This is a genomic window from Rhizobium sp. K102 (genome assembly GCF_022385315.1).
In the GTDB taxonomy this organism is placed as follows: Bacteria; Pseudomonadota; Alphaproteobacteria; order Rhizobiales; family Rhizobiaceae; genus Rhizobium; species Rhizobium croatiense.
Genome location: NZ_CP092436.1, coordinates 3,660,344 through 3,718,014, shown reverse-complemented (window position 1 = coordinate 3,718,014; position 57,671 = coordinate 3,660,344). Strand labels below are relative to the sequence as shown.

The window sequence follows — 57,671 nt, the reverse complement described above, 5'->3', positions numbered from 1 at the left end:
ACATTATCTCGATCTCTCCCGCGCCGTCACCGGCGAGGTACTCGAGGAAACCTTTGCCGAATGGCGGCGCAAGGGCTCCGGCTGCAGCGGCGCGCTCGTCTGGACGCTGCAGGACCTGTTGCCCGGCCCCGGCTGGGGGGTGATCGATTCAACCGGCGAGCCCAAGCCGGTCTGGTATGCGATGCGCCGCGCATTCCGGCCGGTTCAGACTGTCTTTACCGATGAGGGAACCAACGGCCTCGATGTGCATGTCGTCAACGAGACGGACGCCGCACTCGACGTGGAGCTCGAAGTCTTCTGCCTGCGCGACGGCAAGCAGCAGGTCGTCAGCGGCAATACCGGCTTCACGCTGGCGGCAAGGAGCGTGGAACGTTTTGCGGCCACCGCGCTGTTCGGCGCCTTCTTCGATACGACCTATGCCTTCCGCTTCGGCCCGCCGGCGCATGATGTGGGCGTGGCGCGACTGCGCTCGCTCGCCGACGGCGCCGTTCTTGCTGAAAGCTTCCACTTCCCCGTAGGACGCGGCAAAGCGCTTCACGATGCGGGCATTGAGGCATCGCTCGGCAAGGTCGGCGACGATTGGTTCGTCGATCTCAGGACAGACCGGCTGGCGCAATCGGTGCATATCGACGTCGAAGGCTATCGGGCCGACGACGATTGGTTCCATCTGGCCCCCGGCGCGATGCGGCGCGTGAAGCTCCACGCGCTCTCCGGCACGGAAAGCGATCTTCCACCTGCGGGCGAGATCAGAAGTCTGGGCAGTTCACATCGCGTCATGCTCCAGGGCTGATGCTTCCGCCAAAATAATGCCGACGCATTGAGAAAGACCCGTGATTTGAGAACGATATACCGCTTTCTGCGCGCCCATGTCCTGCAGCGGCTGATTCCGCGGTCGCGTCTGGCCTTCAATCCGCGCAGGCCGGTGGAAATCGTCGGCTATCTCTCGATGGCCGTCGGCGTCGGCGAATCGGCAAGGCTCTGCGCCGGGGCTCTGTCGGAGGCCGGGCGGGCGATTTCACTCTCCGACGTCAGCACCCATCCCGACGAGCATTCCTTCGCCGGCTGGACGCCGTTGCCTCTCTCCACCGAATCGCCGGGAAGCCGTATCTGGCATCTCAATCCGCCGATGCTGCCGCGCGCTATCCTGAAGAAGGGCGTCGCGAATTTCACCCGCGCCTTCAACATCGGCTATTTCGCCTGGGAGCTCGAAGTCGTGCCGGCGGAATGGCGCAATGCAATGCATTATATGAACGCCGTCTTCGTGCCGTCGGAATTCACCCGGCGGGCGATCGCGCCGCTGACCAAGGCGCCCGTCATCGTCGTTCCACATCCGGTTACCGACGCGCCGGCGACCGAAGGCATGCGGCAGAAGTTCGGTATCGAGAAGGACGCCTTTCTCGTCAGCTTCATCTTCAGCGCCGGCTCCTCGATCAACCGGAAGAATCCGCAGGCCGTGATCAAGGCTTTCAGGATATTTGCCGCCGAAGCCCCAAGTGCCGTCCTGCTGATGAAGGCCAGCGGCGATGTGAACAAGGACGAAGGCCTGCGCGAGCTGGTTGCCTCGGTTGCGGGCGACAGCCGGATCAGGATCGTCACCGACAGGCTGTCGAACGCCGATATCAATGGCCTCATCAGCTCTTCCGACGCCTATCTTTCGCTGCATCGTTCCGAGGGTTTCGGGCTGACGGTTGCCGAGGCGATCATGCAGCGTACGCCCGTTATCTCAACCGCATGGTCGGGCACGGCGGATTTCTGCGATCCGGACAATACATGGCTGGTCGACTCTCCCCTCATTCCGGTGGTCGATACTCATCCGGAATTTGTCGGGCTCGCGGGCGCGGTCTGGGCGGATCCCTCTCCTGATGCGGCGGCCGCGCACCTGCAAGACATCTTCCGCGCACCCGAGCGTGCACGAGAGAAGGCTGAGAAGGCGCGGGAGCTCCTGCTGCGATACCTCGCGGAAAACAGCTATGAGAAGGCGCTTCAGACGCTGGCGGCGATGCAGGCGAGCTAAGGTGCCACTCTGCTTTATTTTAACATTTTCGCATTAGAGATGGCGGGTATCAGGCCTTAGGCCGAGCCTGGCGGATGGACGGATGTCGAAGGGTATTATCGCAAATTCGGTGATGAATGCGGCGGCAGGCATGCTGCTGTTGCTGACGGGCTTCGTCTCCTCGATCATCACGGCGCGGCTGCTTGGGCCGGAGGCCAATGGCATCGTCGCCTTCTCGCTGTGGCTGGTGATGACAGGCGCCTCGATCGCGGAGCTCGGCTCCAGCATCACGCTCCTGAAGACCATGCCGCAGCTTTCGGCGGAAGGTTATGACGAGCGCCGCCGGCGAGGATTTGCCGCCATCCTCGTCAGCTTCATGATGTTTTCGACCATCGCGCTGCTGGCGCTTTACGCCCTGTTCTTCCTGACCTCCGAGGAGATGCACTGGGCAGAGACCGCGCCGTCCGTCGCTCTGGTCACGGGCGCGCTGTTTTTCGTCCAGGCGATCGGATCCTTCGTCAAATTCTACCTGATCGGGGAAAAGAAGCTTGGCGCCTTTTTTAAGCTGACGGTCGGCGTCTCGATCGTGCAGCTTGCCGGCGTTGCAGCCTGCGCCGTTTTCTATGGCGTCGAGGGGGTTCTCGTCGGTTATGCGCTCGGCCAGCTCGTGCTGTTTTTCGCCACACTGCCGATCCTGCTGGCGCGGCGCGACTGGTGCGGGGTCTCGCTGAAGTACCTCGCCTCGTCCTCCGTCATCCTGTCGATTCAGTTCATTATCGATTCCATCTTCCTCAACCGGCTCGAGCTGCTCTTCCTGCAGCAGTTCTGGTCGGTGGAGATGGTCGGTTACTACGCCGTCGGCCTGTCGATCGCCAATATCGCGCTGCAACTGCCGATTCAGATGACCGGCAGCCTGCTACCCTATTATTCCGAGCGGCGACATAACAGCGACGATTCGACCCTGCCGGTCGAGGTATTCGCCGCCGTCACGCGCAGCATGGCCTACATCGTATTGCCGATGAGCCTCGGACTTGCGGCGATCTCCAGCGAACTGGTGCTCGTGGTGTTCGGCGAAGCGTTCCGCCGCAGCGGCACGGTGGTGGCGCTGCTGGCGCTGGTGGCGCCCGCCTATACTTTCATGCAGATCCTCAGCCTCTACCTCCTATCGATGGACAGGGCCCGCTCCCGCCTGAATATCAGTGTGATAGGTGGCCTCGTGATGGTAGCGGGTTGTTTACTGATCATACCTAGGCTTGCAGCCGAGGGCGCCGCGCTGGTGCGCATCCTCGTCTTCGTTGCAATGTCGGTGATGATGATCAGACAGACAGGATTCGGATCTCAGCTATCGGGCCTCTACACGAGCCTGACGAAGGTGGCGCTCGCTGCCGTGCTTTGTGCCTGCGGGGCGATTTCGGCGCTGGAATTCATCCAGGGTCCGGCCGGCCTCGTTGCTGCAATCCTTGCCGGCACATTCTGCTATTTCGCCGCACTCCGCGTGCTGCGCGCCGTGCCGGCCGAAGATGTCGACGTCATGCGCGCCATTCTGGATAAGATGCCGTCATTGATCAAGCGGCCTGTGGGACACGCGATCAATTTCATCGCGCCGCGGCTTCCCGGCGACCCCGACCGCGCCAAGGTCGCGCCCGGCGAATTCTCGCTCGAACCGGCCGAGGGTGCGGGACGCAGCGCTGCCCTGCCTGTCGTCTTCGACGGTACGATCGGGCTGTTCATGCCTGAGAACCCTCTGGCGAAGAAACGTTCGGCCGCCGTCCTGTTCGTCAGCCCCTGGGGTTTCGAGGAGATGTGCAGCCGCAAGTTCTTCCGCGTTGCGGCCGAGCATTTCTCCGATATCGGCGTGCCGAGCCTGCGCTTCGACTATCGCGGCACCGGCGATGCGCTCGATTTCGACGCGCTGCCGGCGAGACTGGAAACCTGGGAAAATTCGATCCGCGCGGCGGCCGCCAAGCTTAAGTCGCTCACCGGCTGCGACCGTATCATCCTCATCGGTCAGGGCCTCGGCGCAACGCTTGCCCAACGCATCGGCTCTTCGATCGACGGCGTCGACAGCCTCGTCATGCTGGCGCCGGTGCTGAGCGGCCGGGCCTATCTGCGCGAACTCACCATGTGGTCGAAGATCATCGATGCCGATCTCGGCCTCGGCAAGGAACATGTCCAGACCGCCAAGGTGCAGATCGCCGGGCTCGTCATGCCCGAGGAGATCGCCGGCGAGCTCGCCAAGCTCAACATCGCCTCGCCGCAGGGATTGGCGGCGTCGCGCTATCTGATCCTCGAACGTCCCGCCAGGGCCGACGATACCGGCTTTGCCGACACACTGAAGGCGCTTGGCGCCGATGTCGAGCAGACAGTTTTCGAAGGCTATGACGAACTCGTCACCAATCCGCTCTTCGCCAAGACGCCGATGGCTGTCGTCGATCTGCTGACGACCTGGCTGGAGGGCGCCACGGTGGAAACATCCGCCGCCCCTTCGCCGGCAGAAATCGAGAATCCGCCGCTGGCCTTCGATGGGTTTGTCGAAATGCCGGTCCGCTTCGGAAGCCATGATCACCTGGTCGGCGTCGTCAGCCGACCGCCCGGCGAGATCAAGGGCAGTGCCGTGCTCTTCCTGTCGACGGCCTATGACCGGCACGCCGGCTGGGGGCGGACGACGGTCGATATGGCGCGCGAGCTTGCACGCCAGGGCGTGGTTTCGCTGCGCTTCGATTCCGCCAATGTCGGCGACAGTCCGCCGCGGCCTGATGCACCGGAGCAGGTGCTCTATTCCGATACGCAGACCGCCGATGCGGTCGCCGCGCTCGATCTGCTCGAAGGCGTCGCCGCCGGGCCGGTGATGGTGGCCGGCCGATGCAGTGGCGGCTATGTCGCCTTCCGCGCCGGCGTCGCCGACGAGCGGCTGAAGGCCGTCGTGTCGATCAATCCCTTCGTTTATTACTGGGATCCTGAGATACCGGTGCGTAAGGAACATGTTGTCTCCGTTCCCCGCAGCCTCGATGATTACGGCCAGCGCCTGGCGCGGCTCGATACGCTAAAGCGGCTGCTGCGCGGCCAGGTGGACGTCGTCGCTGCGCTGCAGAACATGGTCATCGCTGCCGGTCGTCGTCTGTCCCCATGGATCGCGCCGCTGCTCGAGCTGCTCCCCGACCGGCGCCACATCGCCCGCGAAGTCCGGCATTCCTTCGCTGAGTTCGGCAAGCGTAAGGTGCCGTTGACGCTGATCTACAGCGAAGGCGATGTCGGCCTCGACCACGTCTATTTCCACTTTGGACCACGCGGTGCCAAGCTCTCGCGTTATCCGAACGTGCGGCTGCTGATGCTGCCGGACGCCGATCACAATCTGACGCCGCCGCAATCACGCAGGTTCGTGCTCGATGAGATTATCCGTCTCGCCAAAGCGTGACGGGGATTTCAGGCTGGCAGGATCAGATCCGGTCGGCAGCGGCGATGTTCAGCGATCGATAAAGATCGACATAACGTCCGGCGACAATATCCCAGGAATAGCTGCGCACGGCGTTGACCAGCTCGGCGCGAACGACATCCGGTTGGCGCGCGAGTGTTTCATAGGCCGCTTCGATCACTGTCGCGGCGGTCTCCGGAAGCGTGAAATCGGCTAGCCTGATGACGGGATGCCGGCCGGCAAGCGTTGTAAAGGCGTCATTGGCATTCAGCACTGGCAGCAGGCCGGCGCTCATCGCCTCCAACGCCACCAGCCCGAAGCCTTCATACTCCGAGGCTGAGGCAAACAGCGAGGCCTCGGCGATGATGCGCCGGATAGCGCTGTTGTCGGGCGAGACGTGCAGGGTGACGCGACCGGCAAGGTTGCGGCCTTCGATGGCGGCTTCGACACCGGCCCGGTTCAGGTCGGATTCGGCTCCGACGATGTCGAGATGCCAATCCGTATCGCGGCTCTTCAGTACGGTCATCGCGTCGAGCAGATGCTCCAGCCGCTTGTTCACCGAGAAGCGGCCGATGGTGACGATGCGGCGCCTCGGCCGCTGCGACGCGCTGCCGGCGAACTTGCCGATATCGGCGCCGTTTTCGATCAGCAGGCTGTCGGGTGCGATCGCGGAAAACTGCTTGAGATCGGAGGCGCTGCAGCAGACGACGCGCCGGTAAGCCAGTGCGGAAGCGCGGGTCAGCGTACGGAACCAAATCTTCTTGATGGCGGCGTATTTCCGGGTGTGGAAGAATCCGCCATGGGTGGTGACGATCATCGGCTTGCGATGCAGCAGCCGGCCCCAGGCGAGCGCGTCGAAGAAGAAGTCGATGGCATGGACATGCACGAGATCGGCATCGGTGAGATGGCGGAAAACCTTGGGCGCCAGCGGATATCGACTGCTGCCAGACCAGGGAATGCGCACCACCTCGATGCCGTCGATGTCTTCGCGCGCCGGCAGTTTATCCTTCGGTGCTGTGAACAGCGAATCGAGCGTGACGACGCGAACGCGATAACCGCGCCGGACGGTCTGCCGGGCGAGATTGGCAACCACATCTTCCAGACCGCCGCGATTGGGCAAAAACTGGCGAACGACATGGACGATCAGCGGCGCCGTTTCCGGCTGCGGCCTCTCGTGCACCCTGCCTGCCTCGACGATCGCCATTTTCCACCTATCGCTGCGCACGCCGCCTCCTGTCGAGGCGGCCTTCTTATAGCAACGATGAGATATCTCAGGCGTTAAGCCGCAGTTTCAGCGACGTTGGGAAAGGCGATTCTTCGCGAAAAGGGTTAACCGCGTCTGACGGAGCTTAGAGCATTTCCGTTTTTCTTCGAATCACGGAAATGCTCTGTCTTTTGTTTTTACGCAATTCCGGACGCAAAACCGCGGCACACTTTTGCTGAAATTGCTTTAGAAGGCCTTGAAGGTCAACGTCGTCAGCGAGCGGACGATGCCGGGAATATTGGCGAGGTTGTCGTTGATGAACTTGCCGATGTCCTGGCCTTCCTCGATGTAGACCTTCAGCAGCAGATCGTAGTCGCCGCTGGTGGAATAGAGCTCCGAAACCAGTTCGGTCTGGTAGATGGCGTCGGCGACGTCATAGGTTTTGCCGGGGGCGCATTGGAGCTGGACGAAGATCGGCTTCATGGGATTTCCTGCAGAGATTGTTTGGCTGATATAATGGTCGAAAGCGCCATGCCGATGCAAGCCGTTCCTCACGCAGCCGGATTGGCGGCGGCTTCCGCGACGATCCAGTCGCGAAAGGCGGCAAGCGGCGCATAGTCGGCGCGTTCGCGCGGAAAGGCGAGATAATAGCGCTCGGGGCTTTCCATCTCCCGGTCGACGGCGGCGACAAGATCGCAGCGCTTGAGTTCCTCCTGCATCAGGAATGTCGGCAGCAAAGCGACGCCGAGACCGGCGATCGCCGCCTGTGCGGCGGTGGCGAACTGATCGAAGAGCATGCCATGCACGCTTTCGAAGGGCACGCCGTTGCCGGCGAACCACTGCTCCCAGGCATCCGGGCGCGTCGTCAGATGCAAAAGCGGAACGGCGAGCAGATCCTGCGGTTCCGAAATCCGGTGCTGCTTCAGAAAGTCTGGGCTGCAGGCCGGCACCGTGCGCTCCGACATCAAAAAAGCGAGCTCTGCGCCCGGCCAGTGCGGATGGCCGAAATGGATCGCGGCATCGATCGAATCGAGGCGGAAATCGAAGGGCGAAAGCCGGGTCGCCAGATTGATTGTCACACCGGGATTGGCGGTGAGGAAGCGCCCGAGGCGCGGCGCCAGCCAGCGCGTGCCGAAGGTCGGCAGGATGGCGAGATTGAGCGTGCCGCCATGCGGATTGGCGCGCAGGTTCAAGGAGGCGCTGGAGATGCGCCGCAGCGCCTCGCGGATTTCGCGGGCATAACTGTCGCCGGCAAGCGTCAGCCGCATGGTCTGGCGTTCGCGCAGGAAGAGCTCGACGCCAAGCTGCTCCTCCAGCGCGCTCACCTGGCGGCTGACGGCGCTCTGGGTCAGATCGAGCTCGCGCGCGGCCGCCGTGACGCTGCCGGTGCGGGCGACCGCCTCGAAGGCGGCGAGATGTGAAATCGACGGCAGAAAGCGTCTCGAAGCGATCATGATCATTCCGTTTCAGAATAAGCTATTTCCGAATTAGCGATATTTCCGGCTTCGCAGCGGTTGTAAAGAGTTTCATCCTGCAAAAACGGAATGAGCCGGAGTTTTCAAGATGCCGCAAACCTTCGTTTCCACTGACCGCATCCGTTCGCTTTTCACCGAGGCGATGTCGCAGATGTACCGGACGGAGGTGCCGCAATACGGCACGCTGATCGAACTGGTCGCCGATGTGAATGCCGGCTGCCTCGAACGCGATCCGGCTCTGCGCGAGCGCCTGGCTCGCGCCGGCGAGCTCGAACGCATTGATGTCGAGCGTCACGGCGCCATCCGCCTCGGCACGGCGGATGAACTTTTCACCATCCGCCGGCTGTTCGCCGTCATGGGCATGCAGGCGGTCGGCTATTACGATCTTTCGGTTGCCGGCGTTCCGGTCCATTCCACCTGCTTCCGGCCGATCGACGAGGCCGCACTCAACATCAATCCGTTCCGCGTCTTCACCTCGCTGCTGCGCCTGGAATTGATCGAGGACGAAGGACTGCGCAGCGAAGCCGAGGCCATTTTGGCACAGCGGCGCATCTATTCGCCGCGCGCCGTCGCACTGATCGAGCGTCACGAGCAGAATGGCGGCCTCACCGAAGCGGAAGCCGCGGAATTCGTCGCCGAGGCGCTTGAAACCTTCCGTTGGCACGGCGAGGCGACGGTCAGTGCCGAAACCTACAAGCGCCTGCACGACGCACATCGGCTGATCGCCGACGTCGTCAGCTTCAAAGGCCCGCATATCAACCATCTGACGCCGCGCACGCTCGATATCGACGCGGTCCAGGCCCGTATGCCGGAACGCGGCATCACGCCGAAGGCCGTCATCGAAGGGCCGCCGCGCCGTCATTGCGATATCCTGCTGCGGCAGACGAGCTTCAAGGCGCTGGAGGAGGCGATCGTCTTTGCCGGTGACGCGGAAGCCGTTCAAGGGACGCATACCGCGCGTTTCGGCGAGATCGAACAGCGCGGCGTGGCGCTAACGCCCAAGGGCCGGGCGCTTTACGACCGGCTGCTCGCCTCGGTTCGCGGCGAGGTGCAGGTCGGCGCCGGCGGCGCCAAGGCCGGCGCTTACGATCAGGAACTCGCCGAGCGTTTCAAGGCGCTGCCGGACAGCTGGGACGAGCTGCGCAGGCAAGACCTGGCCTTCTTCCGCTATTCCGCCACATCAGAAGGCATTGCCGCCGCGGTCAACGGCACGCTGCCCGGCGATCCGGAAGCGCTGATCGCCAAGGGTCACCTTGTCTTCTCGCCGATCGTCTACGAAGACTTCCTGCCCGTCAGCGCGGCCGGCATCTTCCAGTCGAATCTCGGCACCGATCAGCAGCAGAATTATGCGACGCGCTCGAACCGCGACGCCTTCGAGGCCGCACTCGGCGCCACCGTTCAGGACGAGCTGGCGCTTTATGCTGAGCGCCAGGCCGCCTCGCTGGATGCAGCGATGGAGGCGCTCGGCCTTGCCGGCCTGCAGCTGAAGACCGTTGCGTGAAATGCGCGCTTCAACGCTTCATCATATGGGTTAAACTACCGCGATTTCGTTCCGATCGGACTGAACCATGCTGAATGATCCGCGCTCCCACGGCCTCTGGGAAAAGACCGCAGCCGAACCGCCGGCAACCCGGCCTCTCGCAGGCGCGGTATCGGCCGACGTCGTCATCGTCGGTGGCGGCTACACCGGCCTCTCCTCCGCCCTACATCTTGCCGAAGCCGGCTCGAAGGTGGTGCTGCTGGAGGCGAAGGAGATCGGTTTCGGCGGCGCCGGGCGCAATGTCGGCCTGATCAATGCCGGCATGTGGGTGATGCCCGACGATCTGCCCGGCGTACTCGGTCCCCTGCATGGCGAACGCCTGCTCGAACTGCTCGGCAATGCGCCGAAGCTCGTCATGGAACTGATCGACAGGCACGGGATTGCCTGCGAACTCGAACGCAGCGGCACGCTGCACTGTGCGGTCGGCGCGCAGGGGCTGAAGGAGATCGAGGAACGCGCGGCGCAATGGTCGGCGCGCGGCGCACCCGTGACGCTGCTCGACGCGGCGGAGACGGCCAGACGCATCGGCAGCGACGCTTATACCGGTTCGCTGCTCGACATGCGCGCCGGAACGCTGCAGCCGCTGGCCTATGCGCGCGGCCTTGCCCATGCCGCCGTCAAGGCGGGTGTCGCCATCCATACGTCGAGCCCCGTCATCGCAACCGAGCGCAACGGCAGCCGCTGGACCGTGAAGACGGAAAACGGCGAGGTCAGCGCGGGCTGGATCATCGTCGCGACCGATGCCTACAGCACCGGCCCCTTCGAGCAGGTGCGCAACGAACAGGTCTATCTGCCCTATTTCAACTTCGCCACCGTGCCGCTCGGCCACAATCTGCGCCAATCGATCCTGCCGGGACGGGAAGGCGCATGGGACACCAAGGACATTCTGTCCTCCTTCCGCATGGACCAGGCCGGGCGTCTCGTCTTCGGCAGTGTCGGGGCGCTGCGCAATACCGGGCTTGCCGTTCACAAAGGCTGGGCCAAGCGCGCCTTGAAGCGGCTCTTCCCCATGATCGGCGATGTCGAATTCGAATGCGAATGGTACGGCCAGATCGGCATGACCGACGATGCGCTGCCGCGCTTTCATAAATTCGCGCCCGGCGTGATCGGCTTTTCGGGTTATAATGGCCGCGGCATTGCCCCCGGCACGGTCTTCGGCCGGATCTTGGCCGAACATATTCTCGGCCGGCTTTCGGAAGCCGATCTGCCGCTGCCACTGACCTCGCCCACCGAACCGAGCTTCCGGGCACTCAAGGAACTATGGTACGAAGCCGGCGCTCAGGTCGCCCATTTCGCCGATGCCCGCTTCTAAGAAGCGATAAGCGCTCTGAAGCGAAACTCGCTTCTGAGAATAACAAGATTGGAACCACGACAATGAATATCGCCGTCCTCGATCTCGCCACCGAAACCGCCAAGCTGCTCGCCGAACTCGGCGTCGACGCCAGCCGCTATCATGGCGGCACGCTTTCCGTCACCTCGCCAGTGACGGGCAAGGAAATCGGCAAACTCAGAGAGCACACCGTTTCCGAGACGAAGGCGGCGATCGAAGAGGCGCACAAGGCTTTCCTCGAATGGCGTTCCGTTCCGGCGCCGAAGCGCGGCGAGCTGGTCCGTCTGCTCGGAGAGGAGCTGCGCGCCGCCAAGACCGCGCTCGGCCGTCTCGTCTCAATCGAGGTCGGCAAGATCACCTCCGAAGGTCTGGGCGAAGTGCAGGAGATGATCGATATCTGCGATTTCGCCGTCGGCCTGTCCCGTCAGCTCTACGGCCTGACGATCGCCACCGAGCGCTCCGAGCACCGGATGATGGAAAGCTGGCATCCGCTTGGCGTGGTCGGCATCATCTCCGCCTTCAACTTCCCCATCGCCGTCTGGTCGTGGAATGCGGCACTTGCGATGGTCTGCGGCAATTCCACCGTCTGGAAGCCTTCGGAAAAGACGCCGTTGACCGCGCTTGCCGTGCAGGCGCTGTTCGAGAAAGCGCTGAAACGCTTCGTCGCCGAGGGCGGCACGGCGCCGGCCAATCTTTCGACGCTGATCATCGGCGGCCGCGAGGTCGGCGAAGTGCTGGTCGACCACCCGAAGATCCCGCTCGTATCCGCCACCGGCTCGACCGCGATGGGCCGCGCCGTCGGCCCGCGCCTATCGCAGCGTTTTGCCCGCGCGATCCTCGAACTCGGCGGCAACAATGCGGCGATCGTCTGCCCGAGCGCCGATCTCGACCTGACGCTGCGCGGCGTCGCCTTCTCCGCCATGGGCACGGCCGGTCAGCGCTGCACGACGCTGCGCCGCCTCTTCGTCCATGAAAGCGTCTACGACCAGCTGGTGCCGCGCCTGCAGAAGGCCTACGGCTCCGTCACCATCGGCAATCCGCTCGAAACCGGCACGCTGGTCGGACCGCTGATCGACGGCCAGGCCTTTGAAAAGATGCAGGCAGCACTCGGCGAAGCGGCTTCGGCCGGCGGCAAAGTGACCGGCGGCCAACGCGTCGACAATGGATCGGCCGATGCCTTCTATGTTCGCCCCGCGCTCGTCGAAATGCCCGATCAGACCGGACCGGTCGAACACGAGACCTTCGCGCCCATTCTTTACGTGATGAAATACAGCGATTTCGACGCGGTGCTGGCGCTGCATAACGCCGTGCCGCAGGGGCTGTCCTCGTCGATCTTCACCAACGACATGCGCGAGGCGGAAACCTTCGTCTCGGCCCGCGGCTCGGATTGCGGCATCGCCAACGTCAATCTCGGCCCTTCGGGCGCCGAGATCGGCGGCGCCTTCGGTGGCGAGAAGGAAACCGGCGGCGGACGCGAATCCGGCTCCGATGCCTGGAAGGCCTATATGCGCCGCGCCACCAACACGATCAATTACGGCAGCACGCTGCCGCTCGCGCAAGGCGTCAAGTTCGACGTCGAATAAGTGCAATAGCGAAGAGAGGCGGCGCTCGCACAGTGTCGCCTTTCTTGACTGAATTGGGATTTCATTCCCGCGTAATATGAAATATATGGTCGAGATATTGTGATGTTTTTTCCTGACGACCAAACTTGAAATTGCTAGTCAAGAAAAATATACGCCTCTTACCCCTCGGGGTGACATTGGCATGGAGGCCATCATGACTACTGCTCTTAATCGTTTTTCCCAGGTGCTGGCGTTTGCCGCTTCGCTTCTCTCCGCCACGGCGCTTGCTGGCATCGCCAATGCGCAGGATGAGGGCCTCGTCGTCTACAATGCCCAGCACGAAAGCCTGGGCCGCGAATGGATCGATGCCTTCACCAAGGAGACCGGCATCAAGGTCACTATGCGCCAGGGCAGCGACATGCAGTTCGCCAACCAGATCATCCAGGAAGGCGACGCCTCGCCGGCCGATATCTTCCTGACCGAGAATTCGCCGGCGATGACGCTGGTCGACGGCGCAGGCCTCTTCGCGCCGGTCGAAAAGGACACGCTGGATCAGGTTCCCGATCAGTACCGCCCGGCCGACGGCATGTGGACCGGCATTGCCGCCCGCACCACCGTCTTTGCCTATGACAAGACGAAGCTCACCGAGGACAAGCTGCCGAAGTCGATGCTCGACCTCGCCGATCCCGCCTGGAAGGGCCGTTGGGGTGCGGCGCCCGCCGGCGCCGACTTCCAGGCGATTGTCGCGGCGCTGCTGCAGCTCAAGGGCGAAGACGCCACCAAGGCATGGCTGAAGGGCCTCAAGGACAATGCCACCCCTTACAAGGGCAACAGCGTCGCCATGAAGGCGGTCAACGCAGGCGAAGTCGAAGGCGCGGTCATCTACCATTACTACTGGTTCGGCGATCAGGCCAAAACCGGCGAAAACAGCAAGAATGTCGGTATGCATTACTTCAAGAACCAGGATCCGGGCGCTTTCGTCAGCGTTTCGGGCGGCGGTATCCTGAAATCCACCCAGCACATGAAGGAAGCTCAGGCCTTCCTGAAGTTCATCACCGGCAAGGCCGGCCAGGCCGTTCTGAAGGACGGCACGTCCTATGAATATGCCATCGGCAAGGATGCAGCCTCCAACGGCAAGCTGACGCCGCTCGCCGATCTCAACGCGCCGAAAGTCGAGGCTTCGACGCTGGACAGCAAGAAGGTCGTGGAGCTGATGACCGCCGCCGGCCTGATCTGACACTTCTGCCGCAGGCTTGCAGCGGCCAAAACTATTGCTTTTGGCTCAAGAAAACCTTCAGGGCATGACGAAATCCGGCAACCGTCCTTCAAAGGCGGTTGCCTTCCTTTTTCAGCGTGTAAAGGCATCGGCCTTGCTGCAGGACAACAGATTGCTCGCATCCGGTACCGAGGCGCCGACCGCGCCGGGGACGGTGCGAATGGTTTTGCCGCGCGGGCGCATACCGCACGCATCCGTCATGCTCCTCGCCACCGCGGTCGCGCTGTTCAGTCTCGTGCCGCTCGGCTTCATCGGCTGGATCACCTATGATGTCGGCTGGGAAACTGTGAAGGCGCTCGTCTTCCGGTCGCGCGTCGGCGAACTCCTCATCAATACGGTTCTCCTGGAATCGATCACCATTCCGCTGTCGATCGCGCTGGCCGTCACGCTTGCCTGGCTGACCGAGCGGACGGATGTTCCTTTCGCCAGGCTGTGGGCCTGGCTCGCGATCGCGCCGCTCGCCGTGCCGGCCTTCGTGCACAGCTATGCCTGGATCAGCCTCATTCCCGGCATGCGCGGCCTGCAGAGCGGCGTCTTCGTTTCGGTGATCGCCTATTACCCCTTCCTCTATCTGCCGGTCGCCGCAGCCTTGCGCCGCCTCGATCCCGCCATCGAGGATGCCGCGGCCTCGCTCGGCCTCAATCCCTGGCGTGTCTTTTTCCGCGCCGTGCTGCCGCAGCTGAGATTCGCCATCTGCGGCGGCTCGCTGCTGATCGCGCTGCACCTGCTTTCGGAATACGGCCTATTTGTCATGATCCGGTTCGACACTTTCGCGACGGCGATCGTCGACCAATTCCAGTCTTCCTACAACAGCCCGGCCTCCAACATGCTCGGCGGCGTGCTCGTCGCCTGCTGTCTTTTCCTGCTTGGCCTCGAAGTGCTGCTGCGCGGCAACGAACGTTATGCCCGCGTCGGCGCCGGCTCGCCGCGTCCGGCCGATCGCCGGCGTCTCGGCTGGTTCGTGGTGCCGGCCATCTCGCTGCCCGTCGTCCTGGCGGTGCTGACGCTCGGCGTGCCGCTGGTGACGCTTGGCCGCTGGCTCTATCTCGGCGGCAGCGAGATCTGGCGTATCGAGGTCGCCAGCGCCTTCGTGCAGACGATCGTTCTCGCCCTTGCCGGCGGCGTGCTGGCGACGATTGCCGCAGCCCCGATGGCGTGGCTGTCGGTGCGTGCACCCGGCCGCTTGCAGCGCCTGCTCGAAGCCTGCCACTATTATGTCGGCTCGCTGCCGGGGGTCGTCGTGGCGCTGGCGCTGGTGACGATCACCGTGCGCCTGATGCTGCCGCTCTATCAAACCTTCGCAACCCTGCTCGTCGCCTATGTGATGCTTTTTCTGCCGCGCGCCATGGTCGGGCTGCGCACCAGCATCGCCCAGGCGCCGGTGGAGCTGGAGCGCGCCGCGATGGGTCTCGGCCGCACCCCCGGCCAGGCGGTGCGGCAGATCACCATGCGGCTTGCGGCGCCCGGAGCCGCCGCCAGCGTGGCACTCGCCGCACTCGGCATCACCAATGAACTCACGGCGACGCTGATGCTTTCGCCCAATGGCGTCGATACGCTGGCGACGAAATTCTGGTCGCTGACCAGCGAAATCGATTATGTCTCTGCCGCCCCCTACGCCTTCATGATGATCGTGCTGTCGCTGCCGCTCACCCTGACGCTCTATACGCAATCGAAACGGTCCGCCGGCCAATGACGCTGCTTACGATCGAGAACATAAGCAAGCGTTACGGGCCGGTCCAGGCGCTGAAGGATATTTCGCTCGAAGTGCAGGCGGGCAGCCGTACTGCGGTCGTCGGGCCGTCCGGTTCGGGCAAAACGACGCTGCTGCGCATTATTGCCGGCTTCGAGCAAGCCGACGCCGGCAGGGTGACCCTGGATGGCGACGTGCTGGCGGACGGTCCGGCCGCGGTGCCGGCCCATAAGCGCGGCATCGGCATCGTGTCGCAGGACGGAGCGCTGTTTCCGCATCTGAGCGTTGGCGAGAATATCGGTTTCGGTTTCGAGAAGGGGGCTGTGGATCGCGAGAAGCGCATCATCGATCTGCTCGACATGGTCGAGCTCGATCGCGGCATGCTGGCGCGGCGCCCACACCAGCTTTCCGGCGGCCAGCAGCAGCGCGTCGCACTTGCCCGCGCGCTCGGCCGCAAGCCGCGGCTGATGCTGCTCGACGAGCCGTTCTCGGCGCTCGATACCGGCTTGCGTGAAAACATGCGCAAGGTGGTGGCGCGCGTGCTGCAGGCAGCCGGCATTACCGCCGTTCTGGTGACGCACGATCAGGAAGAGGCGCTGAGCTTTGCCGATCAGGTGGCGGTCTTAAGGGAAGGGCGGCTGATCCAGGCCGGATCGCCGCAATCATTGTATCTGCATCCCAGGGATCGCGAGACGGCGCTGTTCCTCGGCGATGCGGTGTTGCTGCCCGCCATCATCCGAAACGGGCTGGCCGATTGCGCCCTCGGCCGCGTCGCGGTCGACGGCAGCCGGCAGGGCAAGGCGGAGATCATGCTGCGGCCCGAACAGATCCGTGTCATTGCCGATGAAAGCGATCGCGATCATGGCGGACGTGTCGTCGAGGTGGAATTCGGCGGCGCAGTCTGCACCGTTGCCGTTTCGCTCGATGGCGTTGCCCTGCCGCCGATCCGGATCAAGACCTCAAGCGTCGCCCTTCCCTCGCGCGGCGATCTCGTTCGCCTCGATATTTCAGGCAAGGCGCATGTCTTCGAACGGTAAAGCGCGTCGCATCGAATTTGATGCATGCGACGCGCTTTAGTACTTTGTTCTGTGCATGTCGTTACCCCGGAACCGCTGCACACTTCCGGGCGACATGCATTGCTCAGCCGACCTTGCGTATCATCTCTTCCGGCTCGATGCCTTCGAGCCAGCCGCCGGCAAAACCGGCGCGCTCGAGGCCGAGGCGGATGACCGGCGATTGCCGCATCAGCTTCCAGATGAAATCGGAGCGCTCGTTTTCGACGGTCATGACGACAAGACCCTGGTCGATGCCGACGGTGCGATCGTCGACCCAGCCTTCCGGCCGCTTGGTCTTGACCGTCGGGTTGAAGCCGCCGGGAAAGCCGCCCTCCAAGAGCAGGTTCGGATAGCTGGTCAAAAGTGCCTTGGTGCCGTCGAGAGCCGCCTGCCGGTCGTAGGGCAGGCAGGCGAGGGCCGCCCAGGGCGCGATCGTCCCGTCATCCGGGCCAAGCGGCGCGCCGCGCGCGGCATAACCCAGAACCTTCGGCTGGCGGCCGCCGCGCATGCGCCGGGTCGGCGGCGGGCCGTCGCAAGCGGAAAAACCCCAGATATTCCTGTTGTAGCCGACGAACTGGCCGGGATTACGCTCGGCATAGTCACGCTGGACGTTGATGACCACCTGGGTGTTGCGGAAATAATCCCAGTTCCGCTCCGCCATCGGCCTGTCCCGAATGCCGCGGAAATCAATCCAGGCATGGGAGAACAAATGGATGAACAGCGGGCCGGCATAGAGATAGGGCTGTTCGCCGTGCATCATCCAGGAATAGCTTGACGTGAAGGCGTCGTAGCACGATTGCGGGATGGGATGCGTCGGCGAGGCCAGCGCCAGGGCATAGAGGATGATCGCCTCGTCGAAGCCGTGATAGCGCCAGCGCAGAAAGCCCGATGAGGGCTTCCAACCCATGGAAATGGTGTCGCCCTTGTTCAGCGCCCAGCGCCAGTCGACGCGTTCGTAGATGAAGGTCGCGAGCTCACGGATTTCGGTCTCGGTCTCGTCCTGACGATCGAAATATTGCGCTGATGTCAGGATACCGGCAACGAGCAGGGCGGTGTCGATGGTCGAAAGCTCGCTGTTCCAGGCACGGTTGCCGGTGTCCATGTGCAGGAAATGGTAGAAGAAGCCGCGGTGGCCGGTCGCATGACGTTCCTCGCCCTGGCGCGCCTCGGCAAAGAAACGCAGCGTATTGACCGTGCGTTCGGCCGCTTCCTTGCGGGTGATCCAGCAACGTTCGACACCAACGGTATAGGAGGAAAGCGCAAAGCCGACGGCCGCGATGCTCGCCGGCACGCCGCCGATCGAGGTATCCGCCACCAGGCCATTCTCGGGATTGGAATATTTCAGGAAGTACTTGAATGCCGAATACTGCAACCTGTCGACCAGGGCGGCATCAATGTCTTCAATCCGTTGCAGCATAGGCTCCTACCCAACTGTTGCATCGCCCCCATGGTTGAACATGAGGGCCGTCCCCCGGCAAATCAAACCTTTTTGATTCGCAAGGATAAGAGAACACAAACGACGGGTATCGGTCGTTAACAATTATCGGTGAAATAATATCTAGCATAAGTCATATAAGCGGCGCAGCAAAAGTGACGGTCCGCGCGCCACCGGCGCGGGTTATTTTCCCGCAATACTTGTATGTCAGATGCTCCCGAGACTAGGTTCTCACGCTCAGGCGGCTTCATCGACCCGCACCAGATGGCCTGCCGTCACTTCCCGGTATCGTCGCGGCGGCGCGACGTAGCCAACCGGGCGAACGGGGCTCTTGAGCTCGTCGGTTCCGAGGTTGCGCTTGATGCCGCGACGTGAGGGGTCGGGAACCGGCACGGCTGCCATCAGCTTCTTCGTGTAGGCGTGCTGCGGGTTGCTGAACAGTTCCGCGCGCGGGCCGATCTCGACGATTTCGCCAAGATACATCACCGCGACCCGATGACTGACGCGCTCGACCACGGCCATGTCGTGGGAAATGAACAGGAAAGCGAGGTTGAGGCTTTGCTGCAGGTCCATCAGCAGATTGCAGACCTGTGCCTTGATCGAGACATCGAGGGCCGAAACGCTTTCGTCGGCGACGATCACCTTCGGATCGAGCGCGAGCGCGCGGGCGATGCAGATGCGCTGGCGCTGACCGCCGGAGAATTCGTGCGGATATCGTTTCATCATGTCGGGTTTCAGTCCGACGCGTTCGAGAAGATCGGCGGCCTTGTCGCGGGCCTGGGCGCCGGTGCCGAGGCCGTGTTCGGTGATGGGTTCGGCGACGGCGGCGCCGACGGTCATGCGCGGGTTGAGGCTGGCGAAGGGATCCTGAAAGATCATCTGGATGCTGCGGCGCATCCGTCTGAGACTGACCGCGTCAAGGCTCAGCACGTCATAGCCGTCGAGGCTGACGCTGCCGGCGTTCGGCTGGACGAGGCGGGTGACCGTGCGGCCGGTGGTCGACTTGCCGCAGCCGGATTCGCCGACGAGCGACAGCGTCTCGCCCTGGAAGAGATCGAAGGAGACGTCCTCGACCGCGTGGATCGCGCCCGTCTTGCGGCCGAGCAGGCCGCCGCGGATATCGAAACGGGTCGCGAGGTTCTTGACTTCGAGGATCGGCGTCCGGCGCCGGTCGACGGTATCGGCCACTTCGACCGGCTCGCGGCGTTCGCCGGTCGTCGTATCGATGACGGGGAAACGCAGCGGCCATTTCCGGTCGGCCATCGAGCCGAGGCGCGGCACGGCCGAGAGCAGTGCGCGGGTATAGGGATGTCTGCCGCGATGGAAGATGTCGTCGGTCGTGCCGGTTTCCACCGCTTCGCCGCGATACATGACGATGGTGCGGTCAGCAATTTCGGCAACGACGCCCATGTCGTGGGTGATGAAGAGAACGGACATGCCCTCTTCTTCCTGCAGCATCTTGATCAGGTCGAGGATCTGGCCCTGGATCGTCACGTCGAGCGCCGTCGTCGGTTCGTCGGCGATCAGCAGTTTCGGCCGGCTGGCGAGCGCCATGGCGATCATTACGCGCTGGCGCATGCCGCCCGAGAACTGGTGCGGATATTCGTCGAAGCGCGAAGCGGCGTTGGGGATGCGGACCTTTTCCAGCAGCCGCACGGTCTCGGCCCGCGCCTCGGCTTTGCCGATCTCGCCGTGGCAGGTGAGCGCTTCGGAGATCTGGCGGCCGATAGTGAAAATCGGGTTGAGGGATGTCATTGGCTCCTGGAAGATCATGGCGGCGTCGTTGCCGCGAACCCGGCGCATCTCCTTTTCCGGAAGGCTGAGAACATCCTTGCCATTCAAGGTGATGGCACCATCGATGCGGCTCGATCCGTTGGCGAGCAACCGCATGATCGAAAGGGAGGTGACGCTCTTGCCCGAGCCGCTTTCGCCGACGATTGCCACGGTCTCGCCAGGCATGACATCGAAGGAGACGCCGCGCACCACCGGCTTCCAGTCGCCATCGACGAGGAAGGAGGTCGTCAGGTTCCGGACGGAGAGAACAGGAGAGGCGGGGGCCGAAGAAACATCACTCATGTCGTTCCCTTTGTGTTATCGAATTCACGTCTTCAAAGGCGTGGCGAAGGAGGCGGAAGGCCTGCCTGCCGCGATGCGGGCCGCTTCCAGCGTCGCGATCTTTTCATCGATCTCGCGCCTGTCGGGCATGCCGTTCGGATTTTGCCGCGTCGCCATCGTCTCCGCGACATGCAGGTAACGTTCACCCGCCACGGTTTGGAGGCGGACAAGTTCGGCGAGCGGATCGGGATGATCGTCGGCGCGGATACTCAGCCACGGATAATCCTGATCGCGATGGATGACGAGGGCGGCGGACTGTCTGCCGCGCTTGTCACCGCCGGCATCCTCGCCTGCCTGCATCGCCAACAGCAGGCGTTCGGCCAACGGCTTGTCCATCGCCTTGTTATAGGTGGCAAGCGTTTCGGTGATGACGTCGGGACCCGCAAGCATGTTGCCGGCGACCGAGACGTTTTCGTCGATCAGATGCCCCGCCCAGTCGATGCATGCGGCGCCGGTGAAGGCGGCGTTGCGCCCCTTTGCATCGATGAGGTGCAACTGCCGCTGATTGCGGCCGGCATCACGCGCGGTCAGCTCGGCGATGATTTCCTCCGGCGCTTTGCCGGCGGCCAGTAGCGACAGGCCGTCGACGCCGTAAAGCGGGCTGACGAAGGCCTGCGTGGCGACGGCGCCGATGCTGCCGCGAATATGCGGCACAAGAGCGCCGACGGCGAAGAAGCGGCTCGCGACGGCGATGCCGAGATAACCAGTCAAGGGATCACGGGCGACGATCGACCAGGTCATGGCTATCTCCCGATCGCATAGGCCTGCATCAGGCGCGGGGTGGCTGCGGCGCGCAACAGTCCGTCGGCATCGCGTCTCGCAGCGGTCAGCCGGCCGACCGTCCAGGGATCGGCGACCGTCAGCTTGTGGCCCTTGAGGCGCAAGGCATCGAGGACATCGGGGCCGAAATTCGCCTCCGCCATCAGGCTGCCGGGTTCGCGGGTGCGCGGATAGAAGGAGCCCGGAAAATGCGAGGTGTGGAACAGCGGCTGGTCGATCGCCGCCTGCAGGTTCAGCCTGTGATGGGCATAACGCAGGAAGAAGGAGAGCTGCCATTGCTCTTGCTGGTCGCCGCCCGGTGTGCCGAAGGCCAGCGTCGGGCGGCCATCGTAGAGGCCGAGCGAAGGCGTCAGCGTCGTGCGCGGCCGTTTGCCGGGGGCGAGCGACGTCGGCAGGCCTGGTTTCAGCCAGAACATCTGGGCGCGGGAATTGAGGCAGAAGCCAAGGCCGGGCACGGTCGGCGAGGATTGCAGCCAGCCGCCTGATGGCGTGACGGAAACCATGTTGCCGTCGCGGTCGATGACGTCGATATGCACCGTGTCGCCGCGCTTTTCGGAAAGATGCGCCATGGTCGGCTCGTAGACGGCGCCGGTTTTCGAATCCGCACCGAGCATCGTCATCGTCAGATCATGCTGCGCCTCGAAGCCAGGAACGATGCCGGGGCGAAGATCGAAGGAGGCGTCCGCGCCGATAAGCTTGCGGCGCTCGGCGGCATAGGCTTCCGACAGCAGATGCGTAACAGGGATCTCCGAAAAATCAGGATCGCCGTAATAGACTTCGCGGTCGGCGAAGGCGAGCTTCATCGCCTCGACGACGGTATGGACGAAATCGGCGCCAATGGAGTCCATTGCGCCGAGATCAAAGCCTTTGAGGATCGACAGGGTCTGCAGGAAGACCGGACCCTGGCCCCAGGGGCCGATCTTGGCGATGGTCCAGCCATGATAATCATAGGTCAGCGGCTCCTCGATCGTTGCCGACCAGTTTGCCATGTCGCTGGCAGTCAAAACGCCCTTGTGACGGTTGCCGCTCGCATCCATCACCTCGGCGGTCTTCAGATAGTCGTCGATCGTCTCGGCGACGAAGCCGCGATAGAAGGCGTCGCGGGCCGCCTGCACTTGCGCTTCCCTGCCGCTTTTCGCCTCGGCCTCGTCGATGATACGTTTCCAGGTTTCGGCAAGCACCGGATTCCTGAAATTCGCATGCGCTTGGGGCGCGCTGCCGCCCGGCAGCCAGGTCTCGTACGAGGTCGGCCATTCCTTCTCGAAGAAGGCGGCGAGCCCTTTGATGGTGGCGGAGACGCGCGGCAGCATCGGATGGCCGTGTTCGGCGTAATAAATCGCCGGTTCCAGCACATCGCGCACGCTCATCGAGCCGTAGTCGCGCAGCATCAGCATCCAGCCATCGAAGGAGCCGGGGATGACGGTCGCAAGCAGCCCGTCGCCGGGGATCAGGCTCAGGCCTTCCGCCGTATAGTGTTCGATCGTTGCGCCGGCGGGGGCAGGTCCTTGCGCGCAGATGACCTCGACCTTGTCCTTCTTCTTCGAATAGATCACCGCCGGCAGGTCGCCGCCTGGACCGCAAAGATGCGGCTCGACGATCTGCAGCACGAAACCTGTCGCTACCGCCGCGTCGAAGGCGTTGCCGCCCTTTTCGAGAATGCTCATGCCGACGGCCGAGGCGATCCAGTGCGTCGAGGTGACGACGCCGAAGGTGCCGAGGATCTCGGGACGGGTCGTGAATGCGGTCATGTCAAATGTCCTTTCGAGAAATCATGCTTCGCGCGGATCGAGCGCATCGCGCAGGCCGTCGCCTAAGAGATTGAAACCGATAACGACGAGGAAGATCGCGGCACCCGGCCACATCGCCATCCATGGCGCCTGGGAGAGGAAATTCTTGGCGACGTTCAGCATCGAGCCCCAGCTCGGCGCCGGCGGTTGCTGTCCGAGGCCGAGAAAGGAGAGGCTCGCTTCGGCGATGATCGCGGTGGCGATGGTCAACGTCGCCTGCACGAGGATCGGCGCGAAGACGTTCGGCAGGATATAGCGGGTGATGATGCTCGAGGATCGCAGGCCGATCGAGCGGGCGCCCTCGACATATTCCTCAGTCTTGACCGAAAGCACCTGGCCGCGCGTCAGCCGCACGAAGACCGGCATGGCCGAAAGGCCGATCGCAATCATCGCATTGGTCAGGCTCGGACCGAGAAAGGCTGCAAGCGCGATCGCGGTGATGAGGAAAGGCATGGCCAGAAAGGCTTCGGTGATGCGGGAGATCACCATGTCGATCCAGCCGCCGAAATACCCGGAGACGAGGCCGAAGGGCACGCCGATGACAACGGCGATCGCCACCGAGAAGACGCCTGCCATCAGCGAAGCCTGCGCGCCCCAGATCATCCGGGAAAGAATGTCGCGGCCGATGTCGTCGGTGCCAAGCCAATGGGCGGCGGAGGGGGCCTTGCGGATCGCCGACCAGCTTGTGGCGTTCGGATCGGGAATCGGAAGAAGAGGGGCGGCAACCGCGAGGATGGCGAAGAAGACAATGATCGCAAGGCCGACGAGGGCGCCCTTGTTGGCCTTCAGCTTGTGCCAGGCGCGGCTCGGCGTGCGGTCGACCGCAGAGGGAATGCCGGTCTCTCCAATTGCGGTCATAGAGCGGCCCTCATGCGCGGATTGAGCAGGACGTAGAGAATGTCGGCCAAGAGGTTCATCAGGATGAAGCCGATCGCGGTGCAGATCACCACGCCCTGGACGACGGCGTAGTCGCGGTTGAAGACGGCGTCGACGATGAGCTTTCCGAAACCCGGTATGGTGAAGATCTGTTCGGTCAGTACGGCGCCGGCGAGCAGTTCGCCGAACAGCAGCGCGGTCAGCGTCACGATCGGCAGCATCGCATTGCGGAAGCTGTGTTCGAGCACGACAGTGCTTTCCGGCAGTCCCTTGGCTCGGGCGGTGCGGATGTAATCGGTGCTCAGCACGCTGAGCATTGCCGAGCGGGTATGCCGCATCAGCGTCGCCGCCAGCGCATTGCCGAGCACGAAGGAGGGCATCAGCATCGTTTCCAGCGACCGCAGTGGGTTGCTGAAGAAGGGTTCGTAGCCGGATGCCGGCAACCAGCCGAGATTGACCGAAACCAGCAGGATCAGCATGATGCCGAGCCAGAAATTCGGGATCGACAGGCCTGTCAGCGCGATGATGTTGGCGAGATAGTCGATCATCGAGTTCTTCTTGACGGCCGCCAGGATGCCCATCGGCACGCCGATGACAAAGGCGAAGATCATCGACATTATGGCAAGCTGGATGGTGACCGGCAGCTTTTCGCCAATGAGCTGCAGAACGGGCTGGTTGGTGCGCAGAGAAATGCCGAGATCACCCTGAAGGGCGGCACCCAGCCAGCGGACATATTGATAGGGCACGGGATCGTTCAGTCGGTATTTCTCGCGCAGGAATTCGAGAACCTGCGGGTCGCGTTCCTCGCCGGCCATGGCGAGGATCGGATCGCCGGGCAGCAGCTTCTGCAGCGAGAAGACGAAGATTGAAATGATCAAAAGCGTCGGTATGGCGACCAAGAGCCGTTTGGCGATGTAGGTATACATGGGCGATCCTGACACGATCAAAGCATGTCGCGCAAAAGTGTGCAGCGGTTTTGCGATAACGACATGCGTAAAAAAAGCTAAAGCGCGTTAGCGTATCTGAAAGGTTGCGACGCGCTTTAGAATCATGCGGCGGAGGGTTTCCGCCGCATGATTTGCTTATGATCAGCCGGTTTTCTTGACGCCGACGAGGCGGATCATGCCATCCGGCGACGGGATGAAGCCGGTGATGTTCTTGTGCAGCGCCCAGATCCAGGACTGATGGCCGAGATAGATGATCGGCAGATCACCGTTGAGGATGACGGCAGCGGCATCATACTTCTGCTTGCGCACGGCATCGTCGGTCGAGGCGCGGGCTTCGTTCAGCAGCTTGTCCACTTCGGGATTGCAGTATTTCGTGTCGTTGATGCCGCCCTTGCAGGTGATGAACTGATGGATGTTGCCATCTGGATCGACGCGGCCGGACCAGTCGGAACGGCTGAGCTGATAGTTGCCGGCGGTCTGCTCGCTCAGCAACGTCGCGAATTCCGTCGATTTCAGGCTGACGTCGAAGCCGGCTTCGCCGACCATCGACTGGATGATCTGCATCATCTGCATGGCGACGGGATTGTTCGGGATCTGCAGTTCGATCGGCACGCGGTCGAAGCCGGCTTCCTTGATCAGCGCCTTGGCCTTGTCGAGATCGCGGGCGGGGACGGGAATATCCTTGTCGAACCACGGGCTACTCGGCGGGAAGGGCTGGTTGCCGGAGACGGCTGTGCCTTCATAGACGATCTGGTTGACGGCATCGCGGTCGATCGCCAGCGAGAAGGCCTGGCGCAGGCGCTTGTCCTTGCCGAAAGGATTGTCGGCACGCGCACCATTGCCGATATTGGTATAGAGCGCCATGTAGCCGGTGCCGACGGCGTCGGCATAGACGAGGCTCGAATCCGCCTTCACCGCCTCAGCGTCGGTCGCGGCCAGGCGCTCGATCATGTCGAGATCGCCGGACCGCAGGTTGGCGAGGCGCACCGTCGTATCCGGGATCGGCAGATAGGTCAGCTTGTCGACAAAGATCTTGTCCTTATTCCAGTAGTCCTGGAACTTCTCGAGCACGATGCGGTCCTGCTGGACGCGCTCGACGAACTTGAACGGACCGGCGCAGACCGGGTGATCGCCGAACTTGACGCCGAGTTCCTTGGCGGCCTTCGGCGAGACGATCATGCCGGCGCGGTCGGAAAGCTGGGCAAGAAGGGTAACGTCAGGCGCCTTGAGGGTGAACTTGACCTCGTATTCGCTTGTCGCCTCGACCTTTGCGACCGAGCTGAGCTCGCTCTTGCGGCGCGATTCCGGCAGGGTGATGTTGCGCTCGATGGTGGCGGCGACGGCTTCGGCGTTGAAGGGAGTCTCGTCATGGAACTTGACGCCTTGGCGCAGCTTCATGGTGAGCTCCTTGCCGTCGGCCGACCAGCTCCATTCGGTGGCAAGCTGCGGCACGATCTTCAGATCCGGCGAGACGTCGACGAGCTTGTCACACATTGCAGTATAAACGATGCGGCCGACGAAGGTGCGCGACTGGGCGGGATCGAGCACGTCCGCATCGTCCTGCAGGCCGATCTTCAGGTCGACGGCGAAGGCAGGAAGGGCAAACAGCGCGCCGGCAACGGTGGCGGTCAGCAATTTGGCGATCTTCATTCCATTCTCCTCTGTTCTTTTGTTTGGTTTTTGCTTCCATTCCGGCGGTTATGGCCCGTCGGTGTTTTTTCTCCTGCTCACCTCCCTGCTCAGGCTGGGGTCTTGTCGACCTCCGTTTCGCTGTGATCGAGCGAGGTGATGCGGATGAGGCTTTCCTGCAGCGTCAGCAGATGCTGGCGCATCGCTTCGCCCGCCCTGGCAGGATCACGAGCGGCGATCGCATCGACGATTGCCGTGTGCTGGTTAAAGGTGACGGGCCGCGTCCGGCTGGCGCTGCGGGCGCGCTCGCGGATCGTCTGCCAGGCCTCGTCTTGGCGCACCCGGTTGATGACGTCGAAGATGGTGAGGAAGAAACCGTTGCCGGCGCATTGGGCGATCTGGCGGTGCAGCGCCCCGTCCCAGAGTTCGCGCCCGTCGGCATCGGTGCTTTCGTAGATCTTCTTCACCAGATCATACATGCGCTCGATATCGGCGGCCTTGGCGCGCATGGCGGCAAGCTGGGCGAGCTGCGGCTCGATGCGCAGGCGCACTTCCATGACTTCCATGAGATCGGTGCCGGCAACGATCGAGCCGACATGATCGCTCCAGCCGTCGGGGCGCGGGCCGGCATAGGTGCCGGAGCCTTGGCGGCGCCAGATGCGGCCCTCGGCCTCCAGCACTTCGAGGGCGCGACGGACGGCACGGCGGCCGACGCCAAGCATTTCCGAAAGGGTGCGCTCGGTCGGCAGCTTGCCGTCGGCGTCGAGACTGTCGGACCTCAGGAGAGCCCTCAGCCTCTCCAGCGCATAATTCGAATTGCCCTGCGTTTCATCCATCGGCATTCGCTAAATGGTCCGAACCAATTTTCTATTGGTTCAGTGCAAACCAAATCGTGCCGAGCGTCAAGCGCTTTTTTGTGCAAATCCAAATCTGCTCGTTTTTTGCTCAATTCCCGCCACTGCCGCGATACGGGAAAACAGTCGATCGCAGCGACGGGGCGGCGCGATCGACAATGTTATCAGAAAAACGCAATTGGTTCGGGTGAAGCTCAGGCCGGCGTCGAGCGTGCGGAAAAAAAGACCTGCGGCTCGAAGGCAAAATCCTTGTCGAAGGGGTAGGTCGGATGCTGCTTGCGCAGCCGCGGCAGGCGCTCGACGAACTGGTCGACGACACCTGTCGACAGCGCCATCAGGTTCGGATTGGCAATCAGCGCCAATTCCGGCGAGAGATAGCCCGATTTGACGACGATGATCTTTGCCCGGTGCGGGTCGAGGCCGAGCCGGGTGAAATCAACGATATTGTGATAGGGCCGGCGTTTCGCGGAGAGCACCAGATCAATACCACCGATCGAAACCACTGCCTGGCGGTCGGCGGGATCCGAAGTTTCGTGCAGGAACTTGACCGAGAAGCGGGCGACGACCGGCTTGCTGCCCTTGGTATCGAGCGAGGCGCCGACGCTGAGCTCCAGTTCCGAGCCGATGCCTACGGCATAACAGGCCTCGGTCGCCGCCTTGTCGGCGATGCCGGCAAAGATAACGCCGGTGGCGTCCCTGGCGATCAGTTCGGCCAATACATCGGCCCGGTCCCCGACACCGCCGCCGGTCGGATTGTCGCCGGAACTCGGCAAGCACCACTGGCGCGGTCGGGCTGGCGATCGCCCTGGCGACGCATTCCTCGACCGAGCCAGTCTCGCAGCCGAAGACGAAGTCTTCGCGCGCATCCCAATAGGCCCTAGCGAGACGTTTGGCCTCGCGCTCCAACACGGCGCGGTCGGTGCCGGTCATGATGGCGGCAGCCGTGGCGCGCGGTTCGTCGGCCCAGACATAGCCGACCATCAGCGACGCATCCCAGACACCATCAATCGCATCGATTTCGGGCAGCATGGCATAGAGGCTCTTAGCCGGCTCATCGACAGTGCTCGTACGTTCGCCCGGCAACACGACCGGGATTGGCGCCCAGAGAACAACCGGCTTCACGCCTGTTTTCAGGCTCTTTACCAGCATGGCGACTGAGCGGCGCATCGTCTCCTCGACATCGATATGCGGCGCCGTGCGATAGGTCGAATAGATGTCGAGCGCGTCGATGATGCGCTGGGTGACGTTGCCGTGCAGGTCGTAGCTTGCCGAAACGGTACATTCCTCGCCGACCAGCGCGCGGGCCGCACAGATCCAGTCGCCTTCGGCATCCTCCATGCCGTCCACATACATGGCGCCGTGCATGGCGAGGTAGAGGCCATCGAGCGGCAGCAGCGGCTTCAACCGCTCGAGGAATTCGCTCTTGAACCCCTCATAGGTGGCACGCGAAACCGGCCCGCCGGCAATGGCCCGGGCATGGATCGTCGGCAGGAATTCTGCATCATAGTCTCTGAGGAAGGCAAAGTAGGCCGAATCCAGCAGCCCCTCGCCGCGCAACACCCGAAAATCCCTCTCCTCGTTCAGCACGGGATTGTATGTGCTGCACTCGATATGAATGCCACCGACGGCAATGCGCATGAGAACCTCAGATGATGGTGGGAGCAATCGGGACGTTATGGCGGTACCGGCAGACCCGCGCCTTTCGAGGCCAGTGCCGCCTTCTGGTGTTCACGCGTCATCTTGACATCAAGTGCGGGCGCACCGCAAGCGAATGGCTTGGCATCTTTGCCGGCATATCGGCCCTCCTCCCCCAGCGCGGTTAAAACCGGCTGAACGCAAGACACCGGCGTAGAGCCGGCAGCGTTTGAAGGGTCCGACAGGATAAGGCGGGCCTTATGCCGCGCCCATGAAGATCCTCGTTTGCCGAACTCGACCGCGAATACGCAAGATGCAATGTGCTCGACCCTGTGTCCATCAGGAGTTGTGCCGCTCGGGAGGAGCGTCAAATGATCACGCATCGTCTTGCGGTGGGCATGGCCGTCAGCCTTGCCCTCGCGCCTGCCATCGTCCGCGAATACGGGCTTTTTCTCAAAGCCACGCGCATCGCGCGCTTTGACGCAGGTGTCGGCCACGGACTTGCCGTGCCCGCCAAACCGGTATGTGCGGGAGACGCCTCCTGACGAATGCGGGGCGGGCCGATGCGGCACCCCGCTCTCTGCTGCATGCCGCAGGAACAGGAAAAGTGTATTCGCCAACCAAGGGAGGCAGTTATGTCACTGGAGACGGAAGCGGTTATTTCAGGTCCAATTGTCAGGGAAGAGACGTCCGCTGCGTTCAAACGACGCTTCATGATCAGGATGATTGCCGTTCTCACCGGCGGAATGCTGCTCGATGGCTACATTCTCGGGGTCATCGGCCCGGTAACGGCTGTCATGAAGGCCGAAATGGGAATGACGACGGTCGATATGGGCCTCATCGCCTCGGCTGCGCTGTTCGGGATCCTGATCGGCTCGCCGCTCGGCGGGTGGGCGGGCGACAAATTCGGCCGCAAGCCACTGTTCATGATCGACATGGGACTGTTCGTGCTGGCCTCGGCGATGCAGTTCTTCATCGACTCGGTGACGATGCTATTCGCAGTGCGGCTGCTGATGGGCATCGCGATCGGCGCCGAGTATTCCGTCGGCTGGCCGCTGATGTCGGAATTTGCGCCTGCCCGGCTGCGGGGAAGGCTGATGGGGGTCACGATCCTTGCCTGGTACGGCGGATTCATGATCGGTTACACCGTTGGTTACGTCTTGAACCTGCCGGAGCCGATGCCGTGGCGGATCATCATCGGAACAAGCACCCTTATCTCGGTCATCCTGTTCTTTGCGCGGATCGGCCTGCCTGAATCGCCGCGCTGGCTGTGGAGCAAGGGGCGCAAGGACGAGGCGCGCGCGATCGCGCGCAAGTATCTGGAGAGCGCCGAGGAGGTGGCCGACATCGAGAGCACGGAGGTGCGTCAAGGCCGGTTCGCAGATCTGTTCTCCGCGAAATATTGGCGGATGACGGCTTTCGTTTCATGGTTCTGGTTCTGCAATGTCCTGCCGTATTTTGCGATCGCCACCTTCGCCGACAGCGTGTTGGAGCAATATGGCCTCAATGGCGGGCTTGCCGGCGGCGTCGGACTGTCGATGGTTGCGGTGGCCGGGGTCGCCGTCACGGTGGCGTTGATCGACAAGGCCGGCCGGCGTCTGTTCACGGTACCGCCGCAGTGGATCACCACAGTCGTCTTCCTGGTGATCGGCTTGTGGTCGGGAGCGCCTTCGGCCGTCGTGCTGGGTCTCTTCCTCATCTTCTCGTTCCTGAATGCGATGAACGGGACGCTGACGAGCATCTATCCCGGCGAGGTGTTTCCCACCGAAGTCCGCGGGGTCGGCACCGGCTTTGCCGCCGCCGTCAGCCGGGTCGGTGCCGGTTTGGGCACCTTCCTGTTGCCGATCGGGGTCGAGAAATTCGGCGTTTCGACCACGATGCTGGTCGCTGCGGCCGTCGTGTTCAGCGGCGCTCTGGTGTCACAATTGTGGGCTCCGGAGACGAAGGGGAAAAGCCTGAGCGAGACCGCCGCCGGCTTTTCGCACTAAAGCATGTCGCGCAGCGGTTTTGCGATAACGACATGCATAAAACCAAAGCGCGGCAAGCGAATCTGAACGGTCGCGACGCACTTTAAAGCCAAAGCGCGTCGCACCGGATTTGATTCATGCGGCGCGCTTCAGCCCCTTGGTCTACGGATCTCGTTTCCGGCATCATGTGGCTGGTCTTTTGCGTATCTGAAAGACGTGCGACCCTGTGTCGATGATCCCTCGGACGATGATGTTATCGCATGCTGCTCAAACGCCGTTATCTCCCCTCGCTCGGTTCCTTCGCCACTTTCGAAGTCGCGGCGAAGCATTTGAGCTTTACCCTTGCCGGGAACGAGCTCAATGTCACCCAGGCTGCCATCAGCCAGCAGATCCGCGGTCTCGAAAAATCGCTCGGCGTGATCTTGTTCATCCGCAAGCACAACAGCCTCGAACTGACGTCTGACGGTCAGCGGCTCTTGACTGCCGTCAGTGGCGGGCTCGACATAATTTGCGACGGGATCAACAATATCAACGCTCCCTCCGACCCTCCCGTCATCACCTGTTCGGGCACCAATGCGGCGATCGCCTGTTGGCTGAAGCCCCTCGTGGACCGCTTCCGTTCCGATCGGCCGGATGTCAGGTTCGTGCTTTTGGCCTCGGACGAAGACGACACGCTGCGGAACTTTGACGAGGTCGATCTTTCGCTCATTTGCGGAAACGAGCGCTGCGAGGTCGGGGAGAATCTCTATTATCTCTTTCCGGATATCGTCCAGCCGGTCTGCAGCCCCGACTATCTCGAACGCCACGGGCCATTTCCGGATGCGCAAAGCTTGGAACGCGCGGATTTGCTGGATCTGCACCGCAAGCACTGGACTTCCGATGCCATTGGCTGGCATCCGGTCACCTGGGACGATTGGTTTCAGGCAAGCGGCCTCGGGGTACCGCACGCGTTGCCGGCCATGGTCAGCAACAATTATCCGCTTCTCGTGAACGCAGCAGTCAAAGGAGAGGGGATCGTGCTGGGGTGGCATCATCTCGTGAGGACGCTGATGGATGAAGGCGCACTCTGCCCGTTGTTCGACACTCCGCTTCGGGTGACCGGGGATATTATTTGAAGGTCAACCGGGCATCGCTGGATAAGCCGCACGTACAGGAGTTCATAGATTTCGTCCTCACGGGTCTTGCAGCTTTGGAACAAGCGCATCAGCGCCCGGCTGCGGAAATCACGGGCGCCGCCTTGCCGAACAACCGGAGAATGTAATAAAATCAAACTGGTTGAATCGATGACGACTAGTTAATCACAAGGGGTCTGTATGACGGAGATACCAATTGAAGATCGCGTTAAACTGTCCCCGCCACCGCATACAGCCAGTATAAACTTTACACAGCAGTGGATTTTGGTCACCCCTGCTGTTTATCGATACGAGGATGAGGTCTGGATTGATCAGTTCCTTGACACCGGCAAGCTACGGTTAAGTACGTTTGCTAAATTTTCAAAATACAAGGACGAAATTCGTGGCGATTCAAGCGAAGGGTCGGGTTTTGGCTACGGCGAAACTAAAGATAGTAAAAGCGTGCTTGTTTATCAAACGGAGGGACTAAACGCGCTCGTTTTATGCTGCACGCATCGTCTCGACAAAGGAATGCGTGATAAATTTGGGCGAAACTCAGCATTTCAGATCACAAACACGGTAGGCTTTGCGCGAGAAATCTCCCGGCAACTTGTGGGATTCCGGCATGGCTTAGAAGGATCATGCATTTACCGTGATCGCAAATTGATCAGCAGGGCTCTCGACTACGATTTCGAAAAATACAAGCTTCCGGATGGAAACATTGACATGCAGGGTCTTTTCGATGCTGGAAATGCGCTTGGCGGGCCGGAGCTAGTTTTACTGAAAAACAAAAATTACCAACAGCAGGCAGAATACAGACTTTTGTGGGAAGTTGACACGCTAAAAGCCGACTACATCGATGTTGTAGCCCCCAATGCGCGCCAATACTGCCGAAAAGTTGAAGATAAAGAATACTAGTATTTCGCTAAGCAATTAGAATTTGCCGCTGAATACTCGCTGTACGTCTTGCGTATCAGTCTTTCGCTTGGATTCCTTTGCAAGCTGCTCAAGAGCCCGATCTCTTGCGCGCCGCTGCGAACCCTGGGTGCGAATGGCTGCATCCGTCTGACGCCGATATTCCTCGTTTGATGTCGTCGATCAATGCGTAGGACGCCCCGCAAAGGGTGCCAAGGATCATTCCGGCACGAGAAGAGGCTGGCGATTTACTGCTGTCCGAGAACGATCTCGCGGGTATTCATGGGCTCTTGCTCCTTCGAAGCCAATATCGTTTGATATCGCGCAGGTTCCGGGCGTTTCGTTCGGTCTGAGTCAGGAACAGGACGGCATGCTAACTCTACTTTCGAGGCTACAGGCCGGAACACTCGGCGAACTGCTTACCGTAGCAAAGCTGAACAGCCTCGGACACGCAGCATACATCAGCCCCGAAGGCGCACCCGGTCACGACGTCATCATAGTTATCGATGGCGTGGCTAAATCAATCGAGGTGAAGACCAGGCAATTCCGAACAAGCCCAGCGCAAGACATCACCCGCTGGCCAGTGAATATGACCACTAAGGGAGACGCCGACTTCTTCATCTTCATCGAGCTGGATCTCAGAACTCTCACGCCAACGTTCTATGTGCTCACTAACGCACAGGCGCGCGCCACCTTTAGAGACTACATCGGCGGTGGAAATTGCTACCCGCCGGAGGTCAGGCGCCTGATCACGCCGAACGACTTCTCCGCGCTCACAGCACACCAAGACGAGGCACCTGCGCTTGCTAACGACATCAGAGCTTTCTGATCGTCGCCATGTGATCCCCAATTCGATGTTGAAAATTACGCGTAGGATGCCCTTTGTTGGGTAGCCAAGGATGATTTGCCTATTCGGACAGCGTCCCAACGTTGCTAAATTTCAGCAACTCTAGTTCCGTCGCTCGCGCATTAAATGTAAAGAAAATCGATGCAACTTATTTGACGTTTGGAGACGGAATGGCCAGAGCACCGCAATATTACCTGCAAGGTGAGGAACTTACGCCCTCCCAGTTTAGGCGCCTGTCCAGAGCAAGAAAGATCGAGTCTATGATCGAGTGGTTCTTCGACAACTTCGAAGATCCTGCGGAAAAGACGCCGCACGTTTCGGCCGAAGGTGGGTATCAATATATCTGGGGCGGCCCTTACGATGCGTCGGAGGAGCTTTTTAGTCACTTTGGTGACGTCGCGAACGAGGAGCTGATCCAGGCTGCAGTAGATGAGGTGCAAAAAGACGGACTCGTTGACTGGGCGCCAAAGCACATTGGTGACGATCTGCCACCGGAGGACGAAGATCTGAATGATCCAGGCGAGGACGAGGACTACAACGAGGATATCGTAGCCTTCCAACCTGAAATCTTTCAGAATGATTTCGCCAATCCTACGGCGGTGGCCATCACGCCCGAGCAGGCGGATGCGCTGCGGCGCGAAATGCTTGCCCGGTTCGACCAACTAGAGGCGTTGGTGCGAGGGGAGAGCGATCGAGCGCACCGATTGCATAATAATCCCCCCGAGCTGCTAGAGCGAGATCCACCACTCAGCGGCGAGCAGCAGCAGCAAGTGTTGGATCTGATAGCCGAAGCGCGTCAGGAGGCGAATGCTTTGACTCCCGATCCGGAAGTGGTTGTTCAGAAGGCATCCATGTTCCGCAACTTGGCCCGTATGTTCGCAATGGGAATCGCATTTGTGGCGGGCGAAAGCATTTCAACCTTCATCGGCAATCATGGGGCTGAAGTTCTCGATAATGCGACAACCTACCTGTCAACCCATCGCACTGAGATCATCCATGCCTTGCACGCGGCGGCTGACGCAGCGATCGCGTGGGCGCAACAACTTCCGACGTCCTTCTAAAGATGGGAGGGAGGCGGCCGTCAAAAACATACCGGTGGTCGTCGACGCATACTGCCGGAGATGCGTCTAGCAGCGGATCCATGTCCACCCCCTGGCAATCGTCTAAGTGCCAGCATTCGTATCGCCTGGCGGATCGTATTCTGCCGGGCGGTTTGCAACCACATTGCCGAATGCATCTTTGACCGCCGGCGGAAATAAGCTTTGCTCGATCTGCTGTTTTTTTATCTTCTGCTTCCCGTCTGCCACCTGGATCAAGTCATTAGAATGTCCGAGATTAGGAGGAGCAACTATGAATATTTGCTTTTCAGGAAACTGCATTTTCACCATTTCAACCGCTGGCTTTAAATCGCTGTCACGTGAGACGATGTAAGCGCGGTCGTAGGTGTCTCGGTAAGCCTCGTTTAGAACGTAGAGAGCGACATTTACGTCGGTTTCTTTTTCTTCGTGCTGAATCCAAGTTGTCCCGCAGTCATGGCAATGCTTGTGCTTGTCCTTAAATTGACCAAGAACAACTTGAACGCCGCTTGTGTTTAGGGCTGCAACATACTGTTCATGCCGGCTTCTCTGACCTGGCAGCCAGTGAGCATAGGCGGAGAAATAATACACCGCATGAACCGTCTCTGTTTTCGGCGATATCTGCCGATGCATAAGGCGCATCAGATCAACCCATTTCAAATGGGGCTCATTGAGACGCTTTATTGCGTGATAGAGGTTAAACCCATCAATGAAAAAGGAAGATCGAATCATTGCGACAGTTAAATACATGCCGCTAAAATAATAAACCCCACGAACCTGAATCCGTGGGGTCCGCTGGGCTAGCCATACGGGATTATGTGGTCGTTATATGTGATTTGCCGATCGACTGTAAAGGGCAACTCGCCCGGATGGACTCTTTTTGTGAAGAATGTCAAGTTCCCTACTAGATGTTGGGGCGCGTTCGGTGCGCAGACCCTATATGAGAAGATCTTCGACCGTGCCGGGAGTGTGGCCCTTATCAATTTGGACCACGGTATCAAAACTCGAGAGAGGGTGCGAGTTCGCGGGGGAGCCTTATAGACCAAGGCAAAAATGGCGGAGAGGGTGGGATTTGAACCCACGATACCCTTGCAGGTATGCCGCATTTCGAGTGCGGTGCATTCGACCACTCTGCCACCTCTCCGCGGTCAGGTCGGCGCTTGTTCGGCGCGGGCGTTCTCATAACGAGCCTATGACAGGTTGGCAAGCCGAAATCTCAAGCTTTTCCATCCTTTTGCCTTGACACCTTTCTGTCACTCGCGTATCCCGCATCCGCAATAGGAGTGGAGTAATCCGCCCCTTGCCCGCCCCGCGTTCGCGCGGGGTTTCACCGGCAGACCAGAATTCCGGGCTAGCTCCCTGAAATCCCTGCTAACTTCGACTGATAAAAAGACGGCCACCTGCTTAGATGCGGGGAGCGCCGGAACGAACATGAAAGGATAAAAAATGTTCGCAGTCATCAAGACCGGCGGTAAGCAGTACCGAGTGGCAGCCAATGACGTGCTGACCATCGAGAAGCTTGAAGCATCCGCTGGCGACTCCATTGAATTCACCGAAGTGCTCGTGATCGGCGAAGGCGCCGACGCTGCGATCGGTGCGCCCTTCGTCACCGGCGCCTCTGTCAAGGCAGAAGTCGTCGAACAGAACCGCGGCAAGAAGGTCATCGCCTTCAAGAAGCGCCGCCGTCAGAATTCGAAGCGTTCGCGCGGCCATCGTCAGCATCACACGGTCGTCCGTATCACGGACATCGTGGCTGCCAAGTAAGATCAACGGGACAAGGTTTAAAGGAGAACTCCAATGGCACACAAAAAAGCTGGCGGTTCCTCGCGCAACGGTCGCGATTCCGAATCCAAGCGCCTTGGCGTGAAGAAGTTCGGCGGCGAAGCCGTCATCGCAGGCAACATCATCGTGCGTCAGCGCGGTACGCAGTGGCATCCGGGTTCCAACGTCGGCCTCGGCAAGGATCACACGATTTTTGCGCTTACCGCCGGCAATGTGAACTACCGAACGAAGGCCAACGGTCGCGTCTACGTGTCTGTCATGCCGAAAGCGGAAGCAGCGGAATAAGCCGGTAGCGCTCAAAAACAGCCGGCGTCTCATCGACCCGGCTGGCCGTACCAGGTTCAGTCCAGAAAACAGGGGAGATGGGGCGCCATCTCCCCTTTTTCTTTGTCCAAACAGGAGGACTGAACATGCAAGGCGAATTGTTGAGGGCAGACCAATCACGGTCTCCCCGGGAAGACCAGCGGTCTCCCATAGAACGGCTGAGGCCGGAACGGTTAAGGACCGATTGCCCTGTCTTGTTATCGGAAAGGCTCGTCATGCGCGCGCCCCACGAAGAAGACATCGACGCCCTTGCCCATCTCGCCAACAACGCCAAAGTCGCCACCATGGTATCGCGTATGCCGCACCCCTATACCGCCAATGATGCCGCCGACTTTGTCTGGCGTACGCGAAATGGCGAGATTGGCAAGTGCGTCTATGCCATCACCAAGGCCGAAAACGGCGCCTTTATCGGCTGCTGCGGCGTGGAACCGCATACCGACGGCAAGACCGTCGAGATCGGTTACTGGCTGGGTGAGCCGTATTGGAACCAGGGTTATACGACCGAGGCCTGCCATGCCCTGGTCGATATGGTGTTCAGGACCCGTCAGGACGTCGACCAGATCGATGCCCGTTGCCGGGTGATGAACGTCGCCTCGCGGCGCGTCATCCAGAAGTGCGGCTTCCAGTTCCAGGGCTCGGGGCTTGCCGCCTCGCTGGCGCTCGGCAGCAACGTGCCTGTGGAATGGTACAGGCTCGACCGCAAGACCTGGATGTCGCTGAGAAGCTGGGGGAACATCGCATGAGCACGACCGCGCTGCAAAGGCCGGACACCAGGCCGATGATGCCCGGCCCCGCGCCTGTCATCTCGACATCACGGCTGACGCTCCGCCCGCACAGGCTGAGCGATGCGCCGGCGATCGCGGAATCGCTTTCCGATTTCGCGGTCACGCGCATGCTGTCCCGCGTTCCCGCGCCCTTCGACCGGCAGGATGCGCTGGACTGGCTGATGCCGGTCACCTCGGGCACCCTGCCCGACTGGCCCTTAGCGATCACCGATCAGGACGATGTCCATATCGGCAACGTCTCGATCGAGTTGCGCCACGGCCGCTGGCACCTCGGCTACTGGCTGAACCGCTACTACTGGCGGCGCGGCTATATGAGCGAGGCGGTGGCGGCGATCATCGAGCGCTTCTCGCGCCGCATGCCGGAGACGCCGATCCATTCCGGCGTCTTCGCCGACAACCCGGCGTCGCTGCGGCTGCAGGAAAAGCTCGGGTTCCGCATGACGGGTTGCGGCGAAATCTATTGTTTCGCCCGCAACACCATGGTGTCGCACATCGAAACCGTGCTGCAGCCGGGCATGCTGCAACCGCGGAAGGTGGCCTGACGGAGCATGATGCCGAAAAGTGTAGCGCGGTTTTCGGACAACATCATGCTCCCATACCAATCGAGAAACCGAGACGCCGCCACCGGCGGCGTCTCGGTCAGTCGCCGATTTCGACCCAGAGCGGGAAATGATCGGAGCCGACGGATTGCGTGTCGATCCGGGCGGATTTCAACCGGCTCACGAGGCCGCAACTGACGAAGCAATAATCGAGATGCATGCGTTTGCCGTGGTCCTCGGGATCCATCCAGCTGTAGCTCTCGGGGCGGTAAGCTTCGAGCGTCGCAAAGGCGTCGACCGGCGTGCCGATCCGGGCGACCCGGCCGTAATATCCGCCGGCAGCACCGGCAAGCGCGCAATATTCCGGCGATTCCGGCTCCATGTTGAAATCGCCCAGAATGACGTAAGCCTCCGGCAGCGGCGGCTCCGGCAGATCGAATTCGGCCGCCCCCGTCAGCGACCCGCCCTCCTGGACGAAAGCATTGATATGCGCGTTCAGGAATTGCAGCTGGCGGATGCGCTCGTCGGGAGAAACGTGGTCGAGATGGACGGAGTAGACGCGAATCGCGCCCCCGGGCGCTGTGATGACCGCCTCGGTCGCACCGCGCTGCGGATTGATCTTGCCGAGCGTGCGGCTGCGCGGCAGAAGCAGCGTCCGGGTCGAGGCGATCGGCCAGCGCGACAGCACCATATTGCCGAAGTGAAAGCGCGTGCTCGCTGCCGGCGCGGGCTTGCCTCGATCAGCCTCGACATGCATGTCGCAGGCCGGCCCATATACCCAGAAATGGTCGGGAAAGAAGGCGGCGATCTCGGCCACCATGTCGGCAAAACCGTTGCGCGAGAAGCCGCGGGTCACCTCCTGCAGCGCGATGATGTCGGCCCCTTCGAGGCTCCGGGCAATGCGCGGGAGATCGTATCTACCGTCGAGACCGAAGCCGTACTGTATGTTATAGCTCGCAAAATTCACGATAATCTTTGACCTCCGTCGGAACCGCCTATATCGAATGGGCCAAGACGGGCCGTCCAACTGCCACCGGATACTGGAAGTAAAATGAAATTTCTCGACGAAGCAAAGGTCTATATACGATCCGGAGACGGCGGCGCGGGCAGCGTCTCCTTCCGGCGCGAGAAATTCATCGAGTTCGGCGGCCCCGATGGCGGTGACGGCGGACGCGGCGGCGATGTCTGGGTGGAGACGGTCAACGGCCTCAATACGCTGATCGATTTCCGCTACCAGCAGCATTTCAAGGCGACAACCGGCACCCATGGCATGGGCAGGAACCGCACCGGCGCCAATGGCAGCGACGTGACGCTCAAGGTCCCTGTCGGAACCCAGATCTTCGAGGAAGACCGAGAAACGCTGATCTGCGATCTCACCGTCGAAGGCCAGCGTTACTGCCTCGCCCATGGCGGCAATGGCGGCTTCGGCAACGCCCATTTCAAGACCTCGACCAATCAGGCGCCGGATTGGGCCAATCCCGGCCTGCCCGGCGAGGAAAAGACCCTCTGGCTGCGCCTGAAGCTGATTGCCGATGCCGGTCTCGTCGGCCTGCCCAATGCCGGAAAATCGACCTTCCTGGCGTCGGTTACCCGCGCCCGGCCGAAAATCGCCAACTATCCCTTCACCACGCTGCATCCCAATCTCGGGGTCGCCACCATCGACGAACGGGAATTCATTCTTGCCGATATTCCCGGCCTGATCGAAGGCGCCCATGAAGGTGTCGGCATCGGCGACCGGTTCCTTGGCCATGTCGAGCGCACCCGCGTGCTGCTCCATCTCGTCTCCGCCCAGGAGGAAAAGGTCGGCAAAGCCTATAAGACGGTCAAGCACGAACTCGAAGCCTATGGCAACGATCTCACCGACAAGCCGGAAATCGTGGCGCTGTCGCAGATCGACGTGCTCGACGAGGCCGAACTGAAGAAGAAGACGAAGGAATTGGCCAAGGCCTGCGGCAAGACCCCGTTCCAGATTTCGGCCGTCACCGGCAAGGGCATGACCGAGGTCCTGCGGGCGCTGCGCGATATCATCGTCGAAGAAAATGCCGAGGAAAAGCCGGCCAAGGTGCCGAAGCTCAGGCATCGCGACATGATCTCCTCCGAAGAGGAGACGGGCGAGGATGGGGCCGATGACCAGCCGTAAGCCGCTCGGCCGCTACCGCCGCATCGTCATCAAGATCGGCTCGGCCCTCCTCGTCGACCGCAAGGCCGGGCTGAAAAAGGCTTGGCTCGACGCCATGTGCGCCGACATTGCCGGGCTGAAGGCCAAAGGGATCGATGTGCTCGTCGTGTCCTCGGGCGCGATCGCGCTCGGCCGCTCGGTGCTCGACCTGCCCTCCGGTGCGCTAAAGCTCGAGGAAAGTCAGGCGGCCGCTGCCGTCGGCCAGATCGCGCTCGCGCGTGCCTGGTCGGAAAGCCTGTCGCGCGACGAGATCGTCGCCGGCCAGATCCTGTTGACGCTCGGCGATACCGAAGAGCGCCGCCGCTATCTCAATGCGCGCGCCACCATCAACCAGCTTTTGAAAATCGGCGCCGTGCCGATCATCAACGAAAACGACACGGTCGCGACCAGCGAAATCCGCTATGGCGACAATGATCGCCTGGCGGCCCGCGTCGCGACGATGACCGGCGCCGATCTGCTCATTCTTCTTTCCGATATCGACGGTCTTTATACCGCGCCGCCGCATCTCGATCCGAATGCGGCTTTCCTGGAGACGATCGCCGAAATCACCCCTGACATCGAGGCGATGGCCGGGGGTGCGGCATCCGAGCTTTCACGCGGCGGCATGCGCACCAAGATCGATGCCGGCAAGATCGCCACGACATCGGGCTGCGCCATGATCATCGCCTCCGGCAAGACCGACAGCCCGCTGTCGGCAATCGAGAACGGCGCCCGCTCCTCCTGGTTCGCACCCTCGGGCACGCCGGTAACCGCCCGCAAGATCTGGATCGCCGGGCAGCTGCAGCCGGCCGGCGAACTGCATGTCGATGACGGCGCCGTCACCGCCCTCGGGGCCGGCAAGAGCCTGCTTCCGGCCGGCGTGCGCAGCGTTTCCGGCCTGTTCAGCCGTGGGGATACGGTGGCGATCGTCGGCCCTGAAGGTCGCGAGATCGCCCGCGGGCTTGCCAGCTACGATGCCGAGGACGCCCGCCGGATCGCCGGCCGCAAGTCGGCCGAGATCGAGGCCATCCTCGGTTATGCCGGCCGCGCCGCCATGGTCCATCGCGACGACATGGTGATGACCACACAGATCAGACAGAAATTGGAAAGGCAGAAGAAGGACGCGGCCCATGCCTGATACCGTTGCGCTAAGCCCTGACATTGACGCGCTGATGAACGACATCGGCCGCAAGGCGAAGGCTGCCGCACGACCGTTGGGCTTCGCATCCACCGAGGCGAAGAACCGCGCCTTGCACGCCATGGCCGATGCCATCCTGGCCAACAGCGCCCATATTCTTGCCGAGAATGCCAAAGACCTGAAGGACATCGAAGGCAGCGAGACGCTTGCCTCCTTCGTCGACCGGCTGACGCTGAACGACAAGCGCATCGCCGAGATGGCCGAGGGAATCCGCGCCATCGCCGCCCTTGCCGATCCGGTCGGCGAAGTCATCGCCGCCTGGGACCGGCCGAACGGCCTGAAGATCGAGCGCGTCCGCACGCCGCTCGGGGTCATCGGCGTCATCTTCGAAAGCCGGCCGAACGTCACGGCGGATGCCGGCGCCCTCTGCCTCAAGGCCGGCAATGCCGTGATCCTGCGCTGCGGCTCGGATTCGCGTCGTTCATCGCAGGCTATCCATGCCTGCCTCGTCGACGGCCTGAAGGCGGCAGGACTTCCAGAGCATGCTATCCAGCTCGTTCCGGTCACCGACCGCGCCGCCGTCGGCGCCATGCTGCGCGGCCTGGACGGCACGATCGACGTCATCGTGCCGCGCGGCGGCAAAAGCCTGGTGGCCCGGGTGCAGAGCGAGGCCCGCGTGCCGGTCTTTGCCCATCTCGAAGGCCTTTGCCACATCTATGTCGATGCCTCCGCCGATATCGAGATGACAAAGCAGATCGTCGTCAATGCCAAGATGCGCCGCACCGGCATTTGCGGCGCGGCCGAAACCCTGCTGGTCGACGGTGCCGCGATCGGCACACATCTGACGCCGCTGCTCGAGGTCCTCACCGAAGCCGGCTGCGAGATCCGTGGCTCCGCGACGGTGCTGAAGGTCGCCCCCGGCATCAAGCCGGCGACCGAGGAGGACTGGACGACCGAATATCTCGACGCGATCATTTCGGTCGCCGTCGTCGACGGCATATCGGGCGCGATCGCCCATATTCAGACCTATTCGTCGAACCACACCGAGGCCGTGATCGCCGAAGACCCCGCGGTCGTCGAGCGTTTCTTCACCGAGGTCGATTCGGCGATCCTGCTGCACAATGCCTCGACGCAATTTGCCGATGGCGGCGAGTTCGGCATGGGCGCGGAGATCGGCATCGCCACCGGCAAGATGCATGCGCGCGGCCCCGTCGGCGTCGAGCAGCTCACCTCCTTCAAATACCGGGTGCGCGGTGCCGGACAGACCCGACCTTGACGTGACGACGGAAAATCTGGATCGGCGCTACCTCCGCATGCCGCACAGCGAACGCGGCATGGTCGTCGGCCTGTTCGGCGGTTCTTTCAATCCGCCGCATCAGGGCCACGCGCTTGTTGCCGAGATCGCCATCAAGCGGCTCGGCCTCGACCAGCTCTGGTGGATGGTGACCCCGGGCAATCCGCTGAAGAGCCGCAACCAGCTCGCACCGCTTGCCGAACGCATTGCCGAAAGCGAGCGTGTCGCCGCCGATCCGCGCATCAAGGTCACCGCATTCGAACAGGCACTCGGCGTCAGCTACACCGCCAATACGCTGGCCCGCATCAAGGTCCGCAATCCGCATGTGCATTTCATCTGGATCATGGGCGCCGACAGCCTGCAGACCTTTCACAAATGGCAGAAGTGGCAGGAGATCGCCCGCACCTTCCCGATCGCCGTGATCGACCGGCCGGGCGCGACACTCTCCTATCTCTCCTCGAAGATGACGCGGACCTTCGATTTCGCCCGGATCGACGAGGACGACGCACGCGTGCTCTGGAAGAAACCGGCGCCGGCCTGGACGTTCATTCACGGACCACGGTCCGGCCTGAGCTCGACGGCAATCCGCAACGGTTCGCTGCCGGGCAGCTCCAAATAGGCTAAATCTTAGGGAAATCCCAAAAACGAGAAAGCCCGACGGGGAGGAGATCCGTCGGGCTTATAATCTCGATCGACAACTGGGAGGAGGAGTGTTGTCGATCCTGTCGAACGGCTTATGGGAGGAGGAGAAAGCCGTTGCGATGAGTGTGTTGTACCACATTCCTGAGAAAGGTGAATATCGATTTGTGCAATGCAGCAATGCTGGCGGTGCAACACTGAGGCCGAGAGGCTCCGACTGCTGCCGATTTTATCGGCAAGGCGGGCGAAAATGGCCATTGTCCCGGCGGGTTCTTGCGGTTTGTCGCGGGCTTTCCCAGCCATATCAGTACCGCCGAATCTCCTGTTCTCGAAACAGCCATGCGCTTCATAAACAACGTGGATCCTCATCGCCAACAACAGGGTTATATTTCCGTGGATATATCCCTAGCCAAAACCCGAGCATCGTTATATTCGTCAAGATATTTCGAATCCTGGGACAGAATCATGCAGAACCGCCGCCAATGGATGAAACTGACAACCGCCGCGATCGCGGCTCTCTGGCTTGGCGCGGCAGCGCTGCCGGCTCCGGCAGAAGCCGCCGAAAAGCTGACCGTCTTTGCGGCGGCAAGCCTCAAGGACGCGCTCGATGCCGCCAACGCCGCATGGGCCAAGGAGAGCGGCAAGGAAGCCGTCGCCTCCTATGCGGCAAGCGGCGCACTCGCCAAACAGATCGAAAACGCGGCCCCTGCCGATATCTTCATCTCGGCCGACCTCGACTGGATGGATTACGTCGCCAAGAAGAACCTGATCAAGGCCGACAGCCGCACCAAGCTGCTTGGAAACCGGATCGTGCTCGTTGCCGAAAAGGACAAGGCCAACCCGGTCGAGATCAAGCAAGGCTTCGATCTTGCCGGTCTGCTCGGTGACGGCAAGCTGGCCATGGGTGAGCCGAAATCGGTCCCGGCCGGCAAATACGCCATGGCCGCGCTCGAAAAGCTCGGCGTTTGGACATCGGTCGAAACCAAAGTCGCCGGCGCCGAAAGCGTGCGCGCCGCCCTTGCCCTGGTCTCCCGCGGCGAGGCGCCCTATGGCATCGTCTACCAGACGGACGCAACGGCCGATAAGGGTGTCGCCATCGTCGGCACCTTCCCGGCCGATTCCCACCCGCCGATCATCTATCCGGTCGCCATTCTTGCCGAGAGCAGGAACCCGGACGCCGCAGCCTATCTCGACTTCCTGAAATCCGACAAGGCGGCCGGCTTCTTCACAGCGCAGGGATTTACCGTTCTCAAGTGACTGAGGGGGCGAAATGATTGCGTAATCAACAACGACGGCTTAGCGTGAGGCTGACGGAGCCGGCCTATTGCTCTTTCGTCATGCTCGGGCTTGTCCCGAGCATCTGCATCCGTTTGATAGGGCAGCAGATCCTCGGCACAAGGCCGAGGATGACGCGGAGTAAAAGGCAAACTGAGCCTCAGCGAGCCTTCGATTTCGTGGAGACAACTGCGTTTGGATATGTTCGGCCTGAGCGATGAAGAATGGACGGCGATCCTGCTCAGCCTGCGCGTCTCGGTCGTCGCCATGCTGGCGAGCCTGCCCCTCGGCATCCTGGTCGCTTTGCTGCTTGCCCGCGGCCGTTTCTGGGGCAAGTCGGTGCTGAACGGCATTGTTCACCTGCCGCTGATCCTACCCCCCGTCGTCACCGGTTTTCTTCTCCTAATCCTCTTCGGCCGCCGTGGTCCGATCGGCAGCCTGCTCGACCAGTATTTCGGCATCGTCTTTTCCTTCCGCTGGACGGGTGCGGCACTCGCCTGCGCCGTCATGGCCTTTCCGCTGATGGTGCGCAGCATCCGCCTGTCGATCGAGGCGGTCGACCGCAAACTCGAGGAGGCCGCCGGAACGCTGGGGGCCGGTCCGATCCTGGTCTTTCTGACGGTGACGCTGCCACTGACCCTGCCCGGCATCATCACCGGCATGATCCTTTCCTTCGCCAAGGCGATGGGCGAATTCGGCGCGACAATCACCTTCGTCTCCAACATTCCCGGCGAGACCCAGACCTTGTCGTCCGCCATCTATACCTTTACCCAGGTGCCCGGTGGCGATGCCGGCGCGCTGCGCCTGACGCTCGTCGCCGTCATCATTTCCATGACCGCCCTGCTCGCCTCCGAGTTCCTCGCGCGTTTCGCCGGCCGAAGGATTGATCCGGAATGACGTTGATCGTCGAGGCAAAACAGAGACTCGGCGGGTTCTTTCTCGACGCCGCCTTCACATCCGAAGGCGGCGTGACCGCGCTGTTCGGACGCTCCGGCTCCGGCAAGACCTCACTGATCCGCATCATCGCCGGCCTCGCCCGTCCGGACGAGGGCCGCGTTATCCTTGACGGTGAAACCCTGACCGAAACCAAAGCCGGCCTCTTCGTTCCGAAACACCGCCGTCATTTCGGTTATGTCTTCCAGGAGGCGCGACTGTTCCCGCATCTCAGCGTCCGTGCCAATCTTTCCTACGGCCGCTGGTTCGCGCCAAGACCTGCAGGCGGCGAGAGCTTCGATCACGTCGTCGACCTGCTCGGCATCGAGACGCTGCTGGATCGCAGTCCCGCCAAACTTTCCGGCGGTGAGAAGCAGCGGGTCGCGATCGGCCGCGCCCTTCTCTGCTCGCCCCGGTTGCTCTTGATGGACGAGCCGCTGGCCGCCCTCGACGAGGCGCGCAAGGCCGAGATCCTGCCCTATCTCGAGCGATTACGGGATCAGACCGAAATCCCGATCGTCTATGTCAGCCATTCGATCGCCGAGGTGGCGCGGCTCGCAAACAAAGTGGTGGTCATGCGCGACGGCAGGGTGGAGGCGGTCGGCCCGGCCGTCGACATTTTGAGCCGCGCCTCTGCGGCCTTCGACCGGAAAGAGGCGGGCGCGCTGCTGCAAGGCATCGTCGACAGCTTCGACGCCCGTCACCATCTCTCGACCGTCGCCCTCAAATCCGGTCGGCTGCATATCCCCGGCGCGGCACTCGCGCCCGGCAGTCCGGTCCGCATCCGCATCCCGTCGCGCGACGTCATGCTGGCGACGGCAAGACCGGAGGGGCTCAGTGCCCTCAACATTGTCGAAGGCAGGATCGAACAGTTATTGCCGGATGCGGACGGAACGGTTGAAATCCGGCTAGACTGCGGCGGCGATAGCATCCTCTCTCGCGTCACCGCGCTCTCCTGCGAGCGCCTCGACCTTCGACCCGGCAAGACCGTCTTCGCCGTCATCAAGACGGTTGCCCTGGAGGCCTGATCAGCCGTGCCCATCCCGCTGCGGATTGCGCTTTGCCTCAAGCCAGGCAAGGTCCTCGGCAAGGCTCGCTTGCAAAATGCTTTCCATCCGGCGAAACCGCGCCAGCAATTGCTCGCCGAACGGCGTCAACGCCGCACCGCCGCCCTTCTGGCCGCCGCGTTGTGATTCCACCACCTGTTCGCAGAACATCCGGTTCATCTCGCTGACCAGCAGCCATGCGCGGCGATAGGACATATCCATCGCCCGCCCTGCTGCGGAGATCGATCCGGTCGCTCGGATGTGTTCCAGCAGCTCCATCTTGCCGCGTCCGAGCCGATCCTCATCCGGGAAGCTGATTCGCAAGATGGGAACGAGTGTTTTTGCGGCCGGATCGGTCATTCGAATCTGCGGATGGTGGAATTTCCGGCACTTTACGCTCCGGCCTGGAAACTGTACACCGCCCGGACAAGCAGTGGGGGCAGCAATATAGTTCAATTCGGTCGCCAGACCGGATTTTCCGCCGCTCCGTACGTTAGCACGTCTTGAAACATTAATGGTTTGATGCCTATCTTAACCATGATCCGGTCGTGATCGGATCTCGTGTTGTGCATGGCTTGTCATTCCAGGAAAGGGAAAGCACTGACAACAGTACACGCCAAGGGAAAAACGCTCGCCGTTCTCCCGAAGAGCGCAGAACGTGGCGCCGATGCCGCTGCCCGCGCCCTAGAAGCCGTCCTCGCCAGCCTCGAGGACTCCAAAGCCGAAGATATCGTCACCATCGACATTGCCGGAAAATCGGCGCTGGGAGACTACATGATCGTCGTCTCCGGCCGCTCGAACAGGCATGTCATGGCGATCTCGGACCACCTGCTCACCGATCTCAAGGACGAAGGCTTCGGTACGGCCCGCGTCGAAGGTCAGGAGGGCGGCGACTGGGTCCTGATCGACACCGGTGACATTATCGTGCATGTGTTCCGTCCTGAAATCCGAGAGTTCTACAACATCGAAAAGATGTGGGCGGCTCCCGATATGGATGAAGAAACACGGCACTGACAGGCGGTCCGGCATTCTGACCGGCGCCTGAGACGTGGCATTGACTGGCGGGAAACATCGTGAGCCGGCCGGTGGGCGCCTTGTGCGTCGCAAATGCCTGATGAGCGGGAGCGGGTGAATGCGCGTTGGTCTTTTTGCGGTGGGACGGCTGAAATCCGGCCCCGAAAAGGATCTTGCGGCCCGTTATTTTGATCGTTTCGCCAAGGCCGGCCCTGCGGTCGGCCTCGAACTTGCCCGTATCGCCGAGGTTGCCGAAAGCCGCGCTTCCAATGCGGAGACCCGCAAACGCGAGGAGGCGGCGATGCTGTTGAAATCGCTTGCCGAAGGCAGCGTCCTTATTCTTCTCGACGAACGCGGCAAGGCGCTCGACAGCGAAGCCTTCGCAAATCTGCTCGGCGCCTATCGCGACCAGGGCAAGCGCGAGCTGATGATCGCAATCGGCGGCGCCGACGGCCTCGATCCCGCGCTCTACGATCGTGCCGACGCCACGCTCTGCCTGGGCAAAATGACCTGGCCGCACCAGCTCGTCCGCACGCTGATCGCCGAGCAGCTCTATCGCGCCGTCACCATCCTGTCCGGCCATCCCTATCACCGCGTCTGAAATGTTCCACGTGGAACTCAAGTCTTTGACGATGCGTCGCATTGTCACGCAGCCGTGTTTCGCGTGGACGGCCGTTCGCTTGCAAACTTTCTGGCAAAGCGTGCCAAATCAGCTTAGTCTCCGCGCGATTTTGAGAGAGTGCCCCGACACGCATGACGACGACACCAACCAGGCGACACCGCATGATTCTGCCGGCACTTGCGGCCGGTTTTGGTGTCGCCGTCGTCGTCGTCTCCGCAAACACCTTCACCGTCCGGGCCCAGGAAGCCGCGCCGGAGGCGGCACAATCTGCAGCCCAGCCGCCGGCAGCCGAGCCGCCGCCGCCCGATCCGGCCGCTGAACTTGCCGCCAAACGCGATCAGACCCGCGCCGAGCTCGAAACCCTGTCGAAATCGATCAACCTTTCCTCGGACAAAGTGAGCGAACTCCGGCAAAGCATCGCCAATCTGGAAAAAAGCACGCAGAGCATCCGCCAGGCGCTGATCGATTCCGCCGCCCGCCGCAAGGGGCTCGAGAAGCAGATCCTCGAAAGCGAGAAGAAGCTGGCCGATCTCGGCGTCAGAGAGGATGGCATCCGCCGTTCGCTGCACGAGCGCCGCGGCTTGCTGGCCGAGGTGTTGGCCGCACTCCAGCGGATGGGCCGCAACCCGCCCCCGGCTTTGCTCGTCACCCCCGATGACGCGCTCGCTTCCGTGCGCAGCGCCATCCTGCTCGGCGCCGTCGTGCCGGGCATCCGCAAGGAAACCGACAAGCTCGCCGCAGACCTTGCAAGCCTCGCCGCGCTGCAGACGGCAAGTGCGGCCGAGAAGGCCGGCCTGACGGCGACGATGACCGATAGCATCGAGGAAGAGCGGCGCATGGACCTGCTGCTTGCCGAAAACGACAAGCTGAGCCGCAGCAGCGCCGCCGAACTGCAGGCCGAAAGGAAACGTTCGGAGGAGCTGGCGGGCAAGGCGACCAGCCTCGAAGGCCTCGTCGCTTCCATGGAATCCGAGATCGCTTCGGTGCGCGACGCGGCTGCCGCCGCCCGCCAGGCCGAGGAGAACCGCAAGCTCCTGACCGACGAGCAGCGGGCTCAGGCCAAGGCTCTGGCCGAGAGCGGCGTGCCCGATAAAAACCGCATTGCGCCCGCATATCCCTTCGGAGAATTGAGGGCCAAATTGGAGCTGCCGGTGGCGGGCGATATCCTGCGCCAGTTCGGCGATGCCGACGGCACCGGGCACGAAGCCATGGGAATGACGGTCGCCACCAATCCGGAGACAGTGGTGACGGCGCCTGCAGACGGTCTGGTGGTTTTTGCCGGCGCTTTCCGCAGTTACGGCCAGATGATCATTCTTGACGCGGGCGATGGATATCACCTGGTTCTCTCGGGAATGGATACGATCAATACCCGTCAGGGAAAGTTCGTTTTCTCCGGCGAGCCGCTCGCCGTAATGGGAGCGAAAAGAGTGGCAAGCGCAACTGCATTGGCGCTGGAAACGGACCGGCCAACGCTTTACATTGAATTTCGAAAAGACGGTAAACCGGTCGATTCCCGACCGTGGTGGACCGCCAAGGACACTGGAAAGGCACGCAATGATTCGTAGGGCTTCTCTTGTTCTGGTCGGCGCATTGATGGGTGCGACCGCGATGAGCGTCATTTACTCGGCAGGTGTGCCGGCAGAAGCGGCCGGATCCTCTACCTACAAGGAACTCTCGGTATTTGGCGATGTCTTCGAACGCGTGCGTGCGCAGTACGTCACGCCGCCGGCCGAAGACAAGCTGATCGAGAATGCCATCAACGGCATGCTTTCCTCGCTCGATCCCCATTCGAGCTATATGAATGCGAAGGACGCCGAGGACATGCGCACCCAGACCAAGGGTGAGTTCGGCGGCCTCGGCATCGAAGTCACGATGGAAGACGAGCTCGTCAAGGTAATCACCCCGATCGACGATACGCCCGCCGCCAAGGCCGGCGTTCTCGCCGGCGACTACATCTCCGAGATCGACGGCCAGTCCGTGCGCGGCCTGAAATTGGAAGACGCGGTCGAGAAGATGCGTGGCGCCGTCAACACGCCGATCAAGCTGACGTTGATCCGCAAGGGCGCCGACAAGCCGATCGAGCTGACAATCGTCCGTGACGTCGTCGCCGTCCAGGCGGTCAAATCGCGCGTCGAGGACGATGTCGGTTACCTGCGCATCATCTCCTTCACCGAGAAGACCTATCCCGATATGGAAAAGGCGATCAAGAAGATCAAGGACACCGTTCCGGCTGACAAGCTGAAGGGTTACGTCCTCGACCTGCGCCTTAACCCGGGCGGTCTGCTCGACCAGGCGATCAATGTCTCCGACGCGCTGCTGCAGCGCGGCGAGGTCGTCTCGACCCGCGGCCGCAATCCGGATGAAACCCGCCGCTTCAACGCCGGCCCGGGCGACCTGACCGACGGCAAGCCGGTCATCGTGCTGATCAACGGCGGTTCGGCCTCCGCATCGGAAATCGTTGCCGGCGCGCTTCAGGATCTGCGCCGCGCCACCGTTCTCGGCACCCGTTCCTTCGGCAAGGGTTCCGTCCAGACGATTATCCCGCTTGGCGAGAACGGCGCGCTGCGCTTGACCACGGCACTCTACTACACGCCGTCGGGCCGCTCGATCCAGGGCACCGGCATCACGCCTGACATCAAGGTCGAAGAGCCGCTCCCGGAAGAACTGCAGGGCAAGATGGTGACCGAAGGCGAATCCAGCCTGCGCGGCCACATCAAGGGCCAGAGCGAAACCGATGAAGGTTCGGGCTCCGTTGCCTATGTGCCGCCGGATCCGAAGGATGACGTTCAGCTGAACTACGCGCTCGACCTTCTGCGCGGCAAGAAGACCGATCCGGCCTTCCCGCCGAACCCTGACAAGGCCGTCGTCGCCAAGTAACCGATCGTCGCAAGGCCGGGCACTCGCCCGGCCTTGACCCTTTATGCTGTTTCCCGGTTTTGGAGCGGGCGAGAAAATTGGGAACGGACCTGCATGCGCCTTTGGGGCGCAACCGCAAAACCGCCAGCCGGCGTCCTGGCGTACTGCGCCTCGGCCGCATCGCTGCCAGCCTGTGCCTTTTCGCGATAGGCGGCTTTTCTCTCTATACTGCCTTTCGGGGCGACGGGCTGGAGCGCGCCAAACCGCCGGCGGCCGAACAGGCTGCAACCCAAGCTTCCGGCAAGCCGCCGACGACCGCTGCCGACCAGACGGCGGACGGAATGCCCCGCGCCGATCCACGCTCGGGCGCCAATGTCGAACAGATGATCACCGGCGATGGCTCCGTCGTCACCAAATACAGTCCCCGCCCGCGCGACGGCAGCGGGCCGGTGCTGGTCGATGCCATGCAGATCGGCCAGGATCCGCGCATGGCAGCCCAGCCCAATGAAGCGCTGCTTGAAGACACCGCGTTTGGCAGGCTGCCGATCGTCGGCCCCGATGGGCGGCGGCCGATGGACCAATATGCCCGTCCCTCATCCGGCGCACGCGGCATCCGCATTGCCATCGTCGTCAGCGGCCTCGGCCTCAGCCAGACGGGGACGCAGCGCGCCATCGCCGAATTGCCGGAGGAAATCACCCTCGCCTTTGCCGCAAGCGGCAACAGCCTGCAGCGCTGGATGCAGGAAGCCCGCCGCGGCGGCCACGAGATTCTTCTGCAGGTTCCGCTCGAGCCATTTGATTATCCGGCGAACGATCCCGGTCCGGAGACCCTGCTGACCTCGAAGCCGGCGGCCCGCAACATCGAGAGCCTCCACAAGGCGATGGGTGAGATCACCAATTACACCGGCATCATGAACTATCTCGGCGGCCGTTTCCTCTCCGACCCCGCCGCCATGGAACCTGTCATGCGCGATATCGGCAAGCGCGGCCTGCTGTTCCTCGACGACGGCACGTCAGCGCAGTCGAAAACGGCGACGGTCGCCAAGGGCACCGAACTGCCCTATGCCTTTGCCGACCTGCAGCTCGACGGCCAGGTCGATATCAGCGCCATCCTGAAGAAGCTCGACGAGCTCGAACGCATGGCCCGCAAGAATGGCCAGGCGATTGGCATCGCCTCGGCTTTCGATGAAAGTGTCGACGCCATCGCCAAATGGAGCGAGGAAGCGTCCATGCGCGGCATCGAGGTCGTCGGCGTCGCGGCGCTTTCCAACGACCCGAGAAGCCCCTGAGATAATTCCTGAACGGAGAAGAAGATGAGCCAGGCGACCGTGAAAGCCGAGGATCTGCCCTACCGTCCCTGCGTCGGCGTCATGATCCTGAACCGCGATGGCTTGGTCTGGGCCGGTCGCCGGATCCCAGATGGAAATTCCGAATATGACGGCTCGCCGCATCTGTGGCAGATGCCCCAGGGTGGCATCGACAAGGGCGAGGATCCCTTGGACGCCGCCTATCGTGAGCTCTATGAGGAAACCGGGATCAGAACGGTGACACTGCTTGCCGAGGCGAGCAACTGGATCAACTATGATCTGCCGCCGGCGCTGATCGGTATCGGACTGAAAGGGAAATTTCGCGGCCAGACACAGCGCTGGTTCGCCTTCCGCTTCGAGGGCGACGAAAGCGAGATCGCCATCAACCCGCCGCCTGGCGGTCATGATCCGGAATTCGACGCCTGGGAATGGAAGCCGATGCAGCAACTGCCCGGTCTGATCGTCCCCTTCAAGCGCGCCGTCTATGACCAGGTGATCGCCGAGTTCCGGCATCTGGCAGCGCTGCAGGCCGAAGACTGAGCGCCTGTTTGCGGCTCGCAGGTGTGAATTGAAGATGCCGACCGCGCGGAGCGGCCGGCGTCCCTATCCGAATTATTCGGCTTCGTTGGCGGAATCGGCGTTGAGCTGACCGTATTTGCTCTCGCCGATTTTCTCGAGCAGATCGATCTGCGTTTCAAGGAAGTCGATATGGCCTTCCTCATCCGCCAGCAGTTCTTCGAAAAGTTTCATGGAAACGTAGTCGCCGGCTTCGTGACAGATATCACGCGACTTCTTGTAGGCCGTGCGGGCGTCATATTCGCCGGCAAGATCGGCTTCCAGCACTTCCTTGACGTTCTGGCCGATGCGCAGAGGCGCCAGAGTCTGCAGGTTAGGGTGGCCTTCGAGGAAGATGATGCGCGCGACAAGCCTGTCGGCATGGTGCATCTCTTCGATGGATTCGGCACGCTCCTTTTTGGCGAGCTTGGTGTAGCCCCAGTCCTCGAGAAGCCGATAATGAACCCAATATTGATTGACCGCGCCGAGCTCGAGGAACAGTGCCTCGTTAAGCCGCTCGATGACCTTTTTGTCGCCTTTCAATGTCCGCTCTCCTGTTTTCCTCATGGAATTGTTTCAAGCGTGACATGAAATCAAATATTTCGGTCTCCGTCGAGTGGCGACGGGCGTGATATTCCTCGGTCGTCTGGATAATGATATCGACCACATTGGGGAAGCAGCCGCAGCAACGGCCGCGTTTTTCCATCGCGTGGTAGACCTTCGCAGGCACGATAAGCTGCCAACAGTCTTCGTCGAGAAGGTTGGTGATAACCTCCCGGATTTCCTTGTCGGTTATATAATTGCAGCTGCAGACAAGCACGTCTTCATTTCCAAACATGACACTGACTATCGTGTTTTCTGCTAAAGAAGATGGTGGCTGTCAAGAAAAAATTCGAGTCCGGCGCCATCAGGCAGCAGCGATGGGCAGCGCTTGTTGCAGATTGTCTAAATTATGGGGGCGATTCCGGGCGGTAACCCCCCACATACAATGAAGGCATGTCCGGATGATTCCGACCGGCACGACGCAAGTCAATGAAAATTCCGCCCGCGAGGCATGACTTCGGCGGTTTCCGCCACGCCCGCATGACGGCCTGCGGCCAGCACCCGTTTTTCCAATTCCGCCCCCTTCCGCGCGTCGGCGATCTGCCGCTGGTCGCCTCCCGGTCTCAGCACCTCGTCCGACCGCTCGCAGGCGCCGAAACGGCGAGCCTCGCGTTGCAGGATGCCGAGCGCCGGTGTCATGTCCTCGATATGCTCGACGACCGTATGGATCACGCCGCTATGGCTTTGCAGCCTGCCGCGGATTTTTACGAGCCGAGCCCCCATGACGATCGCCCGGTATTCGTCGAATACCTTGTTCCAGACGATCGCATTGGCGACCCCGGTCTCGTCCTCCAGCGTCATGAAGATCACGCCCTTGGCCGAACCCGGCCGCTGGCGCACGAGCACCAGGCCGGCGATCGTCACCCTCTTTCCGTTCGGCACCGCCAGAAGATCGACATTGCGAGTGATGCCGATCTTCCGGAACTCCTCTCGCAGGAAGGAGACCGGATGCGCTTTCAGCGACAGGGAGAGATAACGATAATCCTCGATCACCTGCTCTCCCGGCAGCATATCCGGCAGCACCGCCGCGGGTTCTGGCTGAAGGTCGACATGACGGACCTGTTCGAAAAGGGGCAGTTCTTCGGCTGCACTCTTCACATCCAGTGCCCGCACAGCCCAAAGCGCTTCGCGCCGTGACAGATGAAGGGATCGGAACGCATCCGCATCCGCCAGCCGCTCGATGACCGATTTCTGCAGGCCGGACCGCAGCCAGAGATCGCGCACCGTACTGTATTCTTGACCGCGGTTGTCGACGAGCCGTTTCATATCGTCCGACGAGAGACCCTTGATCTGCCGGAAACCGAGCCGCACCGCATGCCGGGTCTTGATGATCCCGCCCATCTCGCCATGCCGGAAATCGACGGCCTTCCGGTCGAAGGCAGCCTCCTCAAGGGTACAATCCCAGTCCGATTCATTGATGTCGACCGGCAGGATCTTTACTCCATGCTCGCGTGCATCCCGCACCAGCTGGGCCGGCGCATAAAACCCCATCGGCTGGGAGTTCAGCATCGCCGCGCAGAAGACATCGGGATAATAGGCCTTGAGCCATGAAGAGGCATAAACCAGCAGCGCGAAGGAAGCGGCATGGCTTTCCGGAAAGCCGTACTCACCGAAGCCTTTGATCTGATTGAAACATTGTTTTGCGAACTCGGGATCGTAATCCTTTGAGACCATTCCCTCGATGAAGCGCTTCTCGAAATCGCCGATCGTACCGGTTCGCTTGAATGTCGCCATCGCCCTGCGAAGTTTGTCGGCCTCTGCCGGCCTGAAGCCTGCAGCGGTGATCGCGATCTGCATCGCCTGCTCCTGAAACAGGGGCACGCCGAGGGTTCTTTCGAGGACCGCTTCCAGCTCCTTGCTCGGATACTCGATCGGGATGTTCCTGGCGCGCTGCTCTCGGCGTTTCAGATCAGGGGTGGACCATATCGCCCTGGATCGGCCCCGGCCGGACGATCGCCACCTCGATGACGAGGTCGTAGAATATCTTCGGCTTCAGGCGCGGCAGCATGCTCATCTGCGCCCGGCTTTCAATCTGGAAGACGCCAAGCGTATCGGCCCGACCCATCATCTCATAGACCGGTTTGCCCTCGTCCCCATGCTCCCTGTTGCCGAGGTCTGCGAGCGTCTTCTTGACATCATAATGCAGTTCAAGCAGCGAAAAGGCCTTCCGCAGGCAGGTCAGCATGCCGAGCGCCAGCACATCCACTTTAAGGATCTTGACGTTGTCGAGATCGTCCTTGTCCCATTCGATCATGTAGCGATCCGGCATCGCCGTCTTCATGATCGGCACGACCTCGTCGAGCCGGTCCCGTGTGATGACGAAGCCGCCGACATGCTGGGTGAGGTGGCGCGGGAAACCGAGAAGCTCGGAGGCATATTGCAGCACATTCTGGGTCACCGGATCCTTGATGTCGAGACCGGCCGCCTTGGCATCCCTCTCGGAAAGATTGTCCTCCGACCAACCCCAGACGAGGCTGCTGATCGCCGACTGAACATCCTCCGACAGGCCGAAGGCCTTGGCGACCTCGCGGCCGGCCGAACGGGTGCGGTAAGTGGTAACCCCTGCTGTCAGCCCGGCATGTTCTCTCTTGTAGTTTTTGTAGATGAACTGGATGACCTCTTCACGCCGGTCATGTTCGAAATCGACGTCGATATCCGGCGGTTCGTCGCGATCCATCGAAATGAAACGGTCGAAGAGCAGCGTGCTCTTTTGAGGGTCAACTTCCGTTATTTCGAGACAATAGCAGATGACCGAATTTGCCGCCGATCCGCGCCCCTGGCACAAGACCTTGAGGTCATAACGGGCATGTTGGATGATCCTGTAAACCGTCAAAAAGTAGGAGGCGTAGTTCTTATCGCCGATGAGTTTCAGTTCATAATCGATCTGCTTTGCCACCTTGGGCGGCACACCCTCGGGATAGCGTTTGACTGCTCCCGCTCTCGTCAGCCTTTCGAGGCTCTCCTGCGGCGTTTCGCCGGGATCGTTTTCAGGCGGATAATTATGCTCCAGTTCCTTCAGTGAAAAGGTCAGCTTGTCGAAAAAGACCCGGGCATTCTCGATCGCACCAGGATAGTCCCGGAAGATCCGGGCCATTTCACGTGAATCCTTGAGGTAACGCTCGGCATTCGGCGCCAGCAGGAATCCGGCTTGCGATATCTGCACATGCTCCCGGATCGCGATCACGACATCCGAAAGCGGCCGGCGTTCAGGATGGTGGTAAAGTGGCTGGTTGGTGGCAATCAACGGCACGCGATTTCGGGCGGCAAGCATGGCAAGCACAGCAAAGACCTGCCTGTCGCGGCCGTCATAGGCCGGCGCCAACGCCATAAAAAAAGCCTTTCGGAACCGTCTGCGAAACCGCTCCAGATAATCTTCCAGCGTCGACTGGCCCTGCTGATGATCGACAAGGGTACGATCTGGAACGAGGGCAAGCATCATCTCGTCTCCCCATTCCATGAGCTCCGCTTCCGTCAGGATGCAGGTTCCCTTGACCGCTTCCTCCTTCAGATTGCCGGCGCTGAGAAGCCGGCAGAGATTTGCCCAACCGCGGCGGTTTCTGGGATAGGCGAGAATGTCGGGCGTATCATCGGAGAAGACGAGACGGGCACCCGGCTGAACCCGGACCGGATCGAGGATTTCCTCGCCTTCCTTCGCCTGAAAATCCGTCTCATGTCTGTTCTTGTACTTCTCCTCGATCTGCAACGCCTGCGCATGCGCCCTGACCACGCCGGCAACCGAATTCCTGTCCGCAATCCCGAGGCCGCCGAGCCGGAGATGGGCGGCCTGTACGACCATCTCCTCGGGGCCGGAGGCGCCTTCGAGAAACGAGAAATTCGTCCTCGCGCCAATCTCGAAGAATGCACGTTCGGCCTTCATGCGAATACCCCGTGCATGAACCAGCGAGGGTCGAGCTCCTGACCATAGAAACCTCGACGATAGATCCAGAAGCGATGTCCGGCCTCATCCTCGATACGGAAATAATCGCGCGCCTCCGCATCGCTTCCGTCGATCCACCACTCCATGGCAATCCGCTCCGGACCTTCGCTTTTTGCCACCTGATGCTGCATGCGTCGCCAGCGGAAGATCTGCGGCGGGCCATCCGGCACTTCGGCGAGTACGGTCTCGACAGGCTCCGGCGTTGCAAAAAGCCGCAACGGACGCTCTTCGCGGAAAGGAAGAGAACCGCTCGGTTCCGCCTTCCCCCGTCTTGAAAGCTTATCCATCGTCGGAACTGCGATGACGGCGCGTTCCGGCACATGGCTCTCACGGAGTTGGAAGCTTTGCAGGC

General features: G+C 61.6%; 48 protein-coding genes, 1 tRNA gene and 3 pseudogenes (2 of these 52 running past the window's edge). 32 read left to right on the top strand and 20 right to left on the bottom strand.

Translation table 11 applies throughout. The features are described from left to right. The 3 genes from MHI61_RS24295 to MHI61_RS24285 form a co-directional block, all read left to right on the top strand. Positions 1–790: the 3' portion of a glycoside hydrolase family 2 protein gene (locus MHI61_RS24295; protein WP_239790892.1), read on the top strand. It extends 1,691 nt beyond the left edge of the window; 790 of the gene's 2,481 nt are visible here — the last part of the coding sequence; the start codon falls outside the window, past its left edge; it ends in the stop codon at positions 788–790. Positions 791–835: 45 nt separating this feature from the next. Beyond that, entirely contained in the window at positions 836–2,014 is a 1,179-nt protein-coding gene (locus MHI61_RS24290; protein WP_239790891.1) for a glycosyltransferase family 4 protein, read from the top strand. Positions 2,015–2,096: 82 nt separating this feature from the next. Then, positions 2,097–5,408: an oligosaccharide flippase family protein gene (locus MHI61_RS24285; RefSeq protein WP_239790890.1), complete on the top strand. Its 3,312-nt coding sequence runs from the start codon at positions 2,097–2,099 to the stop codon at positions 5,406–5,408. A gap of 22 nt (positions 5,409–5,430) precedes the next feature. On the opposite strand, the gene MHI61_RS24280 is transcribed toward MHI61_RS24285, so the two are convergent. The 3 genes from MHI61_RS24280 to MHI61_RS24270 all read right to left on the bottom strand — a co-directional run bounded on the left by MHI61_RS24280 (position 5,431) and on the right by MHI61_RS24270 (position 8,069). After that, the gene (locus MHI61_RS24280; protein ID WP_239792901.1) at positions 5,431–6,609 is read right to left on the bottom strand and encodes a glycosyltransferase family 4 protein; all 1,179 of its coding nucleotides are present in this window, start codon (positions 6,607–6,609) and stop codon (positions 5,431–5,433) included. 246 nt (positions 6,610–6,855) lie between these two features. After that, positions 6,856–7,092 carry an Lrp/AsnC ligand binding domain-containing protein gene (locus MHI61_RS24275; RefSeq protein ID WP_096769774.1) on the bottom strand — a complete coding sequence of 79 codons (237 nt, stop codon included), beginning with the start codon at positions 7,090–7,092 and terminating at the stop codon, positions 6,856–6,858. A gap of 68 nt (positions 7,093–7,160) precedes the next feature. Continuing rightward, entirely contained in the window at positions 7,161–8,069 is a 909-nt protein-coding gene (locus MHI61_RS24270; protein ID WP_239790889.1) for a LysR family transcriptional regulator, read from the bottom strand. A gap of 103 nt (positions 8,070–8,172) precedes the next feature. Here MHI61_RS24270 and MHI61_RS24265 point away from each other — a divergent pair, with 103 nt between their 5' ends. The 6 genes from MHI61_RS24265 (at position 8,173) to MHI61_RS24240 (ending at position 16,519) form a co-directional block, all read left to right on the top strand. Continuing rightward, positions 8,173–9,585, top strand: coding sequence for a VOC family protein (locus MHI61_RS24265; RefSeq protein ID WP_239790888.1), 1,413 nt, complete (start codon positions 8,173–8,175; stop codon positions 9,583–9,585). A gap of 67 nt (positions 9,586–9,652) precedes the next feature. Further along, positions 9,653–10,936 carry an FAD-binding oxidoreductase gene (locus MHI61_RS24260; protein WP_239790887.1) on the top strand — a complete coding sequence of 428 codons (1,284 nt, stop codon included), beginning with the start codon at positions 9,653–9,655 and terminating at the stop codon, positions 10,934–10,936. Positions 10,937–10,998: 62 nt separating this feature from the next. Further along, the gene (locus MHI61_RS24255) at positions 10,999–12,537 is read left to right on the top strand and encodes an aldehyde dehydrogenase family protein (RefSeq protein WP_239790886.1); all 1,539 of its coding nucleotides are present in this window, start codon (positions 10,999–11,001) and stop codon (positions 12,535–12,537) included. Between the two features lie 193 nt (positions 12,538–12,730). After that, positions 12,731–13,753 (top strand): iron ABC transporter substrate-binding protein, encoded by a 1,023-nt coding sequence (locus MHI61_RS24250; protein ID WP_239790885.1) that lies wholly within the window; start codon positions 12,731–12,733, stop codon positions 13,751–13,753. 64 nt (positions 13,754–13,817) lie between these two features. Then, positions 13,818–15,485, top strand: coding sequence for an iron ABC transporter permease (locus MHI61_RS24245; RefSeq protein ID WP_239790884.1), 1,668 nt, complete (start codon positions 13,818–13,820; stop codon positions 15,483–15,485). Beyond that, positions 15,482–16,519: an ABC transporter ATP-binding protein gene (locus tag MHI61_RS24240; RefSeq protein WP_239790883.1), complete on the top strand. Its 1,038-nt coding sequence runs from the start codon at positions 15,482–15,484 to the stop codon at positions 16,517–16,519. Before MHI61_RS24245 ends, MHI61_RS24240 begins: the two co-directional genes overlap by 4 nt. 103 nt (positions 16,520–16,622) lie before the next feature. Here the strand turns inward: MHI61_RS24240 and MHI61_RS24235 are convergent, their stop codons facing one another. The 9 genes and pseudogenes from MHI61_RS24235 to MHI61_RS24195 all read right to left on the bottom strand — a co-directional run bounded on the left by MHI61_RS24235 (position 16,623) and on the right by MHI61_RS24195 (position 28,598). Continuing rightward, positions 16,623–17,954 carry a glucoamylase family protein gene (locus MHI61_RS24235; protein WP_239790882.1) on the bottom strand — a complete coding sequence of 444 codons (1,332 nt, stop codon included), beginning with the start codon at positions 17,952–17,954 and terminating at the stop codon, positions 16,623–16,625. A gap of 255 nt (positions 17,955–18,209) precedes the next feature. Next, complete coding sequence (locus tag MHI61_RS24230; RefSeq protein WP_239790881.1) at positions 18,210–20,048, bottom strand: ABC transporter ATP-binding protein; 1,839 nt, start codon at positions 20,046–20,048, stop codon at positions 18,210–18,212. A gap of 24 nt (positions 20,049–20,072) precedes the next feature. Then, positions 20,073–20,828 (bottom strand): DUF1028 domain-containing protein, encoded by a 756-nt coding sequence (locus MHI61_RS24225; protein ID WP_239790880.1) that lies wholly within the window; start codon positions 20,826–20,828, stop codon positions 20,073–20,075. Positions 20,829–20,830: 2 nt separating this feature from the next. Next, positions 20,831–22,615: a gamma-glutamyltransferase family protein gene (locus MHI61_RS24220; protein ID WP_239790879.1), complete on the bottom strand. Its 1,785-nt coding sequence runs from the start codon at positions 22,613–22,615 to the stop codon at positions 20,831–20,833. Between the two features lie 21 nt (positions 22,616–22,636). Further along, positions 22,637–23,512, bottom strand: a complete 876-nt coding sequence (locus tag MHI61_RS24215) for an ABC transporter permease (RefSeq protein WP_239790878.1) — start codon at positions 23,510–23,512, stop codon at positions 22,637–22,639. After that, positions 23,509–24,456 (bottom strand): ABC transporter permease, encoded by a 948-nt coding sequence (locus MHI61_RS24210; protein WP_239790877.1) that lies wholly within the window; start codon positions 24,454–24,456, stop codon positions 23,509–23,511. The genes MHI61_RS24215 and MHI61_RS24210 overlap by 4 nt, the downstream gene beginning before the upstream one ends. A gap of 162 nt (positions 24,457–24,618) precedes the next feature. Beyond that, positions 24,619–26,127, bottom strand: coding sequence for an ABC transporter substrate-binding protein (locus MHI61_RS24205; protein ID WP_239790876.1), 1,509 nt, complete (start codon positions 26,125–26,127; stop codon positions 24,619–24,621). 89 nt (positions 26,128–26,216) lie between these two features. Next, a complete protein-coding gene (locus MHI61_RS24200) occupies positions 26,217–26,948 on the bottom strand; it encodes a FadR/GntR family transcriptional regulator (RefSeq protein WP_239790875.1) in 732 nt (243 codons plus the stop codon). A 206-nt stretch (positions 26,949–27,154) separates the two neighbouring features. Next, a pseudogene (locus tag MHI61_RS24195) lies at positions 27,155–28,598 on the bottom strand (M81 family metallopeptidase). Between the two features lie 368 nt (positions 28,599–28,966). Between MHI61_RS24195 and MHI61_RS24190 the strand changes: the two are divergent. From MHI61_RS24190 to MHI61_RS24165, 6 genes are all read left to right on the top strand, one after another. Further along, entirely contained in the window at positions 28,967–29,140 is a 174-nt protein-coding gene (locus MHI61_RS24190; RefSeq protein ID WP_170964959.1) for a hypothetical protein, read from the top strand. A gap of 90 nt (positions 29,141–29,230) precedes the next feature. After that, positions 29,231–30,583, top strand: a complete 1,353-nt coding sequence (locus tag MHI61_RS24185) for an MFS transporter (protein ID WP_239790874.1) — start codon at positions 29,231–29,233, stop codon at positions 30,581–30,583. A 239-nt stretch (positions 30,584–30,822) separates the two neighbouring features. Beyond that, positions 30,823–31,677, top strand: coding sequence for a LysR family transcriptional regulator (locus MHI61_RS24180; RefSeq protein ID WP_239790873.1), 855 nt, complete (start codon positions 30,823–30,825; stop codon positions 31,675–31,677). A 198-nt stretch (positions 31,678–31,875) separates the two neighbouring features. Next, entirely contained in the window at positions 31,876–32,592 is a 717-nt protein-coding gene (locus MHI61_RS24175) for a hypothetical protein (protein ID WP_239790872.1), read from the top strand. A 367-nt stretch (positions 32,593–32,959) separates the two neighbouring features. Then, entirely contained in the window at positions 32,960–33,418 is a 459-nt protein-coding gene (locus MHI61_RS24170; protein ID WP_239790871.1) for a hypothetical protein, read from the top strand. Positions 33,419–33,606: 188 nt separating this feature from the next. Beyond that, the gene (locus MHI61_RS24165) at positions 33,607–34,497 is read left to right on the top strand and encodes a hypothetical protein (protein ID WP_239790870.1); all 891 of its coding nucleotides are present in this window, start codon (positions 33,607–33,609) and stop codon (positions 34,495–34,497) included. A 102-nt stretch (positions 34,498–34,599) separates the two neighbouring features. Here the strand turns inward: MHI61_RS24165 and MHI61_RS24160 are convergent, their stop codons facing one another. Together MHI61_RS24160 and MHI61_RS24155 are read right to left on the bottom strand one after the other, a co-directional pair. After that, positions 34,600–35,244: an NYN domain-containing protein gene (locus tag MHI61_RS24160; RefSeq protein ID WP_275593097.1), complete on the bottom strand. Its 645-nt coding sequence runs from the start codon at positions 35,242–35,244 to the stop codon at positions 34,600–34,602. Between the two features lie 322 nt (positions 35,245–35,566). Continuing rightward, positions 35,567–35,656 (bottom strand) — tRNA-Ser (locus MHI61_RS24155). Positions 35,657–35,958: 302 nt separating this feature from the next. Here MHI61_RS24155 and rplU point away from each other — a divergent pair. From rplU to MHI61_RS24135, 4 genes are all read left to right on the top strand, one after another. Then, positions 35,959–36,276 (top strand): 50S ribosomal protein L21, encoded by a 318-nt coding sequence (rplU, locus tag MHI61_RS24150; protein ID WP_016736254.1) that lies wholly within the window; start codon positions 35,959–35,961, stop codon positions 36,274–36,276. Positions 36,277–36,309: 33 nt separating this feature from the next. Further along, positions 36,310–36,579 (top strand): 50S ribosomal protein L27, encoded by a 270-nt coding sequence (gene rpmA, locus MHI61_RS24145; protein WP_004127267.1) that lies wholly within the window; start codon positions 36,310–36,312, stop codon positions 36,577–36,579. A 125-nt stretch (positions 36,580–36,704) separates the two neighbouring features. After that, positions 36,705–37,361, top strand: a complete 657-nt coding sequence (locus MHI61_RS24140) for a GNAT family protein (RefSeq protein ID WP_038692019.1) — start codon at positions 36,705–36,707, stop codon at positions 37,359–37,361. Next, positions 37,358–37,945, top strand: coding sequence for a GNAT family N-acetyltransferase (locus tag MHI61_RS24135; protein ID WP_239790868.1), 588 nt, complete (start codon positions 37,358–37,360; stop codon positions 37,943–37,945). Before MHI61_RS24140 ends, MHI61_RS24135 begins: the two co-directional genes overlap by 4 nt. Before the next feature lie 97 nt (positions 37,946–38,042). Here MHI61_RS24135 and MHI61_RS24130 read toward each other — a convergent pair whose 3' ends face one another. Further along, positions 38,043–38,909 (bottom strand): endonuclease/exonuclease/phosphatase family protein, encoded by an 867-nt coding sequence (locus tag MHI61_RS24130; protein WP_239790867.1) that lies wholly within the window; start codon positions 38,907–38,909, stop codon positions 38,043–38,045. Between the two features lie 84 nt (positions 38,910–38,993). On the opposite strand from MHI61_RS24130, the gene obgE reads away from it, so the two are divergent. The 7 genes from obgE (at position 38,994) to modC (ending at position 46,407) form a co-directional block, all read left to right on the top strand. Beyond that, on the top strand, positions 38,994–40,082 hold the full coding sequence (gene obgE / locus MHI61_RS24125) for a GTPase ObgE (protein WP_239790866.1): 1,089 nt from the start codon (positions 38,994–38,996) through the stop codon (positions 40,080–40,082). Beyond that, positions 40,069–41,238 carry a glutamate 5-kinase gene (gene proB, locus MHI61_RS24120; protein ID WP_239790865.1) on the top strand — a complete coding sequence of 390 codons (1,170 nt, stop codon included), beginning with the start codon at positions 40,069–40,071 and terminating at the stop codon, positions 41,236–41,238. Before obgE ends, proB begins: the two co-directional genes overlap by 14 nt. Then, positions 41,231–42,514: a glutamate-5-semialdehyde dehydrogenase gene (locus MHI61_RS24115; RefSeq protein ID WP_239790864.1), complete on the top strand. Its 1,284-nt coding sequence runs from the start codon at positions 41,231–41,233 to the stop codon at positions 42,512–42,514. The genes proB and MHI61_RS24115 overlap by 8 nt, the downstream gene beginning before the upstream one ends. Positions 42,515–42,551: 37 nt before the next feature. Continuing rightward, positions 42,552–43,151, top strand: coding sequence for a nicotinate-nucleotide adenylyltransferase (locus MHI61_RS24110; RefSeq protein WP_239792900.1), 600 nt, complete (start codon positions 42,552–42,554; stop codon positions 43,149–43,151). A gap of 485 nt (positions 43,152–43,636) precedes the next feature. Next, positions 43,637–44,428: a molybdate ABC transporter substrate-binding protein gene (gene modA / locus MHI61_RS24105; RefSeq protein ID WP_097583133.1), complete on the top strand. Its 792-nt coding sequence runs from the start codon at positions 43,637–43,639 to the stop codon at positions 44,426–44,428. A gap of 213 nt (positions 44,429–44,641) precedes the next feature. Continuing rightward, positions 44,642–45,343, top strand: a complete 702-nt coding sequence (modB, locus tag MHI61_RS24100) for a molybdate ABC transporter permease subunit (protein WP_097583129.1) — start codon at positions 44,642–44,644, stop codon at positions 45,341–45,343. Continuing rightward, positions 45,340–46,407, top strand: coding sequence for a molybdenum ABC transporter ATP-binding protein (modC, locus tag MHI61_RS24095; protein ID WP_239790863.1), 1,068 nt, complete (start codon positions 45,340–45,342; stop codon positions 46,405–46,407). The genes modB and modC overlap by 4 nt, the downstream gene beginning before the upstream one ends. On the opposite strand, the gene MHI61_RS24090 is transcribed toward modC, so the two are convergent. After that, positions 46,408–46,785, bottom strand: a complete 378-nt coding sequence (locus MHI61_RS24090; RefSeq protein ID WP_239790862.1) for a winged helix-turn-helix domain-containing protein — start codon at positions 46,783–46,785, stop codon at positions 46,408–46,410. A gap of 210 nt (positions 46,786–46,995) precedes the next feature. Between MHI61_RS24090 and rsfS the strand changes: the two genes are divergently transcribed. From rsfS to MHI61_RS24060, 6 genes are all read left to right on the top strand, one after another. After that, positions 46,996–47,439: a ribosome silencing factor gene (gene rsfS, locus MHI61_RS24085; protein WP_239790861.1), complete on the top strand. Its 444-nt coding sequence runs from the start codon at positions 46,996–46,998 to the stop codon at positions 47,437–47,439. 118 nt (positions 47,440–47,557) lie between these two features. Continuing rightward, positions 47,558–48,040, top strand: a complete 483-nt coding sequence (gene rlmH / locus MHI61_RS24080; RefSeq protein WP_096769794.1) for a 23S rRNA (pseudouridine(1915)-N(3))-methyltransferase RlmH — start codon at positions 47,558–47,560, stop codon at positions 48,038–48,040. Positions 48,041–48,222: 182 nt separating this feature from the next. Next, on the top strand, positions 48,223–49,626 hold the full coding sequence (locus MHI61_RS24075) for a murein hydrolase activator EnvC (RefSeq protein ID WP_239790860.1): 1,404 nt from the start codon (positions 48,223–48,225) through the stop codon (positions 49,624–49,626). Next, positions 49,616–50,938, top strand: a complete 1,323-nt coding sequence (locus tag MHI61_RS24070; RefSeq protein WP_003543943.1) for a S41 family peptidase — start codon at positions 49,616–49,618, stop codon at positions 50,936–50,938. The genes MHI61_RS24075 and MHI61_RS24070 overlap by 11 nt, the downstream gene beginning before the upstream one ends. Positions 50,939–51,015: 77 nt before the next feature. Continuing rightward, the gene (locus MHI61_RS24065; RefSeq protein WP_239790859.1) at positions 51,016–52,206 is read left to right on the top strand and encodes a divergent polysaccharide deacetylase family protein; all 1,191 of its coding nucleotides are present in this window, start codon (positions 51,016–51,018) and stop codon (positions 52,204–52,206) included. Between the two features lie 24 nt (positions 52,207–52,230). Then, a complete protein-coding gene (locus MHI61_RS24060) occupies positions 52,231–52,764 on the top strand; it encodes an RNA pyrophosphohydrolase (protein WP_239790858.1) in 534 nt (177 codons plus the stop codon). Positions 52,765–52,836: 72 nt separating this feature from the next. Here MHI61_RS24060 and bfr read toward each other — a convergent pair whose 3' ends face one another. The 4 genes and pseudogenes from bfr to MHI61_RS24035 form a co-directional block, all read right to left on the bottom strand. Beyond that, positions 52,837–53,322, bottom strand: a complete 486-nt coding sequence (gene bfr / locus MHI61_RS24055; protein WP_064683952.1) for a bacterioferritin — start codon at positions 53,320–53,322, stop codon at positions 52,837–52,839. Then, positions 53,288–53,687, bottom strand: a pseudogene (locus MHI61_RS24050) ((2Fe-2S)-binding protein). The gene bfr and the pseudogene MHI61_RS24050 overlap by 35 nt, the downstream one beginning before the upstream one ends. 121 nt (positions 53,688–53,808) lie before the next feature. Next, a pseudogene (locus MHI61_RS32670) lies at positions 53,809–57,259 on the bottom strand (error-prone DNA polymerase). Beyond that, positions 57,256–57,671: the final stretch of a DNA polymerase Y family protein gene (locus MHI61_RS24035; protein ID WP_275593096.1), read on the bottom strand. Its footprint extends 1,033 nt past the window's final position; only the last 416 of its 1,449 coding nucleotides appear in the window; its start codon lies off the right edge, out of view — the gene reads right to left on this strand; it ends in the stop codon at positions 57,256–57,258. The pseudogene MHI61_RS32670 and the gene MHI61_RS24035 overlap by 4 nt, the downstream one beginning before the upstream one ends.

Bases quoted from the DNA above. Each gene is read 5' to 3' on its own strand.
- MHI61_RS24165 (WP_239790870.1), top strand. From the start codon at position 33,607: ATGGCCAGAGCACCGCAATATTACCTGCAAGGTGAGGAACTTACGCCC.
- MHI61_RS24280 (WP_239792901.1), bottom strand. From the start codon at position 6,609: ATGGCGATCGTCGAGGCAGGCAGGGTGCACGAGAGGCCGCAGCCGGAA.
- MHI61_RS24230 (WP_239790881.1), bottom strand. From the start codon at position 20,048: ATGAGTGATGTTTCTTCGGCCCCCGCCTCTCCTGTTCTCTCCGTCCGG.
- MHI61_RS24255 (WP_239790886.1), top strand. From the start codon at position 10,999: ATGAATATCGCCGTCCTCGATCTCGCCACCGAAACCGCCAAGCTGCTC.
- MHI61_RS24110 (WP_239792900.1), top strand. From the start codon at position 42,552: ATGCCGCACAGCGAACGCGGCATGGTCGTCGGCCTGTTCGGCGGTTCT.
- obgE (WP_239790866.1), top strand. From the start codon at position 38,994: ATGAAATTTCTCGACGAAGCAAAGGTCTATATACGATCCGGAGACGGC.
- MHI61_RS24140 (WP_038692019.1), top strand. From the start codon at position 36,705: ATGCAAGGCGAATTGTTGAGGGCAGACCAATCACGGTCTCCCCGGGAA.
- rplU (WP_016736254.1), top strand. From the start codon at position 35,959: ATGTTCGCAGTCATCAAGACCGGCGGTAAGCAGTACCGAGTGGCAGCC.
- rpmA (WP_004127267.1), top strand. From the start codon at position 36,310: ATGGCACACAAAAAAGCTGGCGGTTCCTCGCGCAACGGTCGCGATTCC.
- MHI61_RS24210 (WP_239790877.1), bottom strand. From the start codon at position 24,456: ATGTATACCTACATCGCCAAACGGCTCTTGGTCGCCATACCGACGCTT.
- rsfS (WP_239790861.1), top strand. From the start codon at position 46,996: ATGGCTTGTCATTCCAGGAAAGGGAAAGCACTGACAACAGTACACGCC.
- rlmH (WP_096769794.1), top strand. From the start codon at position 47,558: ATGCGCGTTGGTCTTTTTGCGGTGGGACGGCTGAAATCCGGCCCCGAA.
- MHI61_RS24185 (WP_239790874.1), top strand. From the start codon at position 29,231: ATGTCACTGGAGACGGAAGCGGTTATTTCAGGTCCAATTGTCAGGGAA.
- MHI61_RS24205 (WP_239790876.1), bottom strand. From the start codon at position 26,127: ATGAAGATCGCCAAATTGCTGACCGCCACCGTTGCCGGCGCGCTGTTT.
- MHI61_RS24180 (WP_239790873.1), top strand. From the start codon at position 30,823: ATGCTGCTCAAACGCCGTTATCTCCCCTCGCTCGGTTCCTTCGCCACT.
- MHI61_RS24215 (WP_239790878.1), bottom strand. From the start codon at position 23,512: ATGACCGCAATTGGAGAGACCGGCATTCCCTCTGCGGTCGACCGCACG.
- MHI61_RS24200 (WP_239790875.1), bottom strand. From the start codon at position 26,948: ATGCCGATGGATGAAACGCAGGGCAATTCGAATTATGCGCTGGAGAGG.
- modC (WP_239790863.1), top strand. From the start codon at position 45,340: ATGACGTTGATCGTCGAGGCAAAACAGAGACTCGGCGGGTTCTTTCTC.
- MHI61_RS24285 (WP_239790890.1), top strand. From the start codon at position 2,097: ATGTCGAAGGGTATTATCGCAAATTCGGTGATGAATGCGGCGGCAGGC.
- MHI61_RS24190 (WP_170964959.1), top strand. From the start codon at position 28,967: ATGATCACGCATCGTCTTGCGGTGGGCATGGCCGTCAGCCTTGCCCTC.
- MHI61_RS24275 (WP_096769774.1), bottom strand. From the start codon at position 7,092: ATGAAGCCGATCTTCGTCCAGCTCCAATGCGCCCCCGGCAAAACCTAT.
- MHI61_RS24260 (WP_239790887.1), top strand. From the start codon at position 9,653: ATGCTGAATGATCCGCGCTCCCACGGCCTCTGGGAAAAGACCGCAGCC.
- MHI61_RS24270 (WP_239790889.1), bottom strand. From the start codon at position 8,069: ATGATCATGATCGCTTCGAGACGCTTTCTGCCGTCGATTTCACATCTC.
- MHI61_RS24265 (WP_239790888.1), top strand. From the start codon at position 8,173: ATGCCGCAAACCTTCGTTTCCACTGACCGCATCCGTTCGCTTTTCACC.
- MHI61_RS24115 (WP_239790864.1), top strand. From the start codon at position 41,231: ATGCCTGATACCGTTGCGCTAAGCCCTGACATTGACGCGCTGATGAAC.
- proB (WP_239790865.1), top strand. From the start codon at position 40,069: ATGACCAGCCGTAAGCCGCTCGGCCGCTACCGCCGCATCGTCATCAAG.
- MHI61_RS24075 (WP_239790860.1), top strand. From the start codon at position 48,223: ATGATTCTGCCGGCACTTGCGGCCGGTTTTGGTGTCGCCGTCGTCGTC.
- MHI61_RS24245 (WP_239790884.1), top strand. From the start codon at position 13,818: ATGACGAAATCCGGCAACCGTCCTTCAAAGGCGGTTGCCTTCCTTTTT.
- MHI61_RS24240 (WP_239790883.1), top strand. From the start codon at position 15,482: ATGACGCTGCTTACGATCGAGAACATAAGCAAGCGTTACGGGCCGGTC.
- modA (WP_097583133.1), top strand. From the start codon at position 43,637: ATGCAGAACCGCCGCCAATGGATGAAACTGACAACCGCCGCGATCGCG.
- MHI61_RS24160 (WP_275593097.1), bottom strand. From the start codon at position 35,244: ATGATTCGATCTTCCTTTTTCATTGATGGGTTTAACCTCTATCACGCA.
- MHI61_RS24135 (WP_239790868.1), top strand. From the start codon at position 37,358: ATGAGCACGACCGCGCTGCAAAGGCCGGACACCAGGCCGATGATGCCC.
- MHI61_RS24170 (WP_239790871.1), top strand. From the start codon at position 32,960: ATGCTAACTCTACTTTCGAGGCTACAGGCCGGAACACTCGGCGAACTG.
- MHI61_RS24090 (WP_239790862.1), bottom strand. From the start codon at position 46,785: ATGACCGATCCGGCCGCAAAAACACTCGTTCCCATCTTGCGAATCAGC.
- MHI61_RS24235 (WP_239790882.1), bottom strand. From the start codon at position 17,954: ATGCTGCAACGGATTGAAGACATTGATGCCGCCCTGGTCGACAGGTTG.
- MHI61_RS24060 (WP_239790858.1), top strand. From the start codon at position 52,231: ATGAGCCAGGCGACCGTGAAAGCCGAGGATCTGCCCTACCGTCCCTGC.
- MHI61_RS24250 (WP_239790885.1), top strand. From the start codon at position 12,731: ATGACTACTGCTCTTAATCGTTTTTCCCAGGTGCTGGCGTTTGCCGCT.
- MHI61_RS24220 (WP_239790879.1), bottom strand. From the start codon at position 22,615: ATGACCGCATTCACGACCCGTCCCGAGATCCTCGGCACCTTCGGCGTC.
- MHI61_RS24225 (WP_239790880.1), bottom strand. From the start codon at position 20,828: ATGACCTGGTCGATCGTCGCCCGTGATCCCTTGACTGGTTATCTCGGC.
- MHI61_RS24070 (WP_003543943.1), top strand. From the start codon at position 49,616: ATGATTCGTAGGGCTTCTCTTGTTCTGGTCGGCGCATTGATGGGTGCG.
- MHI61_RS24175 (WP_239790872.1), top strand. From the start codon at position 31,876: ATGACGGAGATACCAATTGAAGATCGCGTTAAACTGTCCCCGCCACCG.